Below are 57,671 nucleotides of genomic sequence, written 5' to 3'. Positions count from 1 at the left end.
ACAAATACATCACCCCGCAAGATCTTAAATCGTTCGGGTTGATACCTGAGCTGATCGGTCGTTTACCGGTGCTGACCTACTTGAATCCGCTTGATCGCGAAGCGCTACACAACATCTTGACCGAGCCGAAAAATTCGTTATTGAAACAGTATAAAAAACTGTTCGATTACGAAGGTGTAAAGCTTGACTTTGAGGATGACGTTTTAGACTTTATTGTTGATAAAGCGATGGAGTTTAAATTAGGTGCCCGTGGCTTGCGCTCGATATGCGAGGCGATCATGATAGATGCCATGTTCGAGTTCCCGAGCAAGAAGGATGTAAAACGTCTTACGGTTAATTTGGACTACGCTTTAGAGAAGTTCGAGAAATCAGATATCAAGAAATTAAAGGTAGCTTAACACGAATTCCAAAATGAAATCGTACTTTTGCTATGCAAGCATAATAAGCCCTGGTGAAACGCCGGGGTTTGTTGTATCCGGAGGTTTCGTTCGGATGTTATAAACCAAGGTTTCCTCTCTTGAGAGAGGACGCACCGAACGAACCAACCGCACTGACTTTCATAGGGGTTTGTCCTTTCGCAGGCCATGCATACGACGAACACACCCCTGGCCCCTCTCAAGAGGGGAAGCGCGATTTAGGGTTGCGCAACAACTTGGTGCACACACCCGACCGCGACGGTCAGGCAACCACCAACAACGATCGAATTAACAAATATCATATATAATTATTCCCCTAAAGGAGGGGACAGGAGAGCAAAATTATGAACGAAGAAAAAGAAGTAAAAAAAGACGCGATCGCCAACGAGACACCGCAACCTAAAGAAGTATCAACTCCGATCCGTAGTGGATTAAAAACCAAAGAAAGCATTGTAGCCAACTGGTTACCGCGTTACACGGGCCGCACCCTGGCCGATTTTGGAGGCTACATTATCCTTACTAACTTCTCAAAGTACTTGGGCATGTTCTCGGAGTGGAACGACAACGCACCCATCATGGGTCTGGATAAGCCAATGCAGAGCGTTACAGCCAACGGCATCACCATCATCAACTTTGGTATGGGGAGTTCGGTAGCGGCCACGGTAATGGACCTGCTGACCGCCATCAAACCCAAGGCAGTTATCTTTCTTGGAAAATGTGGCGGCTTAAAAAAGAAGAACAACGTAGGAGATTACATTTTGCCTATAGCGGCTATTCGTGGGGAAGGTACATCAAACGATTACTTACCTGCTGAGGTGCCGGCACTACCATCATTCGCCTTGCAAAAAGCGATATCGACCACCATGCGCGAATTAGGCCGCGACTACTGGACCGGTACATGCTACACCACCAACCGCCGCGTTTGGGAGCATGATAAGGAATTTAAGAAATATCTGAAGACGCTGCGCGCCATGGCTATTGACATGGAAACAGCAACCATCTTCACCACAGGTTTTGCTAACAAGATCCCGACCGGAGCATTGTTGTTAGTGTCAGATCAGCCAATGATCCCCGAAGGTGTAAAGACCGCCGAGAGCGACTCAAAAGTGACCGAGCAATATGTGGAGACACACTTACGTATCGGTATCGAGTCTTTAAAACAACTCATTAATAACGGATTGACGGTGAAACACCTGAAATTCTAAAAAGATAAAAGTTATTTTTAGAAGCCTCGGAGCGTAAGCTTTGGGGCTTTTGTTTTTTATAATTCCCTCCTTGGGGAGGGGCGCGAGGAGATGAGAAGTGGCAGGGAGGGGTTTCGTCGCTTTGCATCGTGGCTAACCCCTCCCTGCCTTTGCGCTCATTATCAACCGCACCCCTCCCCAAGGAGGGAATTAAAAGTATTTCATAGCCATTTGTAATGATCACGCTACAAATTCTTAATCTACGAAATATTCGTAGATTTGTATCCTTCTGTTATCAAATAAACCCCACAATACAATGTCTATGAAAAACAAAACGATTCTATTGCTCGCCATCCTGATGTTATTGGTATGCCTGTTCAGGGCCAATCTGTTCGCGCAGAAATTGCCTAATGTGCAAAAGACAAGCGTTTATGCGCCTGCCGGGATCAAGATCGACGGTAAGACCACCGAGTGGAACGACAAATTTGAGGCTAAGAACGGTGCTACGTCTATTGCTTACACGATAGCTAATGACGATGATAACCTGTACCTGGCTATTCAGGTCACCGACGGCCCGACCATTAACAAAATACTCAGCGGCGGCTTTAAATTAAAGATAATAGGAGCTAACAAAGCAGATCAGCCGGTCGTGCTGTCGGGTATGTTGGTGCAGCCGACCGGCAGGGGCAGCGTGTCACAAAAGTTGAAGGATAAAGATGCAAAGACCGACTCACTGATAGCAGCCCTTAACGCGCAGATCAATGGCGCTATTAAGGATATTAATTTTACCGGAGTAAAAGATATCGCCGATACCACCATCTCTGTCTATAACGAATATGATATTAAGCAGGCCGTTAAATTAGATGCTAACCGTGCACTTAATTGCGAGGTAGCCATTCCCTTAAAATACATTAATCACCTCATTATTGGCGGGGTTTTTAAGTATAACCTGATGTTGCCGGGCATGAATATGGGCGCAATGCAGGTGACGGTTAACGGCGTAAAGCAAAGCGCATCCTCATTAGCGAGTATGCCCGGGGTACAGGTGGTCATGCATGGATCGGGCGGTGGCGATTTTCAAAGTTTGTTCAATGCCACAGACCTCTCGGGGAGCTATACCTTAGCAAAGAAGTAGCCAAATAAAAAGAGCGACACGCAATTCGATGTGTGTCGCTCTTTTTATTTACTGTTAACGGTGATCGGTTAATTTATACCACCTTACATCACGCTCACCTTACCATCTTTGATCATTAACTTACCGCTAAAGATCAGGCTCTTATCCATACGCATACCTACGGTCTCTTTGATCACCGATGTATTACGCGCAACTTTAGCGCTGAATGCTTTTTTACCATGGATGCTTACGGTCACTTTCTTATCCAGGTTAAGTAGCTGGTCGTTCAGGTAGATGTAGAGTATGTTGTTGGTGTTTTCAATAACGTCGATATCATTACCCTTAACAGCAACCCTTGCCATTTGGCCTTGTTTGGCACCATCCAACGGGCGCCCTAACCAATAGAACTGATCACGCAAAATATCATCCTGAACCCAGATCACGTCCTTAGGCAAGGCATCGCGGGTGTAGGCGGCCATCCACGGCAGGGCAATGGTGTCCTTACGGCCCATCCAGTGCGGCATGTCTGGATAAACGTGAGTGTCGTGTATAAAACTGCCTTTGTAGGTTGCGGACAAGCTGTCCATCCGCTTGCCCCACTGGGCTACCAGCTCGTTACGTTTATAGGCTGCGTCCTTACCACCAACAAAGGCGGTGAAAGGCACATTCTTTAAATTCAGTATCTCAGCATCGCCCGGGTGACCGGCCATCATAGCCACGGCAGCCCAGTGATCCGCCAGGCGCGGACCTAACTGAAACGTCCCATCGCCACCGGCAGAGTAGCCCATCACGTAAACCTTGTCGGGATTCACATCATCAAGCACCACCTCGTTCTTAATGATCTCGGCAATGAACTGGTCCATCGGGTAGTCATGCCACATGTTCCAAACGTTCTGCGGACTGCGGGGCACAAAATAAACACCCTCGGCAGGCTGATATAACTTCTTTTGATTTTCCCATTGCTGGTCATTAGCCTTTGGCGTAGTGCCGCCACCACCATGCAGCGATATCCAAAGGCTACGGCCTCCGGCAGGTTTCTCGCCGAAGATCTGGGTAGTATATTTCAACGTGAAGTTTTTGTATTTGATCTCCTTAGCGTCGCGGTCGGCTTCGGCTTTCGGTTTTTGGATGGCCATTTGCGCTGCCAATTCGGTAGTGGCCAAAGCATCGGCCTGTTTGCGGCTTAGATTCGTTTGTGCGGAGGTTGCCGAAGCGCAAAATATTGCCAAGCCAACAGCAAGCTGTTTTGTTAAATTAGGATAGTATTGGTGCATGTTTAAAGAGTGTGCCTTAAAGCTAAGCTTTTATTGGGGATGATGGAAATTATAGGTCGTAACAATTCCGTAAAGACACGATACCTCATGTCTATCGCTACAAAGGTCCGATCTGCATATATGCTTTGTATAAGTGGCAAACACGAGGTATCATATCTCTACAAAAAAGGTCTTATTGTACCTCAGGCGGCACTTGCGGTTGCGGCATCGGGTCAGGCGGCAATTCCTGCGGCATTTTGCCGGGAGCTTCCTCCGGGATGTTAGGGATGCTTGGGTCATCGGGCACCGGCTGTATTTCGGGGCGTTCCGGTGTTAACGGCATTTCTTCCGGCTCAAAGGGGATGGTGCGTTTGGTGCTCATAATTTGGTCAATGTTTCCTGGTCTTGTGTGCCTTTAAAAAGTTTATCCAATACTTTGTTGAACACGGGATCGGCGCCTTCCACTGCGGCGAATAAGGTCATGCTCGACCGTAGTTTCATATCATCGGGGCTGCCGAATATCGCATGCGGGTCGGTCTCATCGAGTTGTACTAAAGCGTTGGATATTTCTACGATACGTGCGCCAAGTAACGGATGATGCAGATAGGCATCTGCTTCTTCAATGTCGCGAATTGCATACCTACGCGACATATCACTCATCCCCAAGCCTGCTATCTGCGGGAAGATGTACCACATCCAATGGCTGCGTTTTCGGCCTGCCTTTATCTCGGCAAGAGCTATCGCATATTCATTTTCCTGAGCTTTTATAAAGCGGTCGAGGCCGGTAGCATGATCCGTCATAGTATGTCTACTTTATTACTGAACAGCCCCTATGGTCACTTGTTTTCGCCGATCACACATTGCTGGCGAAACTTTTCCTCTTCCAGATCTATCAGGTCCATTTGGTGTTTAATGATCTCTTCATCAATGTCATCCCCTTTGTTTATCTGGTGTAGCAGGTCGCGCTGCTTGGTGAACAAGTTCACCATGATTTGGCAATAATCCTGATAGAATTCGGCCTCGCGGCGATCGTTATCATCCTGCTCCCAATCCTTCAGCAGTTCCATATCCGTAGTATAGCGTAGTTTAAGTGCTGCTATCATCCCGTTCTGTTGGGCCTGATAAGCGTAATCCTTATCTATCACATCCAGCACCAAGGCCGACATTTTCTTTTGGATGAGTTGGCGTTGTTGCTCGTGACTGATGGTTACGTCAGGGTCGGGCATATTCACCCATCTCACTAAAGCGGGCAAGGTAAGACCCTGCAAAACAAGCGTAACAATGATGACCGCGAAGGTGATGAACAAGATCATATCCCGGTTAGGGAAACCCGCTCCGGAATCAAGCGCCACGGGGATACTAAGTGCAGCAGCTAAGGATACCACGCCGCGCATGCCTGTCCAGCCTAATAAAATAGATGGTTTAAAGCCCGGGTTAGGATCGGCGACAGTGATGATGTGGCTCATGATCCTGGTAACTATTGTGGCACCGAACGTGCAAATAAGCCTCGCTACGAGCAGTACGCCGGTTATGATAGCCGCATATTTTATAGCATCAGGCATACCTTCCGGGCCAAGATTGCGGATAACCACAGGTAACTCCAGTCCGATAAGCATAAACACCATACCATTCAATACAAAAGCTACCGACTGCCACACGTTAACGCTCTGTAAGCGACTACTGTGCGAAAGGAACTGGTGCTTGCGTGCCGATAGCAACAATCCTCCGCTCACCACGGCCAATACACCCGAAAAATGGAACTCCTCTGCCAGCATATACATGGCATAAGGTGATATGAAAGTGAGTACCACATCCATTTCGGTGGATGTTGGCAACCAGCGGTGTATGGAGTAAAACACCATAGCTACGGCTACGCCTACGGCAATACCCATTGCTATTACCAGCACAAAATCAAAGGCGGCATCACTAAATTTGAACGTGCCGGTAAGCACCGCTGCCAGTGCGAAACGGAAAACCACTAAGCTGGATGCATCATTCAGCAAACTTTCGCCCTCTACAATGGATACCATCCGCTTAGGCACTTTGATGGTTTTTAGGATGCTACTGGCCGATACCGCATCGGGAGGGGAAACGATCCCGCCTAACAAAAAGCCGGTAGCCAGTGTAAAGCCGGGTATTAATGCCGCTGATACAAAAGCTACCACGCACGATGTCAATATCACCACCGGGAAAGCGAAGCTGGCAATAAGCCGGCGCCATTTCCAAAGCTCTTTCCATGATGTATTCCAGGCTGCCTCGTAAAGTAAAGGTGGTAGAAAGATCACAAAGATCAGGTCAGGTTCTATCTCTACCCCTTGCAGGAAAGGTACAAATCCAAGCGGCAAACCGATAAGTACCAGAACGATAGGGTAGGCAACTTTGATCTTCTTCGCCAGCATTACGCTGAACAGGATAATAGCTAAAAGGCAGGTGTATTGGATAACGGCATGATGCATGCCCGAAAATAATTATTATTTAGTTGCCGACAGGTATTTTTCCGTCAACCAAACCAATAGGGCACGGTCCTCGCGCGATTCGTCGTAGTTCTCCTGCAATAATTGACTGATCTGTGGATTATCCAAGCGCTCGGCGGTCAGTTTCAGGATCTGGAAGGATGTAGCCTCTAAACCTTCGATGTTTTGCAGATAAAAAAGGATGGCCATATCGCGCAGTTGCGGGTCTCCGACTTGTTCTTTAACGGCGACAAAGGCTTCATTTAACAAGGCTACCATACCCAGGCAAGGCGCTTCGGACGGTGTGCAATTACAAAGCTTAAAGATCTGCTCCATGCGTGCTATCTGCTTATCTACGTCGGCCTTGGTTTCCAACACGGCGTGTCTAATATCATCGAAATGTGCCATATCAGCCACCGCCGGAAAGCTTTTAACGATGTGTGACTTAGCACAATGTATACGGTTAAGATGATCAGTGAAAAAGTTTAGCAACTGACCTTGGTCCAATGGTTTTATTTCTGCGATCATGCCGTAATAAGCGACCAATGAACGTTTTGTTTGCGTCTACATAAAATTTGATCATTTGTTTGCGATTGTTTCTTTTTATGAAAAAATATAATCTATTGTTTAAAATAACATACAGTGTCTAACTGTTGTGTATTGTTATTTAGCTGATAGTCAGCACATGGATGGATGTGGCACGACATTGGTTAATGACAAGTATATCTATTAAAAAACCTATGGAAACTACAGAAAAAACTATCGACGTATTAAATGACCTGATTAAGATCAACACCGACCGTGCAGAAGGCTTCGAAAAAGCTGCTGCTGACCTTGACGATGCTAACATCGACCTGAAGGTGTTATTTGACCAGTCGGCAGAAGAGAGCCGTGATTATATTACCAAACTTGCTGAATATGTGGGTCGTAACAGCGGCGAAACAGAAACGGGCAGCAGCATTGCCGGTACTCTGCACCGTGCATGGATAGACATTAAGGCCACTTTTGGTGGTAGCGATCGCCATAGCATCTTAGCTGAATGCGAACGTGGTGAAGATGCTATTAAAAAAGCATACAAAGAGGCTTTAGAAGACCCTGAGTTGACCGGCGAAGTACGTAGTGTACTGGCGGATCAGCAACAAGGTATCAACGCCAGCCATGACAGGATCAAGGCCTTGCGCGATGCTGCATAATTGAGCACATCCGCGCTTAATTTGGGAAGGCCATCCGTTTTATGCGGGTGGCCTTATTTTTTTGCAAACAAGTTTGGCGTAATTGGTTTATTATCAGTAGATAAATTGCCATATGCTGATCCGCCAAAAGTACGCTGCCTTCCTTTTATTGATATCCCTTACAGGCTGTATCGAACGCCCCGAACGGCGATCTGCTTCGAGCGGCTCCTTAGCTGATACCGCTGTGATGACACCTTACGAGGCTGAGCACATCAGCGAAATAAAGACAGGCAAGACTACCCCGCTTGAGCTACGTGAATTTGCCTGCTCATTACAAGGTATCCCTTATAAATATGCATCTATTGATCCTAAACAGGGTTTTGACTGTTCAGGCTTTGTAACCTATGTATTCAATCACTTTGATATTATGGTCCCGCGCACCTCGGTAGATTTCACCCCGGTAGAGCATCCCATCGAACTAAAAGACGCTAAAATGGGCGACCTGATCCTTTTTACCGGGACGGATAGCACCGACCGTACCGTCGGCCACATGGGCATCATCTCGTCTTTACCGACGGAGGAGTTGAAGTTCATCCACTCCACATCGGGCAAAAATAAGGGTGTGGTAGAGACTCCGCTCAACGCGTATTATCAGGGTAGATACGTGAAGACGCTCCGCATATTCGCGCAAAATAATGATTGAAAAAAGCGTGTTTTTTGATGATATTTCGCTCAAAAAACACGCTTTTGTTTAACTTTTACATTTACGCAACCGATCGGTTGCAATTGGGCAGATATATGTCCATCTCCCCCGTCAGCACCGCGTCGCCTCCGGCAAAGAGCGAGGTGATCCGGTCGCCATCCAAAACCATATTTACGGTGAGGAGGCTTGGCGAGGGCTCGGCCATCAACCTGCCTTGTTCTATCAGGTAACTGCTCTTCTGCAAACCTTGACGGAACAAGTAGCAAGCCAGTGGACCGGCCGCCATGCCGGTTGCGGCCTCCTCATTAATGCCGTAAGCCGGCGCGAACATCCTTGCCGTAGCGTCGATACCGCCCACATCCGGTCTGCAGAAAACGTAATAGCCGATCAGCCCATAACGTTCGGATATTCGCGTGATCAGCGCCATGTTGGGTTGCAGGTTGGCCAAGGTATTTTCGTTATCGACCTCAAGTATCAGGAAGGTGTTACCCGTGTAGGTGAGCACCGGGTTACTCATCACTACTGACGGTTTGATACCTAACGACGCGTAAATGATGTTAACATCGGCAGTGTAAGGATCTGTGAAGCTCGGTGCCATTTGCTCCATAAATACCTGCCCGTTGTTGTACAGGATAGAGCGGGTACCATCAATGGTCTCTTTAGTGGCATGGTTACGTTTGATCTGGCCCACCTGCTTCAGGTAAGCAAAGGTGGCTATCGTTGCATGGCCGCAATGGGCTATCTGCCGGTTAGGGGTAAAGAACTCCAGCTTGCGGTCGGCTTTTTCGGACGCGCTCACGAAGGCGGTCTCTGATAGTCCTGTCTGTGTGGCAATGTACTGTTTCTCTTCGTTGGTCAAATGATCCGCATGCAGCACAATGGCGGCGGGGTTACCGCCATTGTGGTTATTGCTGAACGCGTTCAGTATTTTGATATGAATTGTGTTAGTCATAGTGATGTTGGTTGATGTTTACTGGTAGCTGTATTTGTAATTTTTGTTGATCGGCGGGCTGTCCACATACGTAGTGCTCTCTACACCGTTGATCGGTCTGTTGGCGCCGTTGTAGTTCAGCGAGTAGGTTTTGGTCTCGTTCAGCATGTTGTTCATATTGTAGGTGGTCAGCTTTTTAACGTTATGGGCCGACTTTGGCATGCCAAGTATGTAATACAACGGCTCTGGTACTTCTAATGCATTCGCTTTATCGTCGTATTCATATTCGGTACGTTCCACAAGCGTGTAACCATCGCCCGATAGGTAATAATACTTGTCCGACTTCAGGTCGCCGTTGGCGTAATAGGTATAAACGCTTTTGCCCCATGGTGCCATTTGCCCTTCGATGGTGTAATAGTTCAGCATCTCGCTGATGCGGCCGTTGGCATAATTGAATTTGGTGTAGTTAAGCACAGGGTTTTCTGCATTGCCGGCCTGGCGGTAGTCTATTTGGCCTAACTTATCGCCGTCGTAATTAAAGGTCAGCTCTTTGTCGCCGTAAACCCCAACTGTCAGCTTATCGGTGTTGGCTTCGTAATTAAAATAGTACTCCTGGCGGTAATTGTCGCTGCCCATCTTAAAAAAGTTGAGGTAGCCATGGTCGTTATAGTTGAGGTTGATGGTAGTGCGGCCCATCTCTATTTTCATTAAGCGCGGGGTGTACGGCTCCTTTACCGGGGCGGGTTCTACAGCCGCGTCTTTACGGCAGCTTGTTATGCCTATGGCCAGGCCCATCAGGGCAATAATGGCGGTTCTGAATGTAGTTTTCATGATGATGATGAATTGTGGTTGTTTAAATTGTATTGATTTTTATTAATTGTGATCTTACTGTACAATGTGTCTACTGACCGATCTTTAAGTTGATGCTCCTTGGTTCCGACCTTTTGTTGCCCTTTTTGGCTACCAGGGTAATGGTGTACATACCCGCCGCGTCGAACTTTACCAGCGGATGCTCCTGGCTGCTTTTTTGCCCGTTAGTACCGAAGGTCCATTCCCATCCGTCGCAATTCATAGATCGGCTTACAAACTGTATGTGTTCGCCAACGGAGTAAGGGTAGGGGTGGTAAGCCAATGCGAATGATGCTATCGGCGTATCGCCGGCCACTACGGTGATCGTCTCTTCGTACGGTGCCGAGCGGATGCCGTTCTTTATCGCCACAAGTTTTACTTTGTAAGTGCCGGGCTGATTGAACCTGATACTTGGCGGGACGGTAGCCGAATAAAGCGCGCCATTAACATTCCATTCGTAAGCCGTGGCGTCAACCGACTCGTTAAAGAAGTTTACCACCGCCGGGGCCGAATTTTGCAGATCCTTAAAAGTGTAGGTGAAGTGTGCCACCGGGTCATCGTTGGCTGCGATCACCAGTGTCTTTTTCAGTACCGACTGTTTGTCGCCGTTGGTAGCCACCAGCAAAATATCGTAGGTGCCCGGTTGGGTGTAGGTGACCTGCGTTGGCGCTTGCAGGGTAGATATCTGTCCGTTACCCAGATCCCAGCGGTAGGCGGTAGCACGTTGTGTGCTATTAGTAAAGGTGATGGTTGCCGGGGCCGTTTGTTTGCCTACCCAAGTAAAATCGATAATAGGCGTTGCGGTCTCGGTCGGTATGGGTTTTACGCCGCCGTTCTTTTGGCACGATGCCAGCAGGCTCAGCGCGGCCAGCAGGGCTATGCCTATGGTTTTTAAGGTTGATGGTTTGGTTGATGTGATCGTTTTCATGGTGATATTGTTTTATTTAATTGTGACAGACTATGTTTTGCAATGGGGTGTGACAGTGGCCTTCAAGATCCTTTCTTGAGGAGGGATCTTGGAGGCTGTGTGGAAATGGCTGGGAGGGTTTGGTCGGTTATGCATCGTGGCTAACCCCTCCCTGCTACCGCTCTTTTCCTGCCCGCCCCTCCCGAGGGAGGGAATTGGGCAGCATAGCTTTATCCAGATCCCTCATACCCTTACAACTCTACCCCCGTTCGCTGATGCAAAACTGCAAAGCCCCGTGTCGCATTAAAAGCATCATAGTTACACGGCATGCCTGGATCGGCAACGGGTGAAAACACGGGGGCGGATACCGTTAAACTTTGTAAGGCCGGTGTTTGTCGGGAGGTTGATGTCGTTCGTCGACCAAAGGCTGTTGTCTGTCGATAATTGGCTTAGGACAAGTGGCATATAAGCCGCTGTTGCTTAGTTTTGTACCATGCAACCGACCGCACTTACACAAAAAATGCCTTGGCGACATATTGGCGAGCATGCCTTGTTTTGGCTGCTGGCATCGTTGATGCTGACCTTCTTTTTTGGTGCTACCAAGCCTACCTATTGGTGGGGGTTTGTAGATAACCTGATGTACCTGCCCATCCATATGAGCTATTTTTATGTAATGGCGTATTGGGTGATGCCGCATTACTTGTTACAGGGCAAGTATGGTTGGTTTGCGCTGTTTATGGTGTTGTGCATCATGTCTTCGGCGTTGATGACGCGGATATTGGATATCACCGTTATCGACCCAAGGGTGTATAACGAGTATCAAAAGCAAGACCCTACCTTTACCTGGAACAAGATCCATGGCAGCTTCGCCTATCAACTGTTCAATATGCAGTATTTTGCCAACGCTGCTAAAGGTGTTAACCTGGTGATCTGGACCGCCCTTACCATCAAGTTTTTTAAAATGTGGCACGAACGCCGCGAAGCCGCCCTGCAAGCCGAGTTGAACTTTTTGAAAGGACAGGTGCATCCACACTTCCTGTTCAATACACTGAATAATATTTACGCGCTGTCGTTGTCAAAGTCGGACAAGGCCCCGGCAGTAGTGATCGGTCTGTCTGAGATATTAAAGTATATGTTGTACGAGACCAAGGCAGATACCGTGCCGCTTAAACGAGATGTGGAAGCCATGCAGAACTATATCGAATTGGAGAAACTCCGTTACGAAGGCCGGTTGGATCTGAACGTAAAGATACAAGACGGGATAGACGAGCACCGCATTGCGCCGTTATTGCTGGCCCCCTTGGTAGAGAACGCTTTCAAGCACGGCACCAGTGAGCAGGTTGGGGACGTATGGATCAATATCGACCTGAGCATCCGCGATCAGAAACTCAAATTCAAGGTATCTAACAGTAAACCGACGATCTTACCCGGCGATATCGAAAGGCATAAGGGTAACATCGGCTTGCCAAACGTTAAGAAAAGGCTGGAATTATTGTACCCCAAAGCGCACCAACTGAAAATTTATGAGGAGGATGTGCTTTTCGCTATTATTTTAGAGGTGAACCTGGACAAACACATCAGCCTGTAAACCGCCATGAAAATAAAGGCCATTATTGTTGACGACGAACCACTTGCCATTGAGGTGATCGATACTTACCTGAAAAATTTTGGTGATGTAGAGGTGGTAGCCAAATGCCCCGACGGCATCGAAGCCTTCCGCGTGCTGCAACAAAAGAAGGTCGATCTGGCTTTTCTGGATGTACAAATGCCCGGACTGAAAGGGACCGATCTTGTGCGGACGCTGAAAGATCCGCCAAAGGTGATCTTCACAACCGCTTATCACGACTACGCGGTAGAAGGATTTGACCTGAACGCCATTGATTATTTGGTGAAACCTATCCCGTTCGACCGCTTTCTGAAAGCGATGGATAAGGTTTATCATCACTTCGGCATCAACAGGCAACAACAGGTCTTTCAGGAGACCCTTCTGCAAACTAATACGGCCAACGACTTTATTTACCTGAAAGCCGACCGCAAAATGATCAAGGTAGATGTGGCCGACATCCTGTGGATAGAAAGCGACGGCGACTACATTAAAGTAGCTCTGCCTGGCCGTGTGATCACCTCCAAACAAAAGATCAGCATACTGGAAGAACTGCTGCCCGAAGGTCTGTTCGTACGCATTCACCGCTCATTTATTGTGGCGATAGATAAAGTGGATAGTTATAGCTCGTTATCGGTAGAAATAGCCGGGAAGGAAATACCGATCGGACGGAATTATAAGAATGATGGGTTTAGGAAGTTGAGAGGGAATTGAGGAATGCGAAAGGCGAATGTCAATCGCGAAATAGATAGTGACGCTGATCTGTTGAAAGCTTTCAGCTTCCGCAAGCAGGATGCTTGCGTTATTTTTGGTCGAAGTTTAAAACTTCGACCAGCGTTCGGGGTTTTAGTATAATACCAGTTGGATAGGATAATTATTGTCTTACAATATAATAAATGACAAGTACTTATTATATTTGTCATATCTCTAAACCCAACATGAAAATAAAACTTATCATTATCCTCTTGTTGAACTTAATCATTTTGAGTTCTCTTAAATGTAGAAAAGACACCACACCTGAACCTGTTCCGGACAAGACAGTAGAAGGGTTATTCTTAGGCGTCGTAGGTTTTAACAGCACCGTTTATCCAAAAGCTATGAATAATAACATTACAGCAACTTATTCGGCGATAGACGGCTTGTTAAATACTGTAGACCAAACAGCATTGTGTTATGGTGTTAAGACAGCTATTGAACAACTCAAAACCTTAAATTCGACCCAGACTCTTGACCAAGCTTTTATCGTTAGTTTTACCGATGGTTTGGATAACGTTTCAGCTAATTTTTTCACTAATGTTGGCCAGGGAGCCGTAATACCATACACCGCAGATCTGTTAAGAAATACGTCTATTTCTAACAAACCAATAAAAAGTTACACCATAGGTTTTAAGGGTAATGGCGCTGTTATAGATGCAGACCTTTCGTACTTAGCTGTGAATGGTCAATATTTGCAAGCTAACTCATCCAACATCAATAGCATATTTCAATCCATAGCTCAATCACTTATTGCAACTTCGCAGAATATATCGATAGTAACCAATAATGTAGAGATATTTGCATCTTCTCCTAAATATTTCCGTATCACATTCAATACGTATAGCACCCCGGAATTTACAGGCGCATCCACGCCATTCACCATCTTTGCCCAGATGACGAACATAGACAAGAAATCTCCAGTTTTTAAGGTAACAAGTGCAAAATCATCATCCGTTAAATTTATAGGAGATGATGGGACGCCGATTTCTGGGACCATATCTACTATTATCAGTGGTGGTAAACCTGTTGAAAAGGCCACTATCCCTTTAGAAAACCTTTCCATTACCTCAAGTAATGGACAAAATTTATTTGTAAAAGATTTGTCTTTATCATATAAATATAATCAGAATGATTATGAAACCGACATTGAAGATACTAAAGGTGTAAAATCGATTGCAAAAAATGTTGGTGTAGTATTGGTTTTGGATTGCAGTACATCTTTAGGTAATCAATTTGTACCGATGAAAGAATCGTCAAAAAAATTCATCGAAACGCTGGTCAATAGCGTTAAATAAATTCACTTGTCAATTACTCCTCGATGGCTATATTTAAGAAGCTCGGCGGTCAACCGTCAAACTTCTCTTTTACAAGCCGCTCGATGCTTATAGCTTCGTCCTAACATGTCAAAAGCTTTCAGCTTCCGCAAGCAGGATGCTTGCACTATTTTAGGTCGAAGTTGAAAACTTCGACCAGTTTTTACGAATAACCTTAACACCCTGAATTAGGATACAGCCCTCGCGTATGCTCGGCAGAGCGGCGGGCTATCTCGGCCAGTACATCAGTATCGATATCTTTCAATCGTTTAACGTGCAGGCAGCTGCCTTGTACTTTGTGTTTGCCTAATTTGGCCAGCAGGTCGTCTTTGCCTTCAAAGTCGCCTAATACATACAGGCTGAACTTGCCTTTGCGTGGCGAAAAACCTAATAGGCACATATCCGCCTCGCGACCGCTGGCGTATTTGTAGTGATACACGTCAAACCCAACGATAGCATCGCCCCACATTTTGGGCGGATGGCCGGTCACTTTTTGCAAGATGTCTATGATAGCGTCGCAATCGGCGCGCTCTTGCGGGTCGGTGGCACGGCTATCGAGGAAGTCGGTCACAGAAGCGTCATTCAATACGGTTTTCATGTCGGTTGCTGTGGTCATGGCGGTACGGATTTATCGAACTAATTTAAACAGTTGGGTGTGCAAATGCAAATGGGTCATAATCTGCAAAGCCGGCCAATGATAGCCTTATGCTGTGGGTATTGATCACTCAGCGGACCTGTAACTGCCATCTCGAACTCGGCAAAGTCGAAACCCGGGGCTACGGCGCAACTCACCAATGCGTAATGCTCTTTACCCGGCAACTCTGCCGCGAACCATTGACCCGCGGGGATGACGACTGACAGATTGCCCGAAGGTCGGTCGGATAATTCGTGCACGATGTACTTGCCATCTTTATCTATGGCGTGGATATGCAGCGGCGCGCCCTTATGAAAATACCATATCTCGTCCGACCCGATACGGTGGAAGCCGGAGTAGTCCGCACCCTCCAGTAAATAATGGATGGAGGTGCAGGCTTGTTTGACCATTGTGCCGCCCGTGCGATTAACGGATGTGCCTGAACGAAATGTCTCCGTATAAAAGCCGCCCTCGGGGTGGGGGAGTAAGCCGAGATGGTGTATCCAGTAAGCGGCGGTGTCGGTGTTTGTCATATCGTGATCAATTTAGGGTTTTAAGGCATCGTCAACAAACAAAAGTGCGTTAATACTATTTTCAACAGCATAATAAAAAGAAACGTCACCTTAATGATATTTGACCAACGAATGAAAAATATCCTGTTTTTTGGCGACAGCCTCACCGCCGGCTATGGATTGGCCGATGCCGGCAACGAATCATACCCGGCGTTGATTGGTCAAAAGATCTCGGCCGAAGGTTTGTCGTACCGTATCATTAATGCCGGTGTCAGTGGCGATACATCGGGCGGCGGGCTGAACCGGCTGGACTACTGGATCAGCCAGCCAGTAGATGTTTTTGTATTAGAATTAGGCATTAATGATCTTACCAGGCGTACCGCGCCGTCCACTATCTATAATAACCTGGAGGCTATCGTAAAAAAAGTTATTGCCAAACACCCAAAAGTTAAACTGGCTTTGATGGGGATGCAATTACCTGCCTTTATTCCCGGGACGTTGGTGGCCGAGTTCAGAGCTATTTATCAAAAACTGGCGGACACCTATCATATGGCATTAGTGCCTTTCTTTTTAGATGGTGTGGCAGGTATGCGACACCTTAACATCAGGGATGGTATTCACCCAAATGCCGAGGGTTACGGCATCATTGCAAATAACGTATGGCCCGTTTTACGGACGTTATTGTAAGAAGATCACCTATTTGTAAATAAATTGTTAAAACCTATTTGGATTATTAACGGACAGTACTTAATTTCATGTAAATTTCATTTGGTAAGCATACTACATTGCCAAATGCAAACGTTAACCTTATAGTTTACCTGTTCACTAATATCCTTGTAAAAAGAAATGGAAAGCACTCTCGACCCCAAGAACATCCTTGAACATTTACAAACGCTATTACACCAAATTAAACGCCTTGCTACCTTTGCTTATACAGAGAGCAATGCCTTTGCCCTTACGTTACTTAACCGTAAACGTATGGAGATCGAAGAAGAACTGATCCCGCTGGTGCCCGAAGCCCCTGTGCAGGACATTCATCAAAGCCGTACCATGAAAGCCATTTTGCTTTGCTACAAACCGGTGCGCCGTAAGCTAAAAGCGATAGATAAAAGTTTAGAAACCTACTATCGCGACGGTTTGGCCGGTCTGCAGCATGAGGTTGAGGCCCTTATCGCTTTTGTAACGCCTACAATTACTAAACTTAAAGTGTCATAAATACACTAAGGTTTGCAATTTTATCAACATTAAATTCACATTTGGCAACATTATCGGCCAAAACTTGCCTTTGTGTTAAAAATATGTTAAATCTTATAAAAAGTTTGTCGAACGTGTTACAACGTCTTATATTTGTATCATAATAATTCGTCTCTCACATATAAGGTTTATAATTGGTTTAAGTAAAGGTCCCTGCCCATCAGGGGCCTTGCTTTTTTTATAGACTTTTGGTTTTCTGATCTCTTTTTATTGTCATGTTGAGGAACGAAACATCCTGAAGCTTTGCAATTTGGATATGCAATTCCGCTCCGCTATGTTACGGATCCTTCGCTGTGCTCCAGAATGACAAAAGATAACTTCCGCAAGCAGGATGCTTTCAGTATTATAGGTCTAAGTCGAAAACTTAAACCATGAGGTATCTTTCGCTGATCTTACAAGCGAAGGACACACCCCTGACCCCGCTCAAGCGGGGAAGCAAGATGTTGATGCTGAAGCTCTCACTTTCACCCCGTCGCCCCAACCACCCTGCGCCACGCTCACAACAAAAAAGGCCGCCCGATATCGCTATCGAACGGCCTTGTGCTGATCTTTGGGAAGATCGGTTATTTTTAATGTCCGCCTTCTACTTTAACTTGGCCGGCTTTAAGGTCGCCACCGATCTTTTTACCGGTGAAACGTTCTTTCAAATTTGCCCAGATCAGGTACATACATGGCACCAGTATCAGGGTGATCACGGTAGCAAAACCAAGCCCGAAGATCATGGTCCAGGCTAATGGGCCCCAGAATGCCACGTTATCGCCACCGAAGTGGATGTGCGGTGCAAAGTGCGAGAACATGCCCACAAAGTCGATATTGAAACCAACTGCCAGCGGGATCAAACCTAATATGGCTGCTGTCGCGGTCAGTAATACCGGGGTCATACGGGTATGGCCGGCTTCAACAACGGCGTCGTGCACGTTCATGCCCTGGCCTACCAGCATATCGGTAAACTCTACCAGTAGGATACCGTTACGCACCACCACACCTGCAAGGGCAATGATACCGATACCTGTCATCACAATGGCCATGGTCATACCAAATAAGCTCACGCCTAAAAATACACCTATGATACTGAAGAATATCTCAGAGATAATGATCAGCGTTTTACCTATCGAGTTAAATTGGATCATCAAGATCAACAGGATCAAACCAAATGAAACCCCTAAAGCAGTCAAAAGGAATATCATTGCTTCCATTTGGTCTTCCTGACCACCACCCTGACGGATGATCACATCATCCGACTTTTTAAAGTCGGCCAATGAGCGCAGGATCGCGGCGTTCACATCGTTAGGGTTGTTCGGCTTAATTACGTTACTACCCAGGGTCAATACGCGGCGTTGTTGCTTGCGTTTGATGTTGCTGTAGGTGTTGGTATAACGCACATCAGAGAAGGCAGAAATAGGCACCTGGCGAATAGCGCCCCCGCTGGCCATATCGCGATAAGTGATCTTCAAATTCTTCAATTCATCGATATTGCCACGCTGCTCTTCTAAAGCGCGTACTTTGATCTGGTAATCATCTTCTTTAGTGTTACGGAAATCTCCTGCTTTTAAGCCTAAAATTGCCGTTACCAAATTTCGGGTCACCACCCCGCTGCTAATGCCTTCGCGGTTGGCACGTTCGCGGTCAATATCAAATACGATCTCGGGCTTGTCACTTTCAACGTCGGCTTGCAGGTTCTCTATACCCGGGATGTTTTGTTTGGCCAGGTAAGCTTTTAAACGGTTACCGGTAGCCACCAGGGTATCCAGGTTATCGCCAATGATCTCTATCGCGATATCTTTTTGCACCGGCGGGCCACTGTTCTCTTGGGTTACAGATATCTTGGCACCGGGCACACCTTGTACCGCGTTACGGATCTTTTGCAGTATCGCTTTGGTGTCTTTACCTTCACGTTTACCAAATTCAACAAACGCTACGGTCACTTTACCTTTATTTTGATAATCGCCCTGGTCCTCGTCGGTAGGGTCGGTAACGCCTTTGGTCACGTTAGAGATAACCGACGATACGATGTCTTTATCAGCCTCTACAGCGGCAGCTACTTTTTTCTCGATGTTCTTTGTTACCTCGTTAGTAGTAGCCTGATCGGTACCGATAGGCAAGGCAACGTACACATAAGCAAAGTTAGGGTCGCCTGACGGGAAGAACACCGGGGTTTTGCCCAGTACGCTATTAATTACCAAAGCGACAATGAACAGGACAAAAGTACCGCCCAATACCAAACCTGGTCTCTTTACAGCACGCTCCAACCATTTGGCATACCAGGCCTGGAATTTAGGCCACACGCCATTTTGAAATTTATCAATAGTGCGTAATAACACAAAATGGTTAAGCAGGTACAAAAATATACAGAACACCAGGAAATTACCCATACCCATGGTCCAAGATCCGGTGAAGAACATCACATAACTCAAGGCAGCTAACACAGCCAGTATGATGGTCACTTTACGGGTCTTCTTATCAAAGGTCATGCGGTCATGCTCGCCTGCAACGTGCGGTTTCATGAAATCTACAGCGAATACCGGGTTCATGATATATGCTACTACCAACGATGCCAGTAAAGTGATGATCAGCGTGATAGGCAGGAAGAACATGAAGTGGCCGATCAAACTGTTCCAGAAAGCCAAAGGTACGAATGGGGCCAAGGTGGTCATTGTACCGGAAAGTACCGGTAAGAACACCTCGCCGGCAGCCATTTTAGCGGCCTCTTTAATTGGCACTTTACCGTTATCAAAAATACGGTGGGTATTCTCGATAACTACGATCGCGTCATCCACCACAATACCCAGCGCCAACAGGAACGAGAACAACACGATCATGTTCAACGTGAACCCAATGGCCGGCATAATAAGGAAGGCGATAAAGCACGATAGCGGTACCGACAAGGCCACAAAGATGGCGTTGGTAGTACCCATAAAGAACATCAAAATAACCGTTACCAAAATAAAACCGATAACGATGGTGTTGATCAGGTCATTCAGAGTTACACGGGTCTTGTCGCTTTGGTCGCCGGTTACGGTGATATTTAAACCTTTAGGGAAAACCGTTTTTTGTTTTTGTTTGATCAGCGCATTGATCTTGTCCGATGCTTCGATCAGATTCTCGCCTGCACGTTTACTCACGTTCAGGGTAATTACGTTCTTAAACTCTTTGCTATCCGGTGTTTTTAAACGGGCATAGCTTTCTTGCTCCAGAAACGAGTCCTTCACATCAGCAATGTCGCGCAGGTAAACCGCACGGCCTGCAGGGTTACGGATTACCATTGCCCTCACTTCGTCAGCATTTTTAAAATCCTGATTGATATCAATACTACGGCGTACGCCATCGGCTTTAATACTACCTACCGAAGCCAGGATATTTTCACTGCTTAATGATTGTAAAATATCATCAAAGCTGACCTGCGCGGCTGCCATTTTGTTCAGGTCAACATTCACCTGGATCTCGGGCGTTAAAGCGCCAACTTCATCAACTCTCGATATTTCTTTAAAACTTTCAATATCGTCCTTTAACAGGTCGGCATATTCTTTCAATCGTTTAAGATCGTAATCGCCGGACAGGTTGACGTATAGGATGGGCAGATCCGCTACGTTGATATCCGAAATGACGGACTCCTTCAGGTTATCATCATTTTGCGGAAGATCCGGTTTAGCTTTATCTACGGCTTCTTTTACATCTATCTTGGCATCCTTTATCTTCACGTTGGCCTGAAACTCGGCCGTGATGATAGATACATTCTGTACCGAGTTTGATGTAACTTTCTTTAAACCTTTAAGCGATTTAAGTTTCTTCTCTATTTGGCGCGTTACCAGGTTTTCCACGTTCTGCGGCGATTGGCCAATAAAGGTCGTCGATACGAATACCTTAGACTGGGCAATATCCGGGAAGTTCTCTTTAGGGAGATTATTGTACGTGATGATACCTAATACGGTGATCAGGAATATGATCACATATATGGCCGTTTTATTTTCGATGGCCCAACTTGATGGCCCAAATTCTTTGTGAACGTCTTTCATATCTAAAAGATCAATTGTTTAGGAAAATTAATTAGCGGCTAATACTTTGATCTTGTCGCCATCCTCTACATCGGTAGCGCCATCGGTAACCAGCGAGTCACCCGCTTTTAAGCCCGATAATATCTCTGATTGGCCTGCGTAAGTAGCGCCAACTTTAACATTCACTTTTTTAGCAACACCGTTGTTGTTAATGAACACAAAGTCGCCATTCTCTGAACGTTGAACCGCTTTAACCGGGATGATGATCGCGTTGTTGTTAGTATAGTTAGCGATCTTTAGGATAGCCGTCATGTTAGGGCGTAAGGTTTTGCGCTGAGGCAATTTAACCTCTACCGCGAAGCTACGCGAGTTAGGGTCGATCACCTTCGCAGCGAATGTTAAGGTAGTGTTTACCGAATCTTTAGCATCCGGCACTACTACGGTAACTTTTGCACCTTGTGAAATACTGCCTGAGTTTGACTCCGGAACATCGGCCTTAACTTTCAACGCATCAGCATTAACGATGCGGATACCTGTTTGACCCGGCGCAGCAGCCTGACCAAGTTTAAGATCCATTTGATCCACCGTACCATTGATAGGCGATTTGATGGTGTACATATCAGCTTGTTGCTTTACGGCTGCCAACTGTTTTTGACCGGCCTCTAAATTGGTTTTAGCTTGCAAGTACTGGATCTCGGTACCGATCTTTTGGTCCCAAAGGTTTTTTTGACGTTGGAAAACCGTGCGTTGCAGATCTAACTGTGCTTCGCCCTGGGCTATCTGCTGTTTCAATACTGCATTATCCAACTGCGCCAAGATCTGGCCTTTGCTTACGCGCTGACCGGCTTTTACGTAGATATTAGTAATAGTACCCTGTGCCTGCGGGAAAGCGGTAACGTTATCCTGGGCATCTATACGGCCTTGGATCTGTACATAGTTGGTGAATTGACCGGTCTTGATCTCGTTAACCCTTACTTCGGTCACCTTTGCCGAATCTGCTGATGGATTTTCGGCCTCGATCTTAGCTATTTTTTGTGCAAGCTCAGCTTGTTGTTTTTTAAGATCGGCCAGTTCGGTCTTAGGATCTTTAGACTTTCCGCCGCAAGCCGCTAAAAGACTTAATACTGCTATGTATGCTATTTTTTTCATGTCGCGTGTGTGTTGTTGTGTGATGTGATAATGTTATTGTATCCTTCCGTAAGCCTGGTCAAGGTTAACCTTGTTGATCAGGGCATCGTAAAGTGACTGTATGTAATCGTTGTTGGCGGTCTCTAAAGCGGTTTGCGCCTGGGTAACCTCAATGCTTGATCCTACACCCTGGCCATATTTTATTTTAGAAACCCTAAGCACCTCGTTAGCCAATCCCTGATTGCGTTTTTGATTGGTTAAAGATTGCAGGCTATTGATATAAGTAACCCTTGCGGCGGTACCTTGCAAGGTCAACCCGTTTTTAGCGTTGTGCAGATCATTCTTAGATTTTTCTACCGTGATCTTAGCTTGTTGTAACCTGCTGCTACGCTGGAAACCACTGAAGATAGGGATGCTGATATTTAACCCAACAAAGCTGTACGGGTACGGGTGACTGTACAGATACTTAGTTTGGTTCTCCTGAAACACGTTAGCAAAGGCAGCGTTTGCAAATGCTGTCGGCATAAACTCGGCTTTGCGGTTCTTAACTTCTAATTCGTTCAGGTTTTTGGCGGTCTCTAACAAGCCATACTCTACACGGTTACGGTAAAATGTGGTATCAGCAGCTGTCTCAGCCAGGTTTTGGGTCAGGTTAACGTCCGATAGTTTGTCGGTCAAAGTTAACTTGTCGCCAATAGGCATGCCCATTTGGAATTTCAGCATCGCGTCGGTTATCTCTAAAGTGCGCTCCACATTTTGGCGGGTGGTCACCAGGTTATTGTACTGCACCTCTAAACGGTCAACATCTATCTTTTCTACAAAGCCTTGTTTGTTCTGTTGCGATGTCTCGTTAAAGGTCTGTTTCAATTGGGCGATGTTAGCATCCAGTAGTTTGATCTGCTCTACACTCACCAGCATTTGATAGTAAGCTTTACTTACGCCAACATTGATCTGGATCTTGGTGCGGGCAAGCTGGCGTTGCGATAACTCTTTATAAGTTTTAACCGCTTGCAAGCCTACAAAAAAGCTACCGTTGAAAAGCAATTGCGATGCCTGTGCCTGAAAGGTGTTGCTGTACTGCACCGGACCAAATGGCAATACCTCTAAAGGCGCCTTAGGGTTGTAGTTACCCGAGAACAGACCGGCAGGTGCCAACTGAGCAGGTGCACGCAGATAATCCTGAAATGTGATAGAGCCATCTATCTGTGGCAGGCCCTGGCCTTTAACCTCTTTGATCCTTAGGTCGGCATTGGCAACGTCCAGCTTAGCATTCTTGATAGAATCCTGGTGCTCGTAAGCATAGGCAATGCATTCCGCCAGCGTAAAGCTGTAGGTTTGCGGCCCCGCGGCGGGCGGCGATGTTTGCGCCACGCTCCGCAGCGCTGCAAGCCCGCATAGTAGTGTTATTGCTGCTATTTTTCTCATGTATTGTGTGTGTGGGTTGTGATGTATATGTGTTTTATGTTTCCAAAGTTGCATACCGCTAATGACACCCCTATGTCAGTAGCTTATGATCTTGTTTAATTACGTTCTTATATTTTTCTAAAAGCTTGTAACCTTCCATGGTACAGATGCCGTAGTTAAAATGCTCGATGAATTGATATTGCACCGTCCACGGGCTGAACTCGTTGAACGGAAAAATGTCGGCGTTAAAGCCCATCTCTACCTGATTCACCCGCATACGTGCAATGATCCTTTCATTCAATTCGGGGCGGATGTAGCCTTGCTCTTTGCCTTTACTTAGCAAATTCTCCAGCATGCCTATCATTACATTAGCTTTAAACTCCTGGAAAAGCCCCCAGGCATCCGGGTGATACTTTTGCATATCGTGCATCAGGATGGGGTTGGCGCGGGATAGGATCTCCTCAGCGCAGGTCATCATTTTGAGTAACTGCTCTATCACGTCGACGGGTGCCGCCATGATCTCTTCCATCTCTTTCACATCCTTATCCATCTCGCGGCGCATTAATGCGCTCACTAACTCATTCTTATCACCAAAAAATTGGTAAATGGTCTTTTTAGATACGCCCAAGTGCTTGGCGATATCATCCATCGTCACCGCTTTGATCCCTGCCTTTAGGAAAAGATCCAAACTCCCCGTTAAAATTCTATCTGTTTGACTCATTGACTTTCGAAGTCAAAACTACGGAAACATTTTTTGATCTCAAAGTTTCCATTTTGTTAAGTCTTCAGTCTGAAGCCGAAAGTCAGAAGTCTGACGATCGGATGACTTTGTTAAGTCTTAAGCCGGGAGTCTTAAGTCGAAAGTCATGAGTCAGAAGTTTTAGGTCATTGACTGATCCCATTTAAATGTTCATAGGCTTCCGACTTAAGACTTCTGACTCATGACTTCCGGACTTAAAACCCTATCTTTGCCGAAAAAATAAAGCTATATCTCTATGTCGACGACGCTTACGCCGCTTATGGCCATTTCTCCTGTTGATGGCCGCTACCACAATGCCACTGCCGAACTGGGCGCTTATTTCTCTGAGTTCGCGCTGATCAAGTACCGCGTGTTTGTAGAGATAGAGTACTTTATAGCTTTATATAGCCACCCGCTGCCGCAATTGCAGGGTTTTGATACCTCGCTGACCGATAAGTTACGCGACATCTATAAAAACTTCAGCATCGAGGATGCCGACAGCATCAAGCTAATCGAGAAGACCACTAACCACGATGTAAAGGCGGTAGAGTATTTCATCAAAGGAAAGTTCGACGAGCTTGGCTTGGCTGATCATAAAGAATTCATCCACTTCGGACTGACATCGCAAGATATTAACAACACCGCCATCCCTTATAGCTTTAAAATAGCTTTACAGGATGTGTACTACCCGGCGATAGAAAACCTGATCGGTCAGTTACAAAAACGTGCCGACGAGTGGGCCACAGTACCGATGCTGGCACACACGCACGGTCAGCCGGCATCGCCAACGCGCTTGGGTAAAGAGATATTGGTGTTTGTAGAGCGTTTGAAAAAGCAAGTAGACTTATTGAAAGCCGTACCTGCTTCGGCCAAGTTTGGCGGCGCGACCGGTAATTTCAACGCGCACCACGTAGCTTATCCGCAGATAGACTGGACCGCCTTCGGCAATAAATTCGTGAATGAGCAATTAGGTTTAAGCCGCTCGCAATACACCACCCAAATAGAACATTACGATAATTTTGCTGCCCAGTGCGATGCGCTAAAACGCATCAACAATATCCTGATCGATCTGGACCGCGACGTGTGGACCTACATCAGCATGAACTACTTTAAGCAGCAGATCAAAGCCGGCGAGGTAGGTTCATCTGCCATGCCGCATAAGGTTAACCCAATAGATTTTGAGAACTCGGAAGGTAACCTGGGTATCGCCAATGCCTTATTTGAGCACTTAGCTGCCAAGCTCCCGATCTCGCGCCTGCAACGCGACCTGACCGATAGTACCGTTCTGCGCAACATTGGCGTGCCAGTAGCGCACACGCTGATCGCTATAAAATCGACCGTACGCGGCCTGAATAAATTATTACTGAACCCAGCCGCTATCGACGCACACCTGGAAGCCAATTGGGCAGTAGTTGCCGAGGCTATCCAGACCATCCTGCGTCGCGAAGCTTACCCTAACCCATACGAGGCCCTTAAAGAACTGACCCGCACCAACACCCACGTTACCGGTGCTACCATTGCCGAATTTGTGGATACGCTGGATGTGAGTGATGCTGTTAAGGCTGAATTGAAGGGGATCACTCCTGGGAATTATACGGGAGTGTAAATTTCAATAAGATAGATCCCTCGCTTCGTAACTGGTCGAAGTTTTAACTTCGACCTAAAATGTGGCAAGCATTCTGCTTGCTGAAGCTGAAAGCTTCTAACAACATAGGTCGAAGCTACAAGCTTCGACCAGAATAATGATAAAATATTCTCTGTAGAGACACGATACCTCGTGTCTCACATTTCAAAGGTCCGACCTGCATATCCGCTCTGCATAGTGGATATATATTGTGGAGACACGAGGTATCGTGTCTTTACAGAAGTTCGCTACTTTTTCGCCAAGTTATAATTCCCTGAAAAGTCGGTTGGAGTAAACATACTTTGAAAATTAGGACTCAGCCCCGGCATGCCTATCAAAGTGGATACGTCGGTCTGCACGCCATTGACATTCATTTTTACTATGCCACCCATATTTATGCCCGGTAGCATCAGGTTATATTTAAAGTTATCCGCAATAATAAGGTGGCTTATATATTTTAAGGGTATCGCTATCTCCACATTCATTGCCCGGTTAATATCAAACTTTATGGCCTGCTTAACACCGTATTCGTTGAAGACAGACAAGGTAGTATCTGCGATATCTTTAACCCCGGTAAGGTAAAGGTCCTTAATGCCATTATTAACTTGGGTGCTAAGCGCATTTATTAACGAATCGGTATCAGCGCCTTTATCTTTTAGTTTTTGGGATACATTAATATGACCTATAGGTTTCACCAGCATAGCCGACAATTTTACAGGCTGACCGGCTTTATTGGCTCCTATCACCTTTATCCTGATCCCGCCGTTCAGTACCTTATTGATGATGCTGCCATCGGTAGCCTGGATCGCTAAATACAAATTCTCTTCGTCATTGGCCATAGTGTAGCTTATGGCAGTAGCGCTATTGTTGGCTTGGAATGTATTATTCCACTCGGTCGTCTTGCCATCGATCTTGATACCGGCGGGAGCGTAAACGCTTGTCTTTTGCACATTGGGTAGTTTCTGCGCAAATACATCAGCCCCCGCAAGACATAATAGCATCAGGCAGGCGAATAATAGTTTTGTTTTGTGATCCATATGAGGTTTATTGTTAGGTCTATTTGATGACCGAACAATGTAAATGTTACGAAGATTAACACCTATTCCAAAAACAATTGCAACACAGGCACCTCATAAATAGGTTTCTTCTTCGGCAGGACAAGTGTCAGTTCATCGCCTGATGTGGTCATCTTTAACTCCGAACTATCGTGTAAAAATTGCGCATACTTTACTTTGCCGTAGCCGGGCAGGCCGATCTTGCCATCGGTAGGGTAGTTGAACAGGTGCACATATAATATTTTCTTCAACGGGTCGTAAGTCACGCGGTCACCAGCTGCCGTTTTATACTGATCGGGGGCGTAGGTGCAGCCGTAGATCGCTTTGTTGTTGGCACGCATCCAATAGGCCAAACTGTCCAAAGCGCGGTTAGCGCGATAGTCAAATTCGCCGCGGGCGGTGGGGCCAACGTTCAGGATCAGGTTGCCGCCGTTGGCTACAGATGTGATCAGCAGGTCCAGCAGTTGGCGGTGGGTCTTCCAGCTATTCTCATCGCGGTAATAGCCCCACGATCCGGAAAAGGTTTGGCAGGTCTCCCAAAGTTTGCCTTTGTATTTTTCCAGTTCGGCAGGTTTAACTTGTTCGGGCGTTTCAAAATCGGCGCCGTCGCGATATTCTTCTAAATTCAAGCGATTGTTAATGATGATGCCCGGCTGCAGTTTGCGTGCCAGTTTGATCAGCTCGATAGAACCCCAATCATCCTTGCCTTTACCGTGCCCGTTCTTGTTTGGGAACGAGAAGTCCATCCAGATCACGTCTATCTTACCATAATTGGTCAGCAGTTCGGTGATCTGGTTTTTTAGATAGGCGCGGTATTTGGCCATGTCGCGGCCAACATTCATTCGGGTATAGGCGGAGTCGCTGCCATTAGCGGGGCGGGTAGGGTAAATATTATCGACGGTATAATCCGGGTGGTGCCAATCTAACAGGGAATAATAAAAGCCGACCTTTAGTCCGTTGTTACGACAAGCGTTCACATACTCGCGCACCAGGTCGCGCTTGGCAGCGGTCTTGGTCGACTTGTAGTCGGTGTACTTGCTATCGAACAAACAGAAACCCTCGTGGTGCTTGGTGGTGAGTACCATGTATTTCATACCCGCCGACTTGGCTTGTTTGGCCCATGCGTTCGGGTCAAACTGGTCGGGGTTAAAGCGGTCAAAATATTTTTGATATTGCTGGTCGTTCAGTTTCTCGTAATTCTTTACCCACTCGTGCCTTGCCGCCAGCGAATACAAGCCCCAATGCACGAACATGCCAAAGCGTGCATCGGTCCACCAAGCCATGCGTTGTTTTTGCTGGGCAGGTGTTTCGGCAAAGATCTGTTTTTGTTGGGCAAATAGCGTTTGGGTGCCAAGCAGCATAAGCAGGCAAAGCAGGGCGAACTGTCTCTTCATCAGGTTAATAGTGGTTTAAGGCTAAGATAGGCAAAGTTTGATGCTGTGCCGAAAAATTTTGCAACCAAACCCACCCTGCAATGTTATCATGCTGATGGCATCATCCAAAACAGCAATTTACGGGGCACTGGTAGCTAACCTGCTCATCGCTATAACCAAATTCATAGCCGGTATAGCCGGCAAAAGCGGCTCCATGATATCCGAGGCTATCCACTCGGTGGTGGACACGGTGAACGAGTTGCTGTTACTTTTAGGCCTGCATCGTGCCAAAAAAGAACCCGATGCGTCGCACCCCTTCGGCTACGGTAAGGAGCTGTATTTTTGGTCGTTCATTGTATCAATACTCATCTTTGGTTTGGGCGGAGGCATCTCCATCTTCCAGGGCATCATGCACATCCGCGAACCCGAATCCATCGGCGACCCGACCATGAGTTACTGGGTGCTGGGCCTATCAGTTTTGTTCGAGGGTGCATCGCTGGTGATCGCAGTATTGCACTTTAGAGAAGTGCGCGGCAGTACACCTTTTTGGGAGGCGGTGATCAAGAGCAAAGATCCATCCAACTTCATGGTCCTATTTGAGGATGCGGCTGCGGTAGCCGGATTGGTCATTGTAGGCGTTTTTATGTATCTGAACGTCACTTATGATCTGCCGATTCTCGACGGCATCGCTTCGGTTATCGTCGGACTGATATTAGTAGCCGTTTCCGCCATCCTCGCCCGCGAAAGCAGGAGCCTGCTGATGGGTGAAGGCGTATCGCCTAATACAAAAAACGTTATTTGCGAATTGGTGCAGAAGGATGAGGCTGTAGTAAAGGTGCTGCACATCATGTCCACCTATCAATCACCGGATGAAGTGCTCCTGATGCTGATCATCGAATTCGACCATGATCTGGATACCCTCGAGATCAACGACGCTATCGACCGCATCCGTGTAGATGTGAAAGCTAAATACCCGTTGATGAAGTACATCATCATCCAACCCGATATCCTCGACGGTACCTTGGACCGGCACCCGAACAGGGGCGCGAACAGGATGGGGATATGATCTTTAGATCTGAGATGTTATATCTGAGATGTGAGACAGGAGTGGATCGGCGTTGGATCAATTACAAGAATAAAGTCAATAGCTACTCGTACCGCTTTAACATAGCTTTCGACTTAGGTGTCACACGTCCGATCCTTGGGTCGTTCTGGCTGACCATTTCGCATAGGCGAATGGCATCGGTCTCAAAATCTTCACCCGACTCGTTCAGGAGCAGCCAACCTAACTCTACGGCGTGGCCTTCGTCAAAAACAAATTCGGTAATGGTAGGCAGGTCGGCTTTTAAGCTGTCTTGCGCGCCTCTGTCTGCAGCTATCCAAATGCCGTTATGGTGCGGGTTTTTATTGGTCTTGCGGAAGATGAATACGATCTTGCCATTCAGGTACACATAGAACATCCCGATAGCCGGAACCACTATCACCGACCTTGGCAGATAGTCGAGCAGGAAATCAAAGGGCATGGGTTTTTTCATGGGATGCTTATTTTACTTCTAAGCTGTTTACATATTCTTTCACTCCCGTATAGCTTATTTTAAAATTTCTACCACTGAAAAAATTCTCAAACCGGTATCCTGCAGTTTGATATTTACTATGTTCATTATGTTTTTTTGGATTGTCGTTCTCAATTAACACGGCTTCTATCTTTGCGTCAGGCCTTATCATCCTTGAAAGCAATTGCTTGAATTCAAAATCTGCTTGCGGCAAAGAATAGCCTAAAAAAACTACTTTGGTTGCCTCCGACAATTCAACGCCCGCGTTTTGCCAAATAAGTTTATTTTGGACATTATCAAGGTTTTTCAAAAATGTTGGCATAACCATGTTGGTAAGCAATAGATTTGATTTATGATTTTCCATTTTAAAGTTTTTAGCACAATGCCTACAGTACTTTCTGTCAAATACATATCCACCATTAAAATTTTTATAATATTTAACATAAAGTCTTTGGCATTTGGGGCATTGTAGCCAGTTTAATGAACCATGTAATTTTAAAATTTTAACATTATACCTACCCTTACCGATAGCATATAATCCAGGCTTAATTTTATGGTCGTGTTCCTCTAAGGAACTGATGTAGCAACAGTAATCGAGTACTCCTGAGAATTTATGACCTGCTGGTATCTTGTCTTCGCTAATTACTTGATTGGTAATGTTATCCAACATTATATCCCAATTAGTGGTAATCACCGACACTCCGTCTTTTTTTTCGTCGCTTAGCCGACCTTTGCTTAAATTTATGATGTGTTTAGCAAATTGCCTTATAACTTCTTTCGAACCTCCATTCCGTTCGATTTCTCCTCTGATAGCAAGCATTATTAACCGATTAAATGTATCGCGTAGCTTAATCAAATCAGTAGGTTTATAATTTTTAAATGATATATTATCCTCTATACTTCGGTCAATGGGTGTATAAATATCTTCAAGTGCGTAGTAGTATTTTTCGCTATCACTTACTAATAAACACTCTTTTAAAAATGTGTCGAATTCATCTATCCATTTGCAAACCTTGTCGTGAGACTTTTTCCCATAAGTAGTTTTCAAATCATAAATGGCTTTAATAATACCCGCTTGAGAGGGAGCACCCGCTGCCATCGAAAAACCAGCGCCTAAAATGTAAACAGTTTTATCCATAACTTCTTTATAAATTTCTTATTTCAAACCATCTCACAAAAACCTCCTGATGTTCCTGCTTATCTTCGCGCACATCCCTGTCAAAAACCTTATCCAAGTTATTGCCGGCAAGGTCCTCTAATTTAGCTTGTGCCTTGAGCTGGTATCGGCCCGGTTGCCAGTTCTTTAGCGGGGTAAAGATCCATTGTTGGTCTTTGTTGGCCGTACTGATTGTGCCTTTAATCGAATTACCCTTAGCATCTTGCATACTCAACACTCCGGTCAGTAAGTAATGATCTAAAGGTTCATTCAGGTCCATCACCAGCGGTTCGGTGCTGCCTACTTTAGGTAGGCGCAATTTCCATTGGTCCATATCAGGCTTTGCGCCATCATGCACACCAGCCACAAATTTTTTGCTATAAGCTTTCTCTAACAGTAGCCCGCGACTATCTTTCCAATCGGCCGATACTACTAATTGATATTGTTGTGCCGTTTTCAGCGGGTTGCCTAATTCTTTGTTCAAAACCAGTCCGCGTTTAATGCGGCCGGGATCCAGCCATAGGGTGAGGGTGGTGCCGGTGGTATCCCAAAGTTCGGGTTGTAAGTTCAGGAAAATGCTTTGGAGGGTGTCGCCCTTGTTATCTAACAAGTGCACGTGTTGTAATACCTCGCCTGTACGCATTGGGTGGTCAAAATGCAGGTAAAATTTTAGCAGGTTCTCGGGCAGGGTATCCAACTCGGGGTAAATGGTCAGTAATTTAGGCTTGTTGCCACCTGTAGCCGGTACGGAAATTTTGGCGATGGGCTGTTGTTTATACCATATCTCGTAGGTCATTCCCGGCGATAATGGTATCAGCGGGCGGAAGGTTATCGAGCTATCCTTCTCTATAAAGTCGCCCAAGATAGCGGAGCGGCTCCCCGCTAAGTGGACGCTCGCTTGCTTCACGTCGACCAGGCTTGGCGGTATTAAAATGGCGACCGCTTTATCCTTTTCCCAAAGCAATGCCAACTCATGACGCTCCGGCGGGTTGCAGGATGCGATGAGGCATAACAACAAAAATGCCGGTCCGCACCAAAGGTGCAGGCCGGCATTTTTTAACAGGGTCAGTTTAAATATTCTTACCATCCGATGTCCACAGGTCAACTTGGCCGTCGCGGTTCTGGATCACTACGGCGCGGCTATCGTCCAGTTTGTCCAGCTGCAATACCTTCTCGTAAGGCAGTTTGATAAAGTTAGTGCCGCCTGCACCATCTATACGCTGGGTTAGCGTACCCTTAAAATTCTTGATATCATCAAAGCTTACCTTTGTTGCCGGGCGGTTGGTGTTGGCCATTATCAGCTGCTCTTTGCCGCCTTCCTTGAGCCAGATCATATCGGCAGGGGTGTTTTGGTTGCCCATTTCGGCAATAGTGCGTCCTTTTACGTGTGCGCCGGGTTTCAATTCGTCCATCGGGAACAATACAAGCGGGGTACAAGTATAGGCAGCCACCAGATATTTTTTACCGTCGATGCTGGTGGTAGTGAACGTACGCACCGGCGAGGTGGTCTCAAAGCGGCCATGTGCGGTATGGTACATCTCTAAAGTAGATTCATCCTCTTGTTTACCCGTAAACGGAAAACCAATGCTACGGAACGACGAGCTGAACTCCTTATTACACAAGCCACTCACCAGCAATTTGCCGTCGGCAAAGCCAATGTCCGATATAGACGTGATGCGCAATGAATTACCGCGGCGGTCTTTAGCCTCGGCAGATGGGGCATTGTTCAGTTCGATGGCCGAGAAATCCACGTTCTTTAAAGAAACGGGAGCTATCTTGTTGTCAGGCGTCATGCTCAGCAGCACAGGCGTACCGTCGGCACTTTTAACGGCAATGTATAATTTCTTCGATACGGGGTTAATCGCCATATCGGTAATGCTGATGTTCTCTTTAGTGGTACCAAGGGCCTCGGCTATCTTAGTGTCGATGCCTTTTACATCGTATGCTTTGGCATCGGCCTTTTTGCTGTCCTTGGTATCCATGGCAAACACTTTGGCATTATGCGAGTCGCCTAACAACAATACCCCCGTCGGACCAAAGGTCAACGAAGTGATCGACTTGATCTCGGGCGTGCCATTGGTAAAACCGTAAGGCAGGGCCGGTTTATGGTTAATGCCGGCAAACAGCAACACACCCAACGAGGCAGCCGCTGCAAAAAGATAGATCTTTTTCATTTTTCGATGTTTAATTTGATGGTCAACAAGGGTTTACTGATAACAAATATAGGTTTTTGGTGATCAGTTGGTTAGGTGTCACTTCTTATTTGCGTGAGGATGATGTAACAATTGTGTAATAAGGTCATGTTGAACATGTTTCAACAACCCACATGCAAAGTATGCCGTTTGCTTAGCTGACCTACATGATGAGGTGCCGAAATAAATTCGGCATGACTGTGGTTTGCAAACCATTCAACCTAAACCCGATAGGAGCAAATACGGGGGATGTGCGGGTATTGCAGATAGCGGGGCCGGTGCTCCCGAAGAGAGACGGACCGTTCGTTTTCAAAATGTTCTGTTAATGATCGGGTATCTAACCACCAGAACACAGAGGAAGAAGCACAAAGGACACAAAGCCTTGCATGTTAATATGTTGCAAGACTTTGTGTCCTTTGTGAAATTCTTTGCGCCCTTTGTGGTTAAATTTTTATAACAGCGCAAGCTACTCCTTACTCACCACCACACTCGCTACGCTTTGCCAGTTACCGATCACCTGATCGTAAAATGGTTCATCGGCCGATCCGCCCTTGGCGATCGCGTACATTTTTTTGTTGTCCTTAGTATAGCTTTTGGCCGATGTTTCCAGCATTTGATTGCTGATGCCGACAAGTACCTTATTCAGGTCGAAGCTGAAGGTGGCTTTGTATTTGTCGGACGCGTTGACCACGATGTCGGCTACGGTAACATCAGCCTCGAAAGGGAAGGAACTTGCTACCAAGATGCTGTCTTTAGTGCCTTTAGTATTGGTGAACGTGCCGCGGAAGTTGAACGCTAATTCAGATCTTGGCGATTTACGGCAGAACAATCTCAGCTTTACATTCTTGTAAGATCCCGAAGGCAATTGCACCACTCCGGCCAAGGCGCTGGCGCTAAAGATGTTCAGGTTCTTCTCTACCGTTACGGTGGTATCTACCGAATTTGGGATCGATAACGTAAGTTTCTCTACATATACCGTTGCCGATGCCCAATCAATAGCCACGGTTGATGTGCCGGTGGCATTTATTTTAAGATCGCTGGACCCAGTTTTTTTTGCCGGACCACCAACCGAGCTGGCATAGTAAGAAATATTTGCATAACCGCCTTTGGTAGATGTGCCTGTGTTGGTATCGGGTTGCTGGGCGTTATCTTTTTTGCAGGCTGTAATGGCCGATGCCATCAGCAGAATGGCTAAGGCGTAATTGGATAATGAGGTGATAGGTTTCATAAAGATGTTATAAGGTTGCAATTTTTTACCAAATATATTATTTGTTTTAGATGCTGTCAATGCCATGCACAAAATGTATCCTGCTAAAAATATTTTCAAAAACTGTTTGCTAAATACTAAAATTATTAGTATATTTGTTTTTGTATATGGAGGTGTTTTACATAGATGTGGAGCTGGATCGCGGGTTGACGCGTTTTCAGGTGGATGAAGTGCCGCCCGAGCAATGGGATATGCCCCACACCCCGCAATTTATTGTAGAATATCATAATGGACGTGAGTGGGTGATATTGATACTGAGACTGGAAAAAGGTAAATGGTACGACCGTAACAGCCGCTTGCATGGTGATGAACAACACCTGAACCATTTCTCGCTGAACGCGGATACCTGGAGTCCGGAATATCAGAGTCCGTTGAACCAGTTGGAGATAGAAAGTATTGGCAGGGCCGTGTCGCGGCACATGGTGGTGCTGTTGCAGGCGTATATGGGGTTGTTCGTCCCTGTGTTCCCTAAACCCGCTATTAACTAAATGACAGCGCCATGCCCGATAGTAAAAAGGATATCATTGCCCGGCTACAGCAAAATATTTTGCGATGGGAGGGCTTTGTGCCTCCCCCAGCATCCGAGGCTAAGGGCATTGGACTTGGCCCTTTAGAAGCGGCTTTCCCGAACGGTGTTTTTCCGACTGGGGCCATGCACGAGATGCTTTGCCCGACATTGGAGGGCACGGCAGCTACGGGCGGCTTATTAGGTGGGATCTTATCCAGCCTGATGCAAAAAGGCGGTACTTGTTTGTGGATAGGGAGTGGCCGCAAACTTTTCCCGCATGGGATGACCGCTTTTAATATCGAGCCGCACAGGATCGTATTTGTAGACCTTCCCCGCGAAAAGGACATCCTTTGGGCGACCGAAGAAGCCCTGAAATGTGAAGGCCTGGCAGCTGTAGTGGCCGAGGTAAAGGATATCAGTTTTGCGCTATCGCGACGTTTGCAGCTGGCGGTAGAGCACAGCAAAATAACAGGCTTTTTATTACGGAGCGATATGCGGAAGCTGAGCACCACAACCTGTGTGGCCCGCTGGCAGGTGACATCGGTGCCAAGCCAATTACCGCAGGGCATGCCCGGTGTTGGCCATCCCCGATGGCAGGCCGAACTGCTGAGGGTGCGTAATGGTACGCCCGGTAGCTGGGAGATCGAGTGGGTGGATGGCAAATTTGTTACGGTTGAAGAGCAAATGGCTAAGGTGGTTTACATGGAAACGCGGATAGCGGGATAGAAGGTGCAATGATATGTCCTAACCCCTCTTTCCGCCGAAGGCGAAGAGAGGGTGGCGAGCGAAGCGATGTAGGGTGAGTCAACTCGCCGGCTATGCATTACCGCTCTGCTCGCCGGTTTACTCACCCCGACGTACCGCCTTTGGGCGGTCGTAGTGCCCTCTCTTCGCCTTCGGCGGAAAGAGGGCGGGATGCATTTGATCAAAAGCTATGTGGACGTTTGGGTCGACAAAATGTATTTGCGATAAGAAGAAAAAGGATACCCCATGAACAAACGCTTTGTATCCCTGTGGTTCCGCCACCTGACCACCGATCGGCAGATACTCCGCAAGCCGGAGTTGAAAGATGTACCCTTTGTGTTCTCGGCAGCTACCCGTGGGCGTAACCTTATTGTGGCTGCCAACGCGCTGGCCGAGCAACAAGGCGTAAGCGTGGGTATGGCGGTGGCCGATGCCCGGGCGATAGTCCCCGATCTGGAGGTGCTGGATGATATCCCCGGTCAGGATGCCAAATTGCTGAACGGTTTGGGTGAATGGTGCATCCGCTATACGCCGCTGATCGCCATCAACATGCCCGACGGCTTGATGCTTGATGTAACGGGCTGCACCCACCTTTGGGGCGGCGAACGCGGCTATCTGAAAGAGATCGTTACCCGTTTACGAGGTAAGGGTTACGATGTGCGGGGAGCGATGGCAGACACCATCGGTACGGCCTGGGCGGTGGCAAGATATGGCAGGTTAAAGCCGATCATTGTCTCAAATGAGCAGGCCGCCGCGCTAACGGATCTGCCACCGGTAGCATTGAGGTTGGATCCGCTGACTTTAGAGCGTTTACAAAAGTTGGGTTTCTACACCATCAAAAGCTTTATGGGCATTGGCCGGTCGGCTTTGCGCAGGCGTTTTGGCGACGCTTTCCTGTTAAGGATGGATCAGGCTTTGGGAATGGTCGATGAACCGATGCAATTGCTTCATCCCATCGAGCCTTATACCGAACGCCTGCCATCGATGGAGCCGATCTGCACCGCTACGGGTATAGAGATAGCAATACGGACGCTGTTAGAAAAACTTTGCAAACGCCTGCAAGGCGAAGGCAAAGGTTTGCGCACCGCGACCCTGAAATGTTACCGGGTGGATGGGTTGGTGGTCGAGGTCGGGATCGGCACCAACACCGCATCGCACCACGTGGCGCATTTGTTCAAGCTATTTGAGTTAAAGATCGCGAGTATCGAACCGGCTTTAGGTATAGAGCTATTTGTGATGGAAGCCCCCAAGGTAGAGGATGCCGAAGTGGATCAGGAGGCGCTATGGTCGCCGGAGGGTGGTGGTTTGGATGACAGCAACCTGGCCGGATTGCTGGACAGAATGGCCAACAAGATAGTCGCGGCAAACATCTGCAGGTATCTTCCGCAAGAGCATTACTGGCCCGAGCGATCCATCAAAGCCAGCACCGATCTGAAGGATAAGCTGACAACTACCTGGGACATGGGCAAGTTAAGGCCAACTTTATTGCTAGATCAGCCGCAAGAGATACAGGTAGCCTCGGTACTGCCCGATTATCCGCCCATGTTCTTTATCTATCGTAACGAACGCCACAATATCAGGCGCGCCGATGGCCCCGAACGCATAGAACGCGAATGGTGGCTGGACGGTAGTGGGCCGCACCGCGATTATTACGTGGTAGAGGACGAGGAAGGCCGCCGCTATTGGGTGTTCCGTTCGGGGCATTACAACGAGGAATGGTCGGCCTGGTATTTACATGGGGTTTTTGCCTGAGGGGAGATACTCGAGGGTGATTCAGGCTTAAGTCTCCCCTCCCGAGAGGGGACGCTCAGAATTAACATAGCGCACAAATTACATAGGGGTGTGTTATCGCAGACCTTGCAAACTGAACACATCCCTGACCCCTCTCAAGAAGGTAAGCGCGACTTTAAAATGTAGTAAAGACCCACGATATGGCATACGCAGAATTACAGGTGACCAGCAACTTTACTTTCATGCGGGGCGGATCGCACCCCGAAGAACTCGCCGAACACGCCGCTAAACTAGGCTACACCAAGATCGCTATCACCGATCGCAACAGTGTAGCGGGTGTTGTCCGGGCGCATAAGGAGGCTAAACTGAAAGGTATTGGCTTTATACCTGCCTGTCGCCTGGATCTTATGGATGGTCCGAGTTTGCTGGCTTACCCTACCGATATCACTGCATGGGGGCGCATGTGTGCTTTACTAAGCAAAGGCAACCTCCGAACAGAGAAGGGCAAGTGCGAACTATATAAACAGGACGTTTACGATCACAAAGAGGGTATAAAATTCATCGCCATCCCGCCCGATACGTTGAATGCGTTGTTCGATATCGATGATGAGTTTAAGCAGCACCTGAACGAGTATCATGCCCAATTCGGCACGGAACTTTACGTTGCCGCCACCCGCACTTACAACGGCGATGATGGTAAACGCTTCTTCCGCCTGGCGCAATTGGGCGTGCCGATGGTGGCTACTAACGATGTGCATTATCACAACGCCGAACGCCGCGAATTACAGGATGTACAGACCTGCGTACGCGAAAAATGTACCATCCATACGGCTGGCTTCCGCTTGCATGCCAATGCAGAACGATTTATGAAACCGGTGGAGGAGTTAGATCGCTTGTTTCGCCAATATCCGGCGGCTATCGAGCGTACGCAGGAGATAGCCAATGCCTGCAATTTCACCTTGGATGACCTAAAATATCTGGAACCTGAATGGGTAAGCCCGGATGGGCGTACGGCTGATGAGCATTTGGCTACCTACACTTGGGAGGGGGCAAATGAACGATTTAAGAAAGGGATATCGGATAAGTTAAGAACACAAATAGAGTTTGAACTGGCCTTTTTTAAAAAGCGTAAACTGGCCCCTTACTTCCTGCGGATATTCGAGTACGTCAACAAAGCTAAAGAATTAAAGATCCTGCATCAGGGGCGCGGCTCGGCGGCTAATTGTACGGTGTGTTATTGTTTGGGGATCACCCCGGTTAACCCTGAGGAGTCGCGCTTGCTGTTCTCTCGCTTCATGTCGGATGCGCGCGATGAATGGCCCGATGTGGACGTAGACTTTGAGCACGAACGCCGCGAAGAGATCATTCAATGGATCTACGAGACTTATGGCCGCGAGCATGCGGGTATCGTTGCGACGGTGACGCAGGAACGTTCTAAGGGTGCTATCAGAGATGTGGGTAAGGCGATGGGTTTATCCGAAGATACCATCAAACGGTTGGCCGGTGCCATATGGCATTTCAGCGAGGATGCTTTTGACCGGGAACGGATCATTGCGCAAGGCTTGAATCCTGATGATAAGGACCTACATAAAGTGCTACAACTGACCGAGCAGCTACGTGGTTTCCCCCGTCAGTTAGGGCAGCATACCGGCGGCTTTGTGATCACCCAATGCAAACTGTCCGACCTATGCCCAGTACTGAACGCCCGCATGGAGGGCCGCACCCAACTGGAGTGGAACAAGGACGATCTGGAGGACCTTGGTATCATTAAGGTTGACGTGCTGGCTTTGGGTATGCTCAGTTGTATCCGACGTGCATTTGATCTGATCGATCAGCATTATGGTAAGCGGTATGAGTTGGCTACAGTTCCGGCAGAAGTTAAAGCGGTCTATGATATGATCTGCAAGGCCGATACATTAGGCGTTTTCCAGATCGAGAGCCGTGCGCAAATGTCCATGTTGCCGAGGTTGCGTCCCCGCAAGTTTTATGATCTGGTCATCGAGGTAGCTATCGTTCGTCCGGGTCCGATACAGGGTGATATGGTGCACCCATATTTAAGACGTAGAGATGGTATCGACCCCGAAGATTACCCTAACGAAGAGTTGAGACCTGTATTAACAAGAACCAAAGGTGTACCGCTCTTTCAGGAACAGGCGATGGAAATAGCTATGGTGGCTGCCAAATTCACCCCTGAAGAAGCTGACGGCCTACGTCGCAGCATGGCTACTTTTAAAGCCAAAGGGATGGTGAAAGAATGGCATGATAAGTTAGTGAACGGCATGACCGCCCGTGGCTATGATCTTAACTATGCCGAACGCATATTTAAACAGCTGGAAGGTTTTGGTAGCTACGGCTTCCCCGAAAGCCATGCTACAAGTTTTGCGCATTTAGTTTATATATCATGTTATATCAAATGCTTTTACCCGGATGTGTTCGCAGCGGCTTTGCTGAATAGTCAGCCGATGGGTTTTTATCAGCCGGCCCAGATCGTGATAGACGCACAGAATCACGGCGTAGTGATGCGGCCTGTAGATGTGAACCACTCGCACTGGGATAACACGCTGGAGGAGAAAGACGGCGAATATTGCGCCATGCGCTTAGGCTTTCGCCAGGTAAAGGGTTTGCATAAAGATGATATGGATAGGCTGGTGACTAACAGGGGCGAGGGGTACCGGAGCATCGGTCAGATCAGTAATGCCGGTGTACCCCAGGCGGCCATAGAACGGTTGACAGATGCAGATGCTTTTCGCTCGATGAATTTGGACAGGCGATCGGCTTTGTGGGAAGTGCCTGCTTTGAGCGATAAACCGATGGGCCTGTTTGCCGGGCAGGAGTCGGAAAGCGCGCATGAAGCACAGGTCAGTTTGCCGCTAATGACATCTGCCGAGCATGTAGTTCAGGATTATGCATCGATAGGCTTATCACTTAAAGCACACCCCGTAAGTTTTGTACGCGAGAAACTGGATCTGTTGCATGTGGTTCCCACCAATACTTTAGCCGACCGCAAGAACGGCGACAAGATCAAGGTGGCAGGACTGGTCACTGTGCGCCAACGGCCGGGGACGGCAAAGGGTGTACTGTTCGTCACCATCGAAGACGAGACAGGGTTCAGTAACTTGGTGGTATGGGAAAAGATGTTCGATAAATATCGGAAAGAAATACTACAAGCGCGTTTGCTGATGGTGGAAGGTGTGTTGCAGATCGAAGGCCAGGTGATACACGTGGTAGTAAAACGCTGTTTTAACCTAAATACCCTACTCAGTAACCTGACCACGATCCCTACCGTCGATCAGCCTGTATTGACCTTATCGCGAAGTGATGAAACCACCTCGCCGGTGTATTCGGACAAGGAGGTATTTCATAAGGGGCGGAATTTTATGTAACAAAAAAGGCCGGAACAACGCCCGGCCTCGTGTTATTTTACGAGAGTTCTTAGCCTTTCTTTACGGGAGCTTTGCCGCTGTACTTCAGGTCAACCTGTGGGTTTTTAGCATAATCGGCCCAAAGTTCGTCAACTGTTTTGCCGGTCAACTTAGCCCACGACTCTTCAGTGTAGGTTTTTGTGCGTAACTGCTGGTCAATGGTCATGATCACATCCGGTTTTACCTTTTGCTCTATCCATTCAAAAAAGCGGGCAGTAACACGGTAAGCGTCTTTGTAGCTTTGGTCATTCTTAAATTCCGGCAGCGTCCAGCGTGAGCCGATATTGTCCACACCATATTTGTAGCGTATATAGTCGGCGATACCTTCGGTCAGCCAACCCGGGCCGGCGCCACCTGGGTAGCCTTGCACAATATGCATACCCTCATGCGTGACAATATCAATATCGTACGGGTTTTGGTTCATGTACTTAGTGCTGAACAAGATACGGTTGCCACTGCATTCGGCCACACCCTTATAAGCGGTATCGGTAATGAAGATCACATTGTGGGTCGATTTGTCATTGAATTTGCTCACCAACACCGGGTAAACCTTAAAGTAAGCATCGATCAGGTTTTTCCTTACTTCGGGGCTAAAATCGGAGTTCTTGTTGATGAACACCAATTGGTAATCGGCTTTTTTAACGGTATCTACCGAGTGCCAATTTTTGCGTAAGGTGGTCTGTAGTTCGGTGGCAAAGTTCTTATAATTCTTTTTTAACCAGTCGCCGCTCACGCTGATCTTACCCACTTTGGCGATCATGCCGATCTGCAAACTATCGTTCACGCTGAATGAAAATCCGCGCACGCGCGTGCCATCAGCCTGGGCAAAGGGCACGTAAACGTCTTTAACGATCTGGATAAGTTCGGCCTTTTGAACGGTATCCAGTTCTATATTTTTAGAGGTGTTATTGATGTTGACGGTAAACTGTCTCCGCCCGCGTGGGCGCTGACCATCCTGTCCCGGTTGTCCGTTGCCGGCCGGCGGCGTCGTCGTTTGTGCAAAAGCCGAGGCCGAAAGCATCGTTAGCAGTGCAATTTTTGATAATTTATGAAGCATGGTGATGTTGTTTTTTCGCCTAAATATAGGGAAGAATGCCCATGCGCAGGTGTAAAGATCGTGATACAGAGGAGAGCGCTACGTTTATTTAGCGGTCGGTAAACATGCTTTATACTACCAACTCAGCCGTCACCAACACGTCGTTGTTAAATCCTTTTTTCAACATCTGGATCTTAAGGGTAACGATGATCTTACTGCCATCTTTTTTTAAATGTTCGGATTGTCCGACATCGTTCATCCCGGGCTGCAACTCGCGAAAGATCATGATAGAATCGTTGATGTTGGGTTTTTGGCAGATATCCAGTGCGCTCATCTTTAAAAACTCGTCGCGGGCAAAACCGTAGTTGTTCACGGCGGCGCAGTTCACTGCCTTGATCAGCAGATTTTTGCGATCGACGATCCATTGCGGATACGGGGCTTCTTCAAAATAGCTACGATATTGTTGCTCGCTTTCGGCTAACTCTGCTGTGTGGGTCTTGATCAGCTTGTAAAGCATCAGCCCGGTAATGATAACGTATAGCCAACCTTTAGCGCTGCTCATAAACAGCAAAAACTCTACATTAGCTGTGCCGCGTAGGGCAAGCAGTATCCTGTCGCTTAGGCTTATCCAAAGGACACCTGCAAGTGTATATAAAACTGCTATTCTTAAAGCCGCTGATCGCATAACAACTGATAAGAAAGTTTAGTCGGGATAAATATAGGCATTAAAACAAGGTTTGTTGCAATAGCTACCCCGTTGTTATCGCCCGAGAAATTTATTTTTGCCCGATCGAAATGTTTTGCCCCTTTGTACGTCTAAGTGGGTAGCAGGGCGGTTTTCGCGACCCGCTTGTAATTTTTACCTTTGAAACACACATGTCTAAACATCTACTCGCAGTATTGCTGTTCCTCATTTCATTTACGGCCATTGCTCAAAAAAAACACGTCATTAGCGGCACCATTAAAGATGCCGAGACCGGCGAGACCCTGATAGGCGCTACCGTGCGCATTAAGGAGCTGACCAATGTGGGCACCGCCAGTAACAGTTACGGTTTCTACTCGCTATCGGCCCCCGACGGCGAATACACGCTGATCTTTACCTACATTGGCTATGAGACGGTGACGCAGGCACTTTCGTTACATCAGGCCAAAAGAATTAATATTTCGCTTACGCCTAAAAGCAATTTGCAGGAGGTGGTGATCAGTGCTAACCGGCCTAATAACGACCAGATCACATCGCCGCAAATGGGGGTGGAGAAGCTGAATATGGCCCAGATCAACCAAATACCGGTGGTACTTGGCGAGCGCGATGTGTTAAAGACCATTACGCTGATGCCGGGTGTAAAATCGGGCGGTGAGGGTAACTCGGGTTTTTATGTACGGGGTGGCTCTGCAGATCAAAACCTGATCACCTTGGATGAAGCCACGGTTTACAATGCATCGCACCTGCTGGGTTTCTTCTCTACGTTCAACTCGGATGCGATCAAAGATGTTAATCTGTACAAAGGCGGTATGCCGGCCGAATATGGCGGCAGGTTGTCGTCGGTACTGGATATCAAGATGAATGACGGTAACAATAAGAACTTTACCGTGCAGGGTGGTATCGGTACCATCGCCTCGAGGTTGAAGATCGAAGGCCCTATCGTAAAAGACAAGGGCTCGTTCATGATCAGTGGTCGGAGGACCTACATCGATATGTTTTTGGCGCTATCTAAAGATTCTGTGATCAAAGGTAGTTCGCTTTATTTTTACGACTTGAATGCCAAAGCCAATTATCATTTTAACGATAAAAATGCCATTTACTTGTCGGGCTATTTTGGTAAGGACGTGTTAGGGTTGAAAGACCTTTTCGGGACAGATTGGGGCAACTCTACCGGTACGGTCAGGTTCAATCATATTTTCAGCAATAAGTTGTTCTCTAACACCTCGGTTATTTTTAGTAACTATAATTATGTGATCCAAAGTTTCCAAAGCGCGACCAGTTTTAAGGCTACATCAAAGATCACCGATTTTAACATTAAAGAGGACCTGCAATATACCCTCAGCAGCGATCACCGCCTTAAATTCGGGTTCAATGTGTTGAGGCATTCCATCTCTCCTGGCGAGATCACTACCGACGAATCATCCAGTTTTAATAGCCGTAGCGTGGAGCGCCGTTATGGGTTTGAGAATGCCCTGTATGTGAGCGACGATTGGAAGGTGAACGATAAACTGAACGTAGCTTTTGGCCTGCGCCTGAGCGGTTTTATGCTGATGGGTCCGGGTACGTTTCGCTCGTATGATCCGGCGGGAAATATCACTAACGAGGCCACTTACGGTTCGGGCGATGTGGTGCAGAGCTATTACAATCTGGAGCCACGTGTTTCGGCCGCCTATCAATTGAATGATGTAAGCTCGGTAAAGGCATCTTACAACCGCAATACACAAAATATCCACTTGCTTACCAATTCAACTACCAGCTCGCCAACGGATCTGTATGCCATGAGCAGCAACAATATCAAACCGCAGATATCTGATCAGGTATCTTTAGGTTGGTACCGCAATTTTCAGGATAACGTGTTCGAGTTTTCGGCCGAGGCTTATTACAAAGATCTGAAAAACCTGATCGATTATAAAGACGGCGCAAGGCTGCTGGTGAACGAGAATGTAGAATCGCAACTGACATTTGGTTCGGGCCGCGCTTACGGTATTGAGTTGTTTTTGAAAAAGAAATATGGCCGATTTAACGGGTGGGTTGGTTATACCCTGTCTAAGGCCGAAAGCAAATTTGCAGCGATAAACCAGGGCAGGTATTATGCCGCCCGTCAGGATCGCACGCATGACCTTTCGGTGGTGGGTATTTACAAACTGAACAACCGTTGGACATTCTCCAGTTCGTTCATTTATCAAACGGGTAGCGCGGTCACTTATCCTACAGGTAAATATACTGTCGGCGGGCAAACACTGTTCTCGTATTCAGAACGTAATGGTTACCGTAAACCGGCTAACAACCGTTTGGATATCGGCGCTACGCTGGAAGGTAAGGAGCACAAAAAGTTCCATTCCAGTTGGACGTTTAGCCTGTATAACGTGTACGGCTATCGCGATCCGTACGCGATCGAATTCCGTGACAGCCCGACCAGTCCGGGTACTACCGAGGCCGTATCGACCAGTATTTTTGCTACGCCGATACCATCAGTTACCTGGAACTTTAAATTTTAACACCGACCCATCATGAAGACATTAAAACAATATATACTACTAATACTGGCCCTGCCCATACTGGCATCGTGCCAAAAAGTGATCGATCTGGATCTGGGTAACGATACCGGTAAATTGGTGATCGAAGCTAATTTTACCAACGTAATAGGCACGCAGACCGTTAAAATAACCCGCAACGTGCCGTTCACGCAAACCAATACCTACCCGCCCGTAAAAGGGGCAAAGGTGGTAATGACCAATGCCATTGGCGATACCCGCACCTTTACCGAAACTGCCGACGGCGTTTACACAGCCAACATAGGTGGCCTGGTGCGCGAGACGTATAAGCTGACGGTAGAGACCGACTCGAAAGTGTACACCGCCAGTTCGCACATTCCTGATCAGGTATTTTTAGATTCGATAACTACCCGCCCGGCTATTTTTGATGCTGATAAAGGAAAGAAGACGCTTTCGGTCCATTACCTGGATCCGGGTAATTTGGTTAATCAATACCGCTTCATCATCTGGAAAAATAACGTACAGGTGAAAACGGTGTATGCCTACAACGACGACTTTAACAACGGCCGCTACGTGAGCCTTGACCTGCGCGTACGCGACGATGCCGACGATGACTTTGGCATTTACGCAGGCGACACCGTTAAAGTAGAGATGCAGTGTATAGATAAACCCGTTTACCTCTACTGGTACACACTGATGCGCCAATCATCGAACGGACCGGGTGGTGGCGTATCTCCCGCAGATCCGCCTACTAATTTCTCACCGACGGCTTTGGGATATTTTAGTGCGCATACAACGCAGAGTAAAACTATTGTGGTGAAGCCGTAAAGGCGACCGATCAGCAAATATATTTATAGACAAGCGTTAAACCTTGCGGGGTCAACGCTTGTCAATGCAGTACCTTATTATTACAAATTATGTTATTAAGATCTGCAACCTGCCTTACCCTGCTACTGAGCATTTGGGCTGTATGTGCCCAAGCGCAAAACGAGCGCCCGCAATTTAAATTTGGCGCCAAAGCCGGCATCAATTTCTCGACGTTTACTGATGATATCGATCTGATGGACCGTCCGGATCAGCGTTATACCGGTTTTTCGGATATCCCCCGGATGTCTATATTACTTGGCGTTACGGCGGACAGGCAATTGTCTCAGCGGATCATGTTCGGTGCCGAGCTGCTTTATAACTCGCGCGGTACAAAATACCGCGAGGAGAATACCAACATAGCGCCTTGGTTTGACGATGACGGCGACGAACAACGCTCTTATAATTATATCACCTACCGGTTCGATTACATGGAACTGCCGCTTACTATTGGCTACAATTTTTTGCCCGAAAAGTCGAACACCATCCTATCGGCCTACACTGGTATTGCGCCGGGATTGCTGATCAACCATAAGCGTAAAATTGATTATGACAAGAACGCCACCGATCTGCAAGACCAAAAACTGGATATGCGGTATGGCAAAAGTGTGATCACTAATTTATTGCTCGGGCTTAAGGTTATGGAAAGTAAAGAGCGTCTTGGTGCAGCTTTTTTTGATTTGAGGGGGAGCTATACACTTTCGCCGGTATTTACACGCAACTACAGCGATGCCGGGCGTAATCTGGATACCCGCATGTTCACGCTATCGTTAGCGGTTGGCGTTAGATTTTAAAGGAATTGTTTGGGTAAGGTTTTTTGCGCTGCAAGATCGGTCAGTTCGTCTATCCGTTTTTGTCGTGTCTCGGGGCGTTTTGCAGTTATCAGCCAATGCAGCAACCGTTTTTTGACCGAGCGGCTTAGGGATGTGAAATAGCGTTTAGCTGCCGGTTTACCCTTAAATGCGGCGGTAAGGTCTTTAGGTATTTTGATCTCTTCTACAGTATCGAGTATCGTCCATGAGCCATTCTTTTTCGCTATGTCGATAACGGCCTGTCCTGCGGGGTGCATTAAACCATCAGCTGTAAGCTGTTTAACTTTGTCCTTATTGATCTTTGACCAGGTGCTGGTAGGCTTACGCGGACCGACAAATTGCACAAAGCTATTTTCATCAACCGAACGCCTGATGCTATCTACCCAGCCGAAGCACAATGCTTCATCCACAGCTTCGCTCCAGGATATGGTAGGTACGCCCGTCGCCTTTTTATATTGCAGCAACCATACTCCTTTTGCAAGAGCATGGTTGCTGATGAGCCACTGCCGCCAGTCATCGCGGGTTTTAGGGTAAAAGGTCTCGATGTCGGGCTGCATAATTTGGGCTATTTCATTAGTACTAAGATAACGCTTGCGATCAATATCGACACTAAATGGTAAGCACCGCTGATCACGCTGTAAAATATCGGGCGCGGGATATTGGGGTTGATAGCGATGTTGACCGTGTTGGCCACCAGATAACCAATACCAATGATCAGCGCGAATTCGATAGCGCCGCCTACGGTATCGATGTTGAGGGCATTGATGAGCAAGGCATTGGTCACCGTGATCACCAGCGAACAAATAGCAGGGCCGACGATAAAGATAGGTTTGTTGGGCAGCGTCTCGCCATCGCGACCTAAGGATGCTTTGTAGGGTTTGGCAAAGATCAGCGTGAACCATAGTCCGCCCAGTACAAAGTACACCGCAAAGGCGATCAAAACACTAACCCAATTTAAGTTTGTTAAAAATTGCAACATAGTTATTTGTTTAAATGATGTTGCAAACCTATCATGCTTTAGTGACAGCCCTATGTCAACTAATTTTACTGAGAAAGAAATATATCAAATAAAAATGGCCACCCTTTTCGGGCGGCCATCGGCTTAGTTATTTTCATTAACGGCAATGTCTATACCTTTTACCGACAGATCCATTTGCGCTCCCCCATGCTCGGCTTGGACTATCGGTAGGCTGAAATAGAAGGTGGACCCTTTGTCCGGCTCGCTCTCTATCCAAACACGTCCCTGGTGGCGTTTCAATATCTCGGATGAGATGAACAGGCCTAAGCCCAACCCTTCAAAACGCATCGAAGTATTGTCTACCCGGTAATAACGATCGAATAATTTATCGATGTGTGACTGCGATATCCCGATGCCGAAATCCTGTACCGATACAATGATCTCGTTATCGTTGACCTGACTGTCGATGATCACACGTTCGCCTTTTGGCGAGTATTTTACGGCATTGGTCAGGAAGTTATTCAGCACTTGCTCCAAACGGAAATGGTCGCCTGTGAATTCCAGGTCGACCGCGTTTTGCAGAATGATCTGGTGAGTACCTGAGAAATGCTGTATGTTCTCTACGCTATCCGTCAGCATCTTTTTAAAACTGAAAGGCTGCATGGTGTATTCCAGTTTGCCGCTGTTCATTTTAGTAACATCAAGCAGGTCGGCTATCAGCTTTTCCAGCCGTTGAATGTGATCGGCCGATTTTTGCGCGAAGCCGGCCAATGTATCCGGTATAGTGCCACGACGTATCAATTGATTGAATGCCTTAATACTGGTAAGCGGCGTCTTCAACTCGTGACTGGCAATAGAAAGGAACTCGTCCTTTTTTTGCTCGTTGTTCTTTTGCAGTTCGATGTTGGTATTGGTACCTATCCACAGCTGTATCTTGTCGTTCTCTACCAATGGTTTGGCGCGGGCCAGGTGCCAGTGGTAAACGCCATCGGCAAATCTCAGCCTGAATTCAACTACGTATTCGGTCCCGGTGTTTAAGGCCTGTACCCATTTTTCCAAAGCCTTAGGCAGGTCATCAGGGTGAATAAAGTTTTGCCAACCCTGACCAATGATCTCATTCATCTCAAAGCCAAAGTCGTCGCAAACAATATCGTTTACGTAATCTATCGCGCCTTCAGTATCGGCGGTCCACACCTGTTGCGGGATAGAATTAAGCAGGAAGCTAAAGCGCTCCTGGCTATCATTCAGCATTTCGATAGTGGCATGCAGGTGATCTTGTGTGCTGATCAGTTCCTCGTTAGAGGCTACCATTTCTTCATTAATGGCGGTCAGCTCTTCGTTAGCAGCTGCCAACTCTTCGGTCGATGCCTGTAGTTGCTGTTCGCTAAGTTCCAACTCCCGGCGGGCTGTTACCGATGCGGTAACATCTATCACCGATGCCAGGATAGATTCTACCTCGCCGGCTTTGGTAAAGATCGGATCGTAAGAGAAATTAACGAAGATCTCTTTAGATGTACCATCGGTTAAGCCAATGGTAACGGGTAATTCAGGGAAAGATACCGGTTTGCCGGTATCAAAAACATTGGCAAGCAGATCCGGGAATGGCTGTCCTATCAACTCAGGGAATACATCTACCAGTTTTTTACCTAACGTCATGCCGGCATCGCGTTGCCAGATCTGGTACATCGCGGCGTTGGCCTGCTCAATGATCAGGTCTCGGCCGTGCAAAATGGTCATCGCTACAGGGGTAGTGGTCACCATGGCTTCTAACCTGTATCTGGCTGCCTCTACTGCCCTGCGGGCCAACACCTGTTCGGTAACTTCGTGTGCAACTACCATTAGGCTATATACCTTACCGTTCTCGTCTTTAAGTGGCTTATAAGTAAAGTTGGTGAATATTTCCCTTAGCTCCCCGTGATGATCCATTAGCCCTTTCACTTCCTTTCCCTCAAAAGCTTCGCCGGTGTCAAAAACATCAAGCATTAAAGGGATAAATGACTGACCTTCTAATTCAGGGTTAGCTTGTAAAAGTGGTTTACCGATCACCTCAGTATTTTTCCCCCAAATGCGGAGCATGTACTGGTTAGCCGCTTCGATGACCAGATCGCGCCCATTAAAAATAGCTATAGCGACCGGGGCATCGTCTATCATGTAACGCAAGCGGCTTTCACTTTCTTCCAGATCTTGCGTCCGTTCGGCAACCCGGGCTTCCAGGTCATTATTCAGATCGTTAAGTTGTTGCTGGGTCTGGAATAATTCCTCGTTAGTAGCAGCGAGTTCCTCGTTGGCCGATGCCAGTTCTTCGTTGCTGGCGGCCAGCTCTTCGTTCAGTTCTTGCTCGCGCTCCCATTTTTGGCGGCTCTCGCGTTCAAGCAAGATCGCTTGCTGACCTATTACGCGGTCGGTAACATCCGTTGCATAATGGATCAGGCAGTAAATATCCCCATCAGCATTACGGATAGGGCGGTATTCATAATCGTAATAAAAAGTGCTCAACTCGCCATCGATCAATAATTGCGCCGGTGTGTCGGTCGACTTGTAAGTCACCCCACTCGCCAAGGCATTTCGCATTTGATCAATAAATGGTTGCCCCACCAGTTCGGGAATGGCTTGGCGCAATGGCAGGCCAACAACCTCGCGGCCTTTACCCCAAAACGCCAGCATGGCATCGGTAACAGCTTCAATAATAAGGTCATCAGTAGTATAAATGGCCGTAGCAATATGCGATGACGAAAAAATATCAAGCAATTGATCGCAGCTTAATAAACTGGTTTTGTTCATATCCTTAAATAGTGGGTATAAAGGTAGTTAATTACAAATAAATTTATTTAAACCGATAGTCTATAGCAACCACTATTCTTTGACGATAGGCGTTGATAATATTGTACTAAAAATATTAGTAAATTATTATAGATCTTTTAACTTTGAGCTTGCTATTAAGAGGGGACGCTGAAGGATGCTGCGATCAAAAACACACCGCGAAAAAAGAGATGTATTAGGGTTTAGGCTACCCATGCTCACGCATGAGGAGCCCGAGTTGGATGTAACCGACATTATTGTGATGGACCCGGACAACACGTTCTATATGCGCATGGGTACTGATGCCATGCGGGGGCATTGCATATTGAAAGATCATGTTTTGGTGATAGACCGGTCATTAACGCCGATAGCGGGATCTATTGTTGTATTTTATCACGAAGGAGAATTTTACACCCGCGAATATGCCCCCGAAAGCGGTAGGTTGGTATTAAAGGCCGATCTGCCGGCTGATAGCGTGATCGTAGAAAATAATGAAGATTGGAGGTGCTGGGGAGTGGTAACCGTTGCGCTTAACCCCTTGATCCACCCGCTACAACGGGTAGGGAGGTATGCTTATGTTTGCGCATGTTGATATCAATAATTGTTATGTAAGCTGCGAACGCCTGTTCCGCCCCGAATTTGAGGGGAGGGTGGTGGTGGTGTTAAGCAATAACGATGGTTGTGTAATAGCCCGCAGCAACGAGGCTAAGGCCATAGGCATAAAAATGGCCGATGCGGAATTTATGGTGCGCGAACGATTGGAAGAAAGTAACGCCGTTATTTTTAGCAGTAACTATGCTTTGTATGCCGATATGAGTGCCCGCCTGATGAACAACCTGGCCCGTTACACACCCACACTAATGGTTTACAGTATTGATGAAGCTTTTATGGCAATGGGAGGGTTGATAGAGATGGGCCTTGACAGATATACCGCAATGATCAGTCATAACGTTATGCGCGATACTGGCTTGCCGATCACTATTGGAGTGGGGCCTACCATGGCTTTAGCTAAACTGGCCAATAAAGCAGCTAAGAAAAAGAAGCGGGGATACCTTGTATTGGACGATACTAAAAAGATAGACGAAGTGATGGTGGATTTCCCAATAGAAGATGTCTGGGGAATTGGGCATGCATATTATCATAAACTGACAGAATTTGGGATAACTACAGCCCAACAATTCCGTGAGTTAAGACCCGACTTTGTGCGCCAACATATGACGATACAAGGCTGGCGCTTGCATCAGGAGCTTTGGGGGATCCCTTGCAATGTAGTGCGTGATGTGGCCGAGCGGTCGAAAGGGATAGAAAGCAGTCAAAGCTTTAACACTTATCAAACCGAATTGGAAAAAGTGGAAGAAGCAGTAGCTATGCATGCGTCGACAGTGGCGCTGAAACTTCGTCAGCAAAAAAGTATGGCGCTAAACCTCACCATTTACCTGCGGACCAATAAGCATAATGTGAAGCACGATCAGTATTACCCCAGCATTACGGTGAAAGTCCCTTTTGCTGCTAATAGTACGCATGAACTGACGAGGGTTTGTGTGCAGGCCCTCCGCGCTATTTGGCAACCTGGTTATAATTATTTAAAGACGGGCGTCCGTGCAACAGGCATCATCCCGGCGGGCGAGGTACAATATAATATGTTCGTCGGGCACGAGAACAGCCGTCAGCAAAACTTGTCCGAGTTGATGGACTCGCTGAACGATCGATACGGCAGGGGCACTTTGCGCTTAGCTGCCGAAGGCTTTGATAAGACCTGGAAAATGAAACAGGACTATCTGAGCAAGCAATATACCACCAATTGGCGGGAGATCGTAGTGACCAAATGAGCGTTATGAAAATTTCTAAATACCAAATAAATTAGTTTTTCGTTAAGTGTAATATGTGCGGACACGTTGAGATAGGCGAACAAAAAGATATTAAGATAATTACCCGCGATGGTGGTTCTTACACACCCAAAAATAGCGGCGGCGGTAACCCCGGCTCTATGCTGCCCGTGGTAACGGATGCCATGCCGGATAAGGTACAGCAATTCCGTTGGGGGTTACTATCCTTGGATGACGATAAGATCCACAGCAAAAATAAACATGCCCGTATCGAGTCTTTATTTTTAGTGCCGCTTTGGAAAGACCTGATCGGCCGTAAGCATTGCGTGGTGCGGATACAGGCTTTTTTTGAATACAATAAAGAACACCAGAAGACCTATCGGGTGGAGCGGGCCGATGGGCAGCCGTTTTACATTGCGGGCCTTTGGGATGTTTGGATAGATATAAAAACCAACGTATTGCTACCAACTTTTACCATGATCACTATGCCGCCTAACCAGGCGATGGCCGAAGTACACGACCGCATGCCCGCTATTTTAGAACGAAATGATATTAAGACTTGGATCAATGGTAGTTACACCGGCGAGCAGCGGGTGGCTTTTTTACGGGCTAAGCCGTGCGCTTCGGAGGTGTTAAAGATCACGGTACATAAAGACCACAGCACTGAAAAATAATTGCGCAAGCAGATCGCAAGATCGTTTGTTGCATTGCTATGCAACGCGGCCCAAGCTATCTCAACTTTGATAAAGACGATTATCCCTGGAAACCGGATATAGACTACCGCGCCCACCCCGAACTTTACTTGGTAGGCAAAGGCGAGCAAGGCGTACTGATCTGCGAACCTTATAAAAGCGAAATAGGCCGGCACTGGCGGTTCAGAACGCAAGATATTGCCAGGGAGAGCAGCCAAAAAATATTTGAGATGTTTAACGGATATCTTGAAGCTAATGACTTTGTAGGTGCCGATATGGCCCGAAAGTATTTGCAGATGGGCTACACCCGCGCCCGCCGTTATGCTAATTACAAAGGCGGCAAAAAGTTTGATAAAGAGCAAAACTACCAACAATTAGATCGTGGTACGGGCGACCCTGAAAAAGCAGCGTCTGCTCAAATATTTTACGAAAGATGGAAAGCTGCGGAGGCCAACGATCTTTATGCCACGTTAAAAAAGCAATGGAAAAATGAAAGGGGTTAAAAAGCACGATCTGCCGCAAAAGATCTGCCTGGTTTGTGGCAGGCCTTTCACTTGGCGTAAAAAATGGGAAAAGGTTTGGGATGAAGTGAAGTATTGCTCGGACAAATGCCGTCAAAATAAAAACACCGCAAGCCAGGCTTAGGCTTACGGTATTTAAACTTGTCACGCTTGATCTGAAAGGTCAGTCCTCTTCAGCACTATTCTTTAACTTCATTAGCAGCGCATAAGCATTTTTGGTTACGATAGGGGTTTGTGTATCTATACCCGGCGACGATATATGTTGCATCCCACCGTTCGTGTTGCCCAGGGTTACGGGTGTCATTTTAAAAGTATTGTTGCCTTTGCTCACAAAAACGTAGTGCAGGTTTTGCCAGCGCACTACGGCTTCTTCTTTTACGGTCAACCCGGTCGCGTTCTTTACTTCCACCTCAGCGTTCATGAACATGCCCGGCAATAGCGTCGCGTCGAACTGCTCAAAGTGGCAATGCACGTTGGCCATACGGTCCTCGTTCAGGTTTTTGCTAATGAGAATGATCTCGGCCTCGTATTTTTTCTCAGGTTTATCTGTGGTATATGTGATCACCTTTTGACCGACGGCCAACTGGTTCACATCCTTCTCGAATACGTCCAACGCTAAGTGAATATCCTTGGGGTTAACCAATTCAAAAAGCACATCCGTCGGTGAGGTATATTTGCCGATATTGACATTCACCTTTGACACAAAGCCATCTATCGGCGATAGGATGTTGACACTTTTAGAGATATTGCCTGCATTCAATCGATTTGGATTGATGCCGATCAGCTCCAACTTTTGAGCTAACGATCGCATGTTGATCTTTTGGGTCTCCATCTCTACCTTGGCCTGCTCGGTCACCTTATCACTGCTGGCTTTGGCGGCGTTCAGTTCCTGCTGGCGTTTGTATTCTTTTTCGGCAAACAGTTCTTTTTCCCGTGCCGATAAGTAATCCTGCTGTATCTGGATGAACTGCATATCCTCTAATACGCCCAATACCTCGCCCTTACGCACGTGTACACCAGGCAATAATTCGGTGCGTTTGAGGTAGCCTCCCAAAGGGAAGCTAACGCTCACCGTACTTTGCGGTGGTACGTCTATGCTACCTTGCAATTTCAATATGCCGCTAACTTGTCCTGAGGCGGCTTTGCCTACCTCAATGCCGGCGTTCTTTAATTGGGTGGGGGTAAGGGTTACCAGGGTGGTATCCGCCGGGGCTTCTTCTTTTTGGTCCTGTGCCGGTTGTTTACTACCGCAAGCTGTGGCCAGCGCGGCAATGAGCAAACAAGGGAATATATATCGTTTCATGGGATGTGTGCTTTATTGGTTGTTCAATTGTTGTAGTTGGATAGCTGCCTGGTTGTAGTTATTCAGTGTTTCCAGGTATTCGCTCTTGATGCTGATCGCCTGATCCACCAGGATCACCCATTGCAGGTAGTTGATATCGCCAACGCCAAATTGTTTATCAGCAGTGGAGATGATCAGGTTGGCGTTCTTATTGCCCTGATTTTCATAATAGTTCAGGCTGACGGCATATTTGTTCACCTGTTGCAGGGCATTCTGCATTTCGGTTTGCAATTGGATCACCGCCATATCTGTACGTTTCTGCGCCATTTGCCATTCTATCTTGGCAGCTGATGCCCGTGCAGATTGCGCGCCCGAGAATATTGGGATACTGATACCTGCACTCACGTAGTTGAACCTCCGCCCCGCGCCAAAATAAGCGTCCCTGCCATTGATCAGCTGCGAGCCTACTAAGCTTTGATTGGCATAGCCTGCAAAAAAGTCGGGTAATAGCTTGGCCCGCTCGGTCTTCCAGCGCCATTTGGCGCCATCAGCCTGATGGTTGTAAAATTGCACCTGCGGTAATTGATCCGCCGCGCTATTTTGATATTGAGCAGCTTTTACAGCGATACGTAAACTATCCATCGTTGGAACATAGTTTACGCTATCATGCAGGATCACATTGAACTGCCGTAAAGCGATCTCTTCATCTGCCTGTAACATATTGCGCTGGTTGGCTATTTGCTGATGATGCGTTTGTGCGGTAGCCTGCTCCAAGATATTGGCTTCACCCACCTTAAATCGTAGGGATGTCTTTTTCTCGAACAACGTGTAAATACTATCCGCATAATTCAGCAGTTTTTTCTTCTCGCCCAACCAAAGTATCTGATAATACAAACGGCGAACCTCGGCTTTGATCTCTTGCTGCGTTAGCCGTGCATTGGCCTGGGCTGATAGATAATTAGCTTGCAACGCTTTCTTTTGGTTGCTGTAAACCGTTGGGAAACTGAACGATTGGGTCACCCCGAACTTGGTATCATTAGAAATACTGTTGACCTGCCCGTAATCGGCAGACAATTGCGTTTTAGCGATATCGAACGATGTTTTTTGACGGATGCGTTCCGCGCCTTCATTCAGTTCCGCACTTTGCACTTGCAGGTTATGTTTAAGGGCGATCTGTATAGCATCGCTCACTTTTACGGTTTGCTGCGCTTTGGCTGTTGGTGCGAACATCATCAGCGCTATTAATATCACAACGGTGGTTGTCGCACCTGCAGGAACGTCGCCTTTAGGCTTGCTTTTTGAATTGAATAACAGATACAAAGCCGGCAGTACAAACAGCGTAAGGAAGGTAGCTGTGATCAAGCCACCGATCACTACGGTAGCCAGCGGACGCTGTACTTCAGCACCGGCTCCGTTGCTTAAAGCCATCGGCAAAAAACCTAATGATGCTACGGCCGCCGTCATCAATACCGGACGTAAACGGTTTCGGGTACCTTCTTTTACCAATTGCAAAGCGTCGGTTATTTTACCTTCGGCCTTGATCCTGTTAAATTCGGATATCAATACGATACCATTCAGTACCGCCACGCCGAACAGCGCGATAAAGCCTACCCCGGCGGAGATGCTAAACGGCATCCCCCGCATAGCCAGCGCGAATACGCCGCCAATGGCCGATAGCGGTATAGCGGTGTAGATAAGCGCCCCCTCTTTAACAGATGAGAATGCGAAATACAGCATCACAAAAATGAGCACCAAGGCCACCGGCACTGCAATACCCAATCTTTTTTTTGCTTGTTGCAAATTCTCGAATGCGCCACCGTAAGTAATGTAATAGCCCGGAGCAAGCTTAACCTTGCTGGTGATCTTTTGCTGCAATTCCTCAACGATCGATTGTACATCCCGTCCGCGCACGTTAAATCCAACGGTGATACGTCGTTTGGCATTCTCGCGCTGGATCTGATTGGGGCCTTCTATTTCTTCTACTTTGGCTACTTGATATAGCGGTATCTGCGAACCGCCCGGGGTAGATATCAGCAGATTCTGCACGTCGCTCAAATTACGACGGCCTTCGCTGCCTACACGTACTACCAGGTCGAAGCTTTTTTCGCCCTCATAAACTTTGCCCGCCGCAGCGCCTGCAAAGGCTGCGTTAACAGTGCGGTTCACCTCGTCTATATTCAATCCGTATTTAGCTATTTCGGCACGGTTATATTTTATCACCACTTGGGGCATGCCGGTCACTTTTTCTACGTACAGGTCGGCGGTGCCGTCTACGGTGTTACTGATCGCGCCGATCTGCTCGGCGTAGCGGGCTAACTGGTTGAGGTCCTCGCCAAAGATCTTGCAGACAACATCTTGCTTGGCCCCCGTCATTAACTCATTAAATCGCATCTGCACAGGATATTGAAAACTGGTGGTAACGCCCGGCAAAGCCTCCTGCACAGCAGCCGACATTTTAGATGCCATCTCCGGAAACGACTTTGCGCTGGTCCATTCTTTTTTATCTTTTAATACAATGATCACGTCGCCGCCTTCTATAGGCATCGGGTCGGTTGGCATTTCGGCGCTGCCCACCCTTGCCACTATCTTTTCTACCTCGGGGAATTTACGTTTAAGCACATCAGACATTTTTCCGACGGTGTTGATAGTCGTACTCAGATTAGTTCCTATCAGTAAGCGCGTCTCCACCGCAAAATCGCCCTCCTCTAACTGAGGAATGAACTCGCCGCCCATTTGGGTAA

52 protein-coding genes (2 of these 52 running past the window's edge) are annotated in these 57,671 nt (G+C 47.2%); 24 read left to right on the top strand and 28 right to left on the bottom strand.

The window, feature by feature from the left end; all coding sequences use genetic code 11:
* The 3 genes from clpX to IRJ16_RS12505 all read left to right on the top strand — a co-directional run.
* Positions 1-398 carry the final stretch of an ATP-dependent Clp protease ATP-binding subunit ClpX gene (gene clpX / locus IRJ16_RS12515; RefSeq protein WP_194111918.1) on the top strand. It extends 841 nt beyond the left edge of the window, so only the last 398 of its 1,239 coding nucleotides appear in the window; its start codon lies beyond the left edge, outside the window; its stop codon occupies positions 396-398.
* A 362-nt stretch (positions 399-760) separates the two neighbouring features.
* Positions 761-1,621, top strand: coding sequence for an AMP nucleosidase (locus IRJ16_RS12510; RefSeq protein WP_194111917.1), 861 nt, complete (start codon positions 761-763; stop codon positions 1,619-1,621).
* 301 nt (positions 1,622-1,922) lie between these two features.
* The gene (locus tag IRJ16_RS12505) at positions 1,923-2,735 is read left to right on the top strand and encodes a hypothetical protein (RefSeq protein ID WP_194111916.1); all 813 of its coding nucleotides are present in this window, start codon (positions 1,923-1,925) and stop codon (positions 2,733-2,735) included.
* An 83-nt stretch (positions 2,736-2,818) separates the two neighbouring features.
* On the opposite strand, the gene IRJ16_RS12500 is transcribed toward IRJ16_RS12505, so the two are convergent.
* The 5 genes from IRJ16_RS12500 to IRJ16_RS12480 all read right to left on the bottom strand — a co-directional run bounded on the left by IRJ16_RS12500 (position 2,819) and on the right by IRJ16_RS12480 (position 6,948).
* The gene (locus IRJ16_RS12500) at positions 2,819-3,988 is read right to left on the bottom strand and encodes an alpha/beta hydrolase family protein (protein WP_194111915.1); all 1,170 of its coding nucleotides are present in this window, start codon (positions 3,986-3,988) and stop codon (positions 2,819-2,821) included.
* Between the two features lie 172 nt (positions 3,989-4,160).
* Positions 4,161-4,349, bottom strand: coding sequence for a hypothetical protein (locus IRJ16_RS12495; RefSeq protein ID WP_194111914.1), 189 nt, complete (start codon positions 4,347-4,349; stop codon positions 4,161-4,163).
* On the bottom strand, positions 4,346-4,768 hold the full coding sequence (locus IRJ16_RS12490; RefSeq protein ID WP_194111913.1) for a DUF1810 domain-containing protein: 423 nt from the start codon (positions 4,766-4,768) through the stop codon (positions 4,346-4,348). The genes IRJ16_RS12495 and IRJ16_RS12490 overlap by 4 nt, the downstream gene beginning before the upstream one ends.
* 35 nt (positions 4,769-4,803) lie before the next feature.
* Positions 4,804-6,423 carry a Na+/H+ antiporter gene (locus IRJ16_RS12485; RefSeq protein ID WP_194111912.1) on the bottom strand — a complete coding sequence of 540 codons (1,620 nt, stop codon included), beginning with the start codon at positions 6,421-6,423 and terminating at the stop codon, positions 4,804-4,806.
* Between the two features lie 15 nt (positions 6,424-6,438).
* Positions 6,439-6,948, bottom strand: coding sequence for a DUF892 family protein (locus IRJ16_RS12480; RefSeq protein WP_194111911.1), 510 nt, complete (start codon positions 6,946-6,948; stop codon positions 6,439-6,441).
* 212 nt (positions 6,949-7,160) lie between these two features.
* On the opposite strand from IRJ16_RS12480, the gene IRJ16_RS12475 reads away from it, so the two are divergent.
* Positions 7,161-7,613 carry a PA2169 family four-helix-bundle protein gene (locus IRJ16_RS12475; protein WP_194111910.1) on the top strand — a complete coding sequence of 151 codons (453 nt, stop codon included), beginning with the start codon at positions 7,161-7,163 and terminating at the stop codon, positions 7,611-7,613.
* 112 nt (positions 7,614-7,725) lie between these two features.
* Complete coding sequence (locus IRJ16_RS12470) at positions 7,726-8,295, top strand: C40 family peptidase (protein WP_194111909.1); 570 nt, start codon at positions 7,726-7,728, stop codon at positions 8,293-8,295.
* Between the two features lie 61 nt (positions 8,296-8,356).
* On the opposite strand, the gene IRJ16_RS12465 is transcribed toward IRJ16_RS12470, so the two are convergent.
* The 3 genes from IRJ16_RS12465 to IRJ16_RS12455 form a co-directional block, all read right to left on the bottom strand.
* Positions 8,357-9,247 (bottom strand): PhzF family phenazine biosynthesis protein, encoded by an 891-nt coding sequence (locus tag IRJ16_RS12465; RefSeq protein ID WP_194111908.1) that lies wholly within the window; start codon positions 9,245-9,247, stop codon positions 8,357-8,359.
* Positions 9,248-9,265: 18 nt separating this feature from the next.
* On the bottom strand, positions 9,266-10,057 hold the full coding sequence (locus tag IRJ16_RS12460) for a hypothetical protein (RefSeq protein ID WP_194111907.1): 792 nt from the start codon (positions 10,055-10,057) through the stop codon (positions 9,266-9,268).
* A 70-nt stretch (positions 10,058-10,127) separates the two neighbouring features.
* A complete protein-coding gene (locus IRJ16_RS12455; RefSeq protein WP_194111906.1) occupies positions 10,128-11,003 on the bottom strand; it encodes a PKD domain-containing protein in 876 nt (291 codons plus the stop codon).
* 472 nt (positions 11,004-11,475) lie between these two features.
* Here IRJ16_RS12455 and IRJ16_RS12450 point away from each other — a divergent pair, with 472 nt between their 5' ends.
* The 3 genes from IRJ16_RS12450 (at position 11,476) to IRJ16_RS12440 (ending at position 14,636) form a co-directional block, all read left to right on the top strand.
* Complete coding sequence (locus IRJ16_RS12450; protein ID WP_228080093.1) at positions 11,476-12,570, top strand: sensor histidine kinase; 1,095 nt, start codon at positions 11,476-11,478, stop codon at positions 12,568-12,570.
* A 6-nt stretch (positions 12,571-12,576) separates the two neighbouring features.
* Positions 12,577-13,299: a LytR/AlgR family response regulator transcription factor gene (locus IRJ16_RS12445; protein WP_194111905.1), complete on the top strand. Its 723-nt coding sequence runs from the start codon at positions 12,577-12,579 to the stop codon at positions 13,297-13,299.
* 224 nt (positions 13,300-13,523) lie between these two features.
* The gene (locus IRJ16_RS12440) at positions 13,524-14,636 is read left to right on the top strand and encodes a hypothetical protein (RefSeq protein ID WP_194111904.1); all 1,113 of its coding nucleotides are present in this window, start codon (positions 13,524-13,526) and stop codon (positions 14,634-14,636) included.
* A gap of 193 nt (positions 14,637-14,829) precedes the next feature.
* On the opposite strand, the gene IRJ16_RS12435 is transcribed toward IRJ16_RS12440, so the two are convergent.
* A complete protein-coding gene (locus tag IRJ16_RS12435) occupies positions 14,830-15,270 on the bottom strand; it encodes a DUF1801 domain-containing protein (RefSeq protein ID WP_228080091.1) in 441 nt (146 codons plus the stop codon).
* 56 nt (positions 15,271-15,326) lie between these two features.
* On the bottom strand, positions 15,327-15,821 hold the full coding sequence (locus IRJ16_RS12430) for a cupin domain-containing protein (protein WP_194111903.1): 495 nt from the start codon (positions 15,819-15,821) through the stop codon (positions 15,327-15,329).
* Positions 15,822-15,932: 111 nt separating this feature from the next.
* On the opposite strand from IRJ16_RS12430, the gene IRJ16_RS12425 reads away from it, so the two are divergent.
* The gene (locus IRJ16_RS12425; RefSeq protein WP_194111902.1) at positions 15,933-16,487 is read left to right on the top strand and encodes an arylesterase; all 555 of its coding nucleotides are present in this window, start codon (positions 15,933-15,935) and stop codon (positions 16,485-16,487) included.
* Positions 16,488-16,646: 159 nt separating this feature from the next.
* Entirely contained in the window at positions 16,647-17,015 is a 369-nt protein-coding gene (locus tag IRJ16_RS12420) for a hypothetical protein (protein ID WP_194111901.1), read from the top strand.
* A 608-nt stretch (positions 17,016-17,623) separates the two neighbouring features.
* Here IRJ16_RS12420 and IRJ16_RS12415 read toward each other — a convergent pair.
* The 4 genes from IRJ16_RS12415 to IRJ16_RS12400 form a co-directional block, all read right to left on the bottom strand.
* The gene (locus tag IRJ16_RS12415; protein WP_194111900.1) at positions 17,624-21,067 is read right to left on the bottom strand and encodes an efflux RND transporter permease subunit; all 3,444 of its coding nucleotides are present in this window, start codon (positions 21,065-21,067) and stop codon (positions 17,624-17,626) included.
* A gap of 27 nt (positions 21,068-21,094) precedes the next feature.
* Positions 21,095-22,195, bottom strand: a complete 1,101-nt coding sequence (locus IRJ16_RS12410; RefSeq protein ID WP_194111899.1) for an efflux RND transporter periplasmic adaptor subunit — start codon at positions 22,193-22,195, stop codon at positions 21,095-21,097.
* 33 nt (positions 22,196-22,228) lie between these two features.
* Positions 22,229-23,599, bottom strand: a complete 1,371-nt coding sequence (locus tag IRJ16_RS12405; protein ID WP_194111898.1) for a TolC family protein — start codon at positions 23,597-23,599, stop codon at positions 22,229-22,231.
* 70 nt (positions 23,600-23,669) lie between these two features.
* Positions 23,670-24,299: a TetR/AcrR family transcriptional regulator gene (locus IRJ16_RS12400; protein WP_194111897.1), complete on the bottom strand. Its 630-nt coding sequence runs from the start codon at positions 24,297-24,299 to the stop codon at positions 23,670-23,672.
* Between the two features lie 274 nt (positions 24,300-24,573).
* Between IRJ16_RS12400 and purB the strand changes: the two genes are divergently transcribed.
* Positions 24,574-25,923 carry an adenylosuccinate lyase gene (purB, locus tag IRJ16_RS12395; protein WP_194111896.1) on the top strand — a complete coding sequence of 450 codons (1,350 nt, stop codon included), beginning with the start codon at positions 24,574-24,576 and terminating at the stop codon, positions 25,921-25,923.
* A 266-nt stretch (positions 25,924-26,189) separates the two neighbouring features.
* Here the strand turns inward: purB and IRJ16_RS12390 are convergent, their stop codons facing one another.
* Entirely contained in the window at positions 26,190-26,978 is a 789-nt protein-coding gene (locus IRJ16_RS12390) for a hypothetical protein (protein ID WP_194111895.1), read from the bottom strand.
* A gap of 62 nt (positions 26,979-27,040) precedes the next feature.
* Positions 27,041-28,390, bottom strand: a complete 1,350-nt coding sequence (locus tag IRJ16_RS12385; RefSeq protein ID WP_194111894.1) for an alpha-L-fucosidase — start codon at positions 28,388-28,390, stop codon at positions 27,041-27,043.
* A 94-nt stretch (positions 28,391-28,484) separates the two neighbouring features.
* On the opposite strand from IRJ16_RS12385, the gene IRJ16_RS12380 reads away from it, so the two are divergent.
* Complete coding sequence (locus IRJ16_RS12380) at positions 28,485-29,435, top strand: cation diffusion facilitator family transporter (RefSeq protein WP_194111893.1); 951 nt, start codon at positions 28,485-28,487, stop codon at positions 29,433-29,435.
* 82 nt (positions 29,436-29,517) lie between these two features.
* Here IRJ16_RS12380 and IRJ16_RS12375 read toward each other — a convergent pair whose 3' ends face one another.
* The 5 genes from IRJ16_RS12375 to IRJ16_RS12355 form a co-directional block, all read right to left on the bottom strand.
* A complete protein-coding gene (locus IRJ16_RS12375; RefSeq protein WP_194111892.1) occupies positions 29,518-29,904 on the bottom strand; it encodes a hypothetical protein in 387 nt (128 codons plus the stop codon).
* A gap of 7 nt (positions 29,905-29,911) precedes the next feature.
* The gene (locus tag IRJ16_RS12370; protein WP_194111891.1) at positions 29,912-31,060 is read right to left on the bottom strand and encodes an SIR2 family protein; all 1,149 of its coding nucleotides are present in this window, start codon (positions 31,058-31,060) and stop codon (positions 29,912-29,914) included.
* Between the two features lie 7 nt (positions 31,061-31,067).
* Entirely contained in the window at positions 31,068-32,165 is a 1,098-nt protein-coding gene (locus IRJ16_RS12365) for an Ig-like domain-containing protein (RefSeq protein WP_194111890.1), read from the bottom strand.
* Positions 32,149-33,252, bottom strand: coding sequence for a hypothetical protein (locus IRJ16_RS12360; RefSeq protein ID WP_194111889.1), 1,104 nt, complete (start codon positions 33,250-33,252; stop codon positions 32,149-32,151). Before IRJ16_RS12360 ends, IRJ16_RS12365 begins: the two co-directional genes overlap by 17 nt.
* 484 nt (positions 33,253-33,736) lie before the next feature.
* Positions 33,737-34,498 carry a hypothetical protein gene (locus tag IRJ16_RS12355; protein WP_194111888.1) on the bottom strand — a complete coding sequence of 254 codons (762 nt, stop codon included), beginning with the start codon at positions 34,496-34,498 and terminating at the stop codon, positions 33,737-33,739.
* Positions 34,499-34,644: 146 nt separating this feature from the next.
* Between IRJ16_RS12355 and IRJ16_RS12350 the strand changes: the two genes are divergently transcribed.
* From IRJ16_RS12350 to IRJ16_RS12335, 4 genes are all read left to right on the top strand, one after another.
* Positions 34,645-35,025: a hypothetical protein gene (locus tag IRJ16_RS12350; RefSeq protein ID WP_194111887.1), complete on the top strand. Its 381-nt coding sequence runs from the start codon at positions 34,645-34,647 to the stop codon at positions 35,023-35,025.
* An 11-nt stretch (positions 35,026-35,036) separates the two neighbouring features.
* Entirely contained in the window at positions 35,037-35,771 is a 735-nt protein-coding gene (locus IRJ16_RS12345; RefSeq protein ID WP_194111886.1) for an ImuA family protein, read from the top strand.
* 264 nt (positions 35,772-36,035) lie between these two features.
* On the top strand, positions 36,036-37,541 hold the full coding sequence (locus IRJ16_RS12340; protein ID WP_194111885.1) for a Y-family DNA polymerase: 1,506 nt from the start codon (positions 36,036-36,038) through the stop codon (positions 37,539-37,541).
* A gap of 179 nt (positions 37,542-37,720) precedes the next feature.
* Positions 37,721-40,903: an error-prone DNA polymerase gene (locus IRJ16_RS12335; protein WP_194111884.1), complete on the top strand. Its 3,183-nt coding sequence runs from the start codon at positions 37,721-37,723 to the stop codon at positions 40,901-40,903.
* Between the two features lie 49 nt (positions 40,904-40,952).
* Here the strand turns inward: IRJ16_RS12335 and IRJ16_RS12330 are convergent, their stop codons facing one another.
* Positions 40,953-41,999, bottom strand: coding sequence for a basic secretory family protein (locus tag IRJ16_RS12330; RefSeq protein WP_228080089.1), 1,047 nt, complete (start codon positions 41,997-41,999; stop codon positions 40,953-40,955).
* 109 nt (positions 42,000-42,108) lie between these two features.
* Positions 42,109-42,663 (bottom strand): PAS domain S-box protein, encoded by a 555-nt coding sequence (locus IRJ16_RS12325; protein ID WP_194111883.1) that lies wholly within the window; start codon positions 42,661-42,663, stop codon positions 42,109-42,111.
* A gap of 191 nt (positions 42,664-42,854) precedes the next feature.
* Between IRJ16_RS12325 and IRJ16_RS12320 the strand changes: the two genes are divergently transcribed.
* From IRJ16_RS12320 to IRJ16_RS12310, 3 genes are all read left to right on the top strand, one after another.
* The gene (locus tag IRJ16_RS12320) at positions 42,855-45,179 is read left to right on the top strand and encodes a TonB-dependent receptor (protein ID WP_194111882.1); all 2,325 of its coding nucleotides are present in this window, start codon (positions 42,855-42,857) and stop codon (positions 45,177-45,179) included.
* A gap of 12 nt (positions 45,180-45,191) precedes the next feature.
* Positions 45,192-46,004 carry a DUF4249 domain-containing protein gene (locus IRJ16_RS12315; RefSeq protein ID WP_194111881.1) on the top strand — a complete coding sequence of 271 codons (813 nt, stop codon included), beginning with the start codon at positions 45,192-45,194 and terminating at the stop codon, positions 46,002-46,004.
* 89 nt (positions 46,005-46,093) lie between these two features.
* A complete protein-coding gene (locus IRJ16_RS12310; protein WP_194111880.1) occupies positions 46,094-46,834 on the top strand; it encodes a porin family protein in 741 nt (246 codons plus the stop codon).
* On the opposite strand, the gene IRJ16_RS12305 is transcribed toward IRJ16_RS12310, so the two are convergent.
* The 3 genes from IRJ16_RS12305 to IRJ16_RS12295 form a co-directional block, all read right to left on the bottom strand.
* A complete protein-coding gene (locus tag IRJ16_RS12305; protein ID WP_228080087.1) occupies positions 46,831-47,409 on the bottom strand; it encodes a YdeI/OmpD-associated family protein in 579 nt (192 codons plus the stop codon). The two genes, IRJ16_RS12310 and IRJ16_RS12305, sit on opposite strands and share 4 nt — an antisense overlap.
* Before the next feature lie 8 nt (positions 47,410-47,417).
* A complete protein-coding gene (locus IRJ16_RS12300; protein ID WP_194111879.1) occupies positions 47,418-47,831 on the bottom strand; it encodes a DUF1761 domain-containing protein in 414 nt (137 codons plus the stop codon).
* Between the two features lie 123 nt (positions 47,832-47,954).
* Entirely contained in the window at positions 47,955-50,591 is a 2,637-nt protein-coding gene (locus IRJ16_RS12295; RefSeq protein ID WP_194111878.1) for a PAS domain-containing protein, read from the bottom strand.
* Positions 50,592-50,823: 232 nt separating this feature from the next.
* Here IRJ16_RS12295 and IRJ16_RS12290 point away from each other — a divergent pair, with 232 nt between their 5' ends.
* From IRJ16_RS12290 to IRJ16_RS12270, 5 genes are read left to right on the top strand one after another with little or no spacing between them, the layout of a single operon-like run.
* On the top strand, positions 50,824-51,201 hold the full coding sequence (locus tag IRJ16_RS12290; RefSeq protein WP_194111877.1) for a LexA family protein: 378 nt from the start codon (positions 50,824-50,826) through the stop codon (positions 51,199-51,201).
* On the top strand, positions 51,185-52,438 hold the full coding sequence (locus IRJ16_RS12285) for a Y-family DNA polymerase (protein ID WP_194111876.1): 1,254 nt from the start codon (positions 51,185-51,187) through the stop codon (positions 52,436-52,438). Before IRJ16_RS12290 ends, IRJ16_RS12285 begins: the two co-directional genes overlap by 17 nt.
* Before the next feature lie 53 nt (positions 52,439-52,491).
* Positions 52,492-53,109 (top strand): SOS response-associated peptidase family protein, encoded by a 618-nt coding sequence (locus IRJ16_RS12280; protein ID WP_194111875.1) that lies wholly within the window; start codon positions 52,492-52,494, stop codon positions 53,107-53,109.
* Between the two features lie 38 nt (positions 53,110-53,147).
* The gene (locus IRJ16_RS12275) at positions 53,148-53,630 is read left to right on the top strand and encodes a DUF4385 domain-containing protein (RefSeq protein ID WP_194111874.1); all 483 of its coding nucleotides are present in this window, start codon (positions 53,148-53,150) and stop codon (positions 53,628-53,630) included.
* Positions 53,617-53,772: a DUF2256 domain-containing protein gene (locus tag IRJ16_RS12270; protein WP_194111873.1), complete on the top strand. Its 156-nt coding sequence runs from the start codon at positions 53,617-53,619 to the stop codon at positions 53,770-53,772. Before IRJ16_RS12275 ends, IRJ16_RS12270 begins: the two co-directional genes overlap by 14 nt.
* 39 nt (positions 53,773-53,811) lie before the next feature.
* Here IRJ16_RS12270 and IRJ16_RS12265 read toward each other — a convergent pair whose 3' ends face one another.
* On the bottom strand, positions 53,812-54,951 hold the full coding sequence (locus IRJ16_RS12265; protein WP_194111872.1) for an efflux RND transporter periplasmic adaptor subunit: 1,140 nt from the start codon (positions 54,949-54,951) through the stop codon (positions 53,812-53,814).
* Positions 54,952-54,963: 12 nt separating this feature from the next.
* Positions 54,964-57,671: the 3' portion of a CusA/CzcA family heavy metal efflux RND transporter gene (locus IRJ16_RS12260; RefSeq protein ID WP_194111871.1), read on the bottom strand. The gene runs 1,666 nt beyond the window's last position; 2,708 of the gene's 4,374 nt are visible here — the last part of the coding sequence; its start codon lies off the right edge, out of view; it ends in the stop codon at positions 54,964-54,966.

This window comes from Mucilaginibacter myungsuensis, assembly GCF_015222005.1.
GTDB lineage: Bacteria > Bacteroidota > Bacteroidia > Sphingobacteriales > Sphingobacteriaceae > Mucilaginibacter > Mucilaginibacter myungsuensis.
Note: the sequence above shows the minus strand (reverse complement) of the source record. Positions and strands in the feature narration are given on the sequence as shown.

What these genes read in the sequence shown, in the direction of transcription:
- IRJ16_RS12330 (WP_228080089.1), bottom strand. Translation starts at nt 41,999, where the DNA reads ATGCTTCATAAATTATCAAAAATTGCACTGCTAACGATGCTTTCGGCC.
- IRJ16_RS12385 (WP_194111894.1), bottom strand. Translation starts at nt 28,390, where the DNA reads ATGAAGAGACAGTTCGCCCTGCTTTGCCTGCTTATGCTGCTTGGCACC.
- IRJ16_RS12405 (WP_194111898.1), bottom strand. Translation starts at nt 23,599, where the DNA reads ATGAGAAAAATAGCAGCAATAACACTACTATGCGGGCTTGCAGCGCTG.
- IRJ16_RS12475 (WP_194111910.1), top strand. Translation starts at nt 7,161, where the DNA reads ATGGAAACTACAGAAAAAACTATCGACGTATTAAATGACCTGATTAAG.
- IRJ16_RS12505 (WP_194111916.1), top strand. Translation starts at nt 1,923, where the DNA reads ATGAAAAACAAAACGATTCTATTGCTCGCCATCCTGATGTTATTGGTA.
- IRJ16_RS12300 (WP_194111879.1), bottom strand. Translation starts at nt 47,831, where the DNA reads ATGTTGCAATTTTTAACAAACTTAAATTGGGTTAGTGTTTTGATCGCC.
- IRJ16_RS12340 (WP_194111885.1), top strand. Translation starts at nt 36,036, where the DNA reads ATGAACAAACGCTTTGTATCCCTGTGGTTCCGCCACCTGACCACCGAT.
- IRJ16_RS12425 (WP_194111902.1), top strand. Translation starts at nt 15,933, where the DNA reads ATGAAAAATATCCTGTTTTTTGGCGACAGCCTCACCGCCGGCTATGGA.
- IRJ16_RS12500 (WP_194111915.1), bottom strand. Translation starts at nt 3,988, where the DNA reads ATGCACCAATACTATCCTAATTTAACAAAACAGCTTGCTGTTGGCTTG.
- IRJ16_RS12390 (WP_194111895.1), bottom strand. Translation starts at nt 26,978, where the DNA reads ATGGATCACAAAACAAAACTATTATTCGCCTGCCTGATGCTATTATGT.
- IRJ16_RS12445 (WP_194111905.1), top strand. Translation starts at nt 12,577, where the DNA reads ATGAAAATAAAGGCCATTATTGTTGACGACGAACCACTTGCCATTGAG.
- IRJ16_RS12415 (WP_194111900.1), bottom strand. Translation starts at nt 21,067, where the DNA reads ATGAAAGACGTTCACAAAGAATTTGGGCCATCAAGTTGGGCCATCGAA.
- IRJ16_RS12430 (WP_194111903.1), bottom strand. Translation starts at nt 15,821, where the DNA reads ATGACAAACACCGACACCGCCGCTTACTGGATACACCATCTCGGCTTA.
- IRJ16_RS12375 (WP_194111892.1), bottom strand. Translation starts at nt 29,904, where the DNA reads ATGAAAAAACCCATGCCCTTTGATTTCCTGCTCGACTATCTGCCAAGG.
- IRJ16_RS12365 (WP_194111890.1), bottom strand. Translation starts at nt 32,165, where the DNA reads ATGGTAAGAATATTTAAACTGACCCTGTTAAAAAATGCCGGCCTGCAC.
- IRJ16_RS12310 (WP_194111880.1), top strand. Translation starts at nt 46,094, where the DNA reads ATGTTATTAAGATCTGCAACCTGCCTTACCCTGCTACTGAGCATTTGG.
- IRJ16_RS12275 (WP_194111874.1), top strand. Translation starts at nt 53,148, where the DNA reads ATGCAACGCGGCCCAAGCTATCTCAACTTTGATAAAGACGATTATCCC.
- IRJ16_RS12410 (WP_194111899.1), bottom strand. Translation starts at nt 22,195, where the DNA reads ATGAAAAAAATAGCATACATAGCAGTATTAAGTCTTTTAGCGGCTTGC.
- IRJ16_RS12480 (WP_194111911.1), bottom strand. Translation starts at nt 6,948, where the DNA reads ATGATCGCAGAAATAAAACCATTGGACCAAGGTCAGTTGCTAAACTTT.
- IRJ16_RS12450 (WP_228080093.1), top strand. Translation starts at nt 11,476, where the DNA reads ATGCAACCGACCGCACTTACACAAAAAATGCCTTGGCGACATATTGGC.
- IRJ16_RS12370 (WP_194111891.1), bottom strand. Translation starts at nt 31,060, where the DNA reads ATGGATAAAACTGTTTACATTTTAGGCGCTGGTTTTTCGATGGCAGCG.
- IRJ16_RS12465 (WP_194111908.1), bottom strand. Translation starts at nt 9,247, where the DNA reads ATGACTAACACAATTCATATCAAAATACTGAACGCGTTCAGCAATAAC.
- IRJ16_RS12350 (WP_194111887.1), top strand. Translation starts at nt 34,645, where the DNA reads ATGGAGGTGTTTTACATAGATGTGGAGCTGGATCGCGGGTTGACGCGT.
- IRJ16_RS12265 (WP_194111872.1), bottom strand. Translation starts at nt 54,951, where the DNA reads ATGAAACGATATATATTCCCTTGTTTGCTCATTGCCGCGCTGGCCACA.
- IRJ16_RS12485 (WP_194111912.1), bottom strand. Translation starts at nt 6,423, where the DNA reads ATGCATCATGCCGTTATCCAATACACCTGCCTTTTAGCTATTATCCTG.
- IRJ16_RS12270 (WP_194111873.1), top strand. Translation starts at nt 53,617, where the DNA reads ATGAAAGGGGTTAAAAAGCACGATCTGCCGCAAAAGATCTGCCTGGTT.
- IRJ16_RS12490 (WP_194111913.1), bottom strand. Translation starts at nt 4,768, where the DNA reads ATGACGGATCATGCTACCGGCCTCGACCGCTTTATAAAAGCTCAGGAA.
- IRJ16_RS12455 (WP_194111906.1), bottom strand. Translation starts at nt 11,003, where the DNA reads ATGAAAACGATCACATCAACCAAACCATCAACCTTAAAAACCATAGGC.
- IRJ16_RS12510 (WP_194111917.1), top strand. Translation starts at nt 761, where the DNA reads ATGAACGAAGAAAAAGAAGTAAAAAAAGACGCGATCGCCAACGAGACA.
- IRJ16_RS12290 (WP_194111877.1), top strand. Translation starts at nt 50,824, where the DNA reads ATGCTCACGCATGAGGAGCCCGAGTTGGATGTAACCGACATTATTGTG.
- IRJ16_RS12440 (WP_194111904.1), top strand. Translation starts at nt 13,524, where the DNA reads ATGAAAATAAAACTTATCATTATCCTCTTGTTGAACTTAATCATTTTG.
- IRJ16_RS12280 (WP_194111875.1), top strand. Translation starts at nt 52,492, where the DNA reads ATGTGCGGACACGTTGAGATAGGCGAACAAAAAGATATTAAGATAATT.
- IRJ16_RS12325 (WP_194111883.1), bottom strand. Translation starts at nt 42,663, where the DNA reads ATGCGATCAGCGGCTTTAAGAATAGCAGTTTTATATACACTTGCAGGT.
- IRJ16_RS12380 (WP_194111893.1), top strand. Translation starts at nt 28,485, where the DNA reads ATGGCATCATCCAAAACAGCAATTTACGGGGCACTGGTAGCTAACCTG.
- IRJ16_RS12305 (WP_228080087.1), bottom strand. Translation starts at nt 47,409, where the DNA reads ATGCAGCCCGACATCGAGACCTTTTACCCTAAAACCCGCGATGACTGG.
- IRJ16_RS12420 (WP_194111901.1), top strand. Translation starts at nt 16,647, where the DNA reads ATGGAAAGCACTCTCGACCCCAAGAACATCCTTGAACATTTACAAACG.
- IRJ16_RS12400 (WP_194111897.1), bottom strand. Translation starts at nt 24,299, where the DNA reads ATGAGTCAAACAGATAGAATTTTAACGGGGAGTTTGGATCTTTTCCTA.
- purB (WP_194111896.1), top strand. Translation starts at nt 24,574, where the DNA reads ATGTCGACGACGCTTACGCCGCTTATGGCCATTTCTCCTGTTGATGGC.
- IRJ16_RS12495 (WP_194111914.1), bottom strand. Translation starts at nt 4,349, where the DNA reads ATGAGCACCAAACGCACCATCCCCTTTGAGCCGGAAGAAATGCCGTTA.
- IRJ16_RS12435 (WP_228080091.1), bottom strand. Translation starts at nt 15,270, where the DNA reads ATGACCACAGCAACCGACATGAAAACCGTATTGAATGACGCTTCTGTG.
- IRJ16_RS12355 (WP_194111888.1), bottom strand. Translation starts at nt 34,498, where the DNA reads ATGAAACCTATCACCTCATTATCCAATTACGCCTTAGCCATTCTGCTG.
- IRJ16_RS12360 (WP_194111889.1), bottom strand. Translation starts at nt 33,252, where the DNA reads ATGAAAAAGATCTATCTTTTTGCAGCGGCTGCCTCGTTGGGTGTGTTG.
- IRJ16_RS12335 (WP_194111884.1), top strand. Translation starts at nt 37,721, where the DNA reads ATGGCATACGCAGAATTACAGGTGACCAGCAACTTTACTTTCATGCGG.
- IRJ16_RS12460 (WP_194111907.1), bottom strand. Translation starts at nt 10,057, where the DNA reads ATGAAAACTACATTCAGAACCGCCATTATTGCCCTGATGGGCCTGGCC.
- IRJ16_RS12315 (WP_194111881.1), top strand. Translation starts at nt 45,192, where the DNA reads ATGAAGACATTAAAACAATATATACTACTAATACTGGCCCTGCCCATA.
- IRJ16_RS12320 (WP_194111882.1), top strand. Translation starts at nt 42,855, where the DNA reads ATGTCTAAACATCTACTCGCAGTATTGCTGTTCCTCATTTCATTTACG.
- IRJ16_RS12470 (WP_194111909.1), top strand. Translation starts at nt 7,726, where the DNA reads ATGCTGATCCGCCAAAAGTACGCTGCCTTCCTTTTATTGATATCCCTT.
- IRJ16_RS12295 (WP_194111878.1), bottom strand. Translation starts at nt 50,591, where the DNA reads ATGAACAAAACCAGTTTATTAAGCTGCGATCAATTGCTTGATATTTTT.
- IRJ16_RS12285 (WP_194111876.1), top strand. Translation starts at nt 51,185, where the DNA reads ATGTTTGCGCATGTTGATATCAATAATTGTTATGTAAGCTGCGAACGC.
- IRJ16_RS12345 (WP_194111886.1), top strand. Translation starts at nt 35,037, where the DNA reads ATGCCCGATAGTAAAAAGGATATCATTGCCCGGCTACAGCAAAATATT.